Source organism: Novosphingobium sp. FG90 (assembly GCF_057808725.1).
Window position 1 is genome coordinate 225,806 of the sequence record NZ_JBMDIO010000004.1, and the last position, 56,317, is coordinate 282,122.

At 65.7% G+C, this 56,317-nt stretch carries 51 protein-coding genes (2 of these 51 cut by a window edge); 35 read left to right on the forward strand and 16 right to left on the reverse strand.

Annotation, left to right across the window (positions count from 1 at the left end):
- The 4 genes from ACODRZ_RS05825 to ligA form a co-directional block, all read left to right on the forward strand.
- On the forward strand, window positions 1–1,889 hold the 3' portion of the coding sequence (locus tag ACODRZ_RS05825) for a TonB-dependent receptor (protein WP_488969777.1). It extends 658 nt beyond the left edge of the window; only the last 1,889 of its 2,547 coding nucleotides appear in the window; its start codon lies off the left edge, out of view; its stop codon occupies window positions 1,887–1,889.
- Between the two features lie 257 nt (window positions 1,890–2,146).
- Window positions 2,147–2,299: a hypothetical protein gene (locus ACODRZ_RS05830; protein WP_488969776.1), complete on the forward strand. Its 153-nt coding sequence runs from the start codon at window positions 2,147–2,149 to the stop codon at window positions 2,297–2,299.
- A gap of 104 nt (window positions 2,300–2,403) precedes the next feature.
- On the forward strand, window positions 2,404–4,068 hold the full coding sequence (gene recN, locus ACODRZ_RS05835; protein ID WP_488969775.1) for a DNA repair protein RecN: 1,665 nt from the start codon (window positions 2,404–2,406) through the stop codon (window positions 4,066–4,068).
- Between the two features lie 45 nt (window positions 4,069–4,113).
- Window positions 4,114–6,249, forward strand: a complete 2,136-nt coding sequence (gene ligA / locus ACODRZ_RS05840; RefSeq protein WP_488969774.1) for an NAD-dependent DNA ligase LigA — start codon at window positions 4,114–4,116, stop codon at window positions 6,247–6,249.
- 115 nt (window positions 6,250–6,364) lie between these two features.
- On the opposite strand, the gene sciP is transcribed toward ligA, so the two are convergent.
- Complete coding sequence (sciP, locus tag ACODRZ_RS05845) at window positions 6,365–6,667, reverse strand: CtrA inhibitor SciP (RefSeq protein ID WP_008831293.1); 303 nt, start codon at window positions 6,665–6,667, stop codon at window positions 6,365–6,367.
- 231 nt (window positions 6,668–6,898) lie between these two features.
- Between sciP and ACODRZ_RS05850 the strand changes: the two genes are divergently transcribed.
- A complete protein-coding gene (locus ACODRZ_RS05850; protein ID WP_488969773.1) occupies window positions 6,899–7,174 on the forward strand; it encodes a PilZ domain-containing protein in 276 nt (91 codons plus the stop codon).
- Between the two features lie 19 nt (window positions 7,175–7,193).
- Here the strand turns inward: ACODRZ_RS05850 and ACODRZ_RS05855 are convergent, their stop codons facing one another.
- Both ACODRZ_RS05855 and bla read right to left on the reverse strand, forming a co-directional pair.
- On the reverse strand, window positions 7,194–8,096 hold the full coding sequence (locus ACODRZ_RS05855) for a 50S ribosomal protein L11 methyltransferase (RefSeq protein WP_488969772.1): 903 nt from the start codon (window positions 8,094–8,096) through the stop codon (window positions 7,194–7,196).
- Window positions 8,093–8,989, reverse strand: a complete 897-nt coding sequence (bla, locus tag ACODRZ_RS05860) for a subclass B3 metallo-beta-lactamase (RefSeq protein ID WP_488969771.1) — start codon at window positions 8,987–8,989, stop codon at window positions 8,093–8,095. Before bla ends, ACODRZ_RS05855 begins: the two co-directional genes overlap by 4 nt.
- 150 nt (window positions 8,990–9,139) lie before the next feature.
- Between bla and sdhC the strand changes: the two genes are divergently transcribed.
- The 7 genes from sdhC (at window position 9,140) to ACODRZ_RS05895 (ending at window position 16,517) form a co-directional block, all read left to right on the forward strand.
- A complete protein-coding gene (gene sdhC / locus ACODRZ_RS05865; protein ID WP_008831297.1) occupies window positions 9,140–9,535 on the forward strand; it encodes a succinate dehydrogenase, cytochrome b556 subunit in 396 nt (131 codons plus the stop codon).
- A 12-nt stretch (window positions 9,536–9,547) separates the two neighbouring features.
- Entirely contained in the window at window positions 9,548–9,934 is a 387-nt protein-coding gene (sdhD, locus tag ACODRZ_RS05870; RefSeq protein ID WP_488969770.1) for a succinate dehydrogenase, hydrophobic membrane anchor protein, read from the forward strand.
- Window positions 9,934–11,742 carry a succinate dehydrogenase flavoprotein subunit gene (gene sdhA, locus ACODRZ_RS05875; RefSeq protein WP_488969769.1) on the forward strand — a complete coding sequence of 603 codons (1,809 nt, stop codon included), beginning with the start codon at window positions 9,934–9,936 and terminating at the stop codon, window positions 11,740–11,742. Before sdhD ends, sdhA begins: the two co-directional genes overlap by 1 nt.
- Before the next feature lie 239 nt (window positions 11,743–11,981).
- Complete coding sequence (locus tag ACODRZ_RS05880; RefSeq protein WP_488969768.1) at window positions 11,982–12,569, forward strand: DUF308 domain-containing protein; 588 nt, start codon at window positions 11,982–11,984, stop codon at window positions 12,567–12,569.
- 114 nt (window positions 12,570–12,683) lie between these two features.
- Window positions 12,684–14,255: a DUF1570 domain-containing protein gene (locus tag ACODRZ_RS05885; protein WP_488969767.1), complete on the forward strand. Its 1,572-nt coding sequence runs from the start codon at window positions 12,684–12,686 to the stop codon at window positions 14,253–14,255.
- A gap of 67 nt (window positions 14,256–14,322) precedes the next feature.
- Window positions 14,323–14,721, forward strand: a complete 399-nt coding sequence (locus ACODRZ_RS05890; protein WP_488969766.1) for a BlaI/MecI/CopY family transcriptional regulator — start codon at window positions 14,323–14,325, stop codon at window positions 14,719–14,721.
- A complete protein-coding gene (locus ACODRZ_RS05895) occupies window positions 14,718–16,517 on the forward strand; it encodes a M56 family metallopeptidase (protein ID WP_488969765.1) in 1,800 nt (599 codons plus the stop codon). The genes ACODRZ_RS05890 and ACODRZ_RS05895 overlap by 4 nt, the downstream gene beginning before the upstream one ends.
- Window positions 16,518–16,580: 63 nt before the next feature.
- Here the strand turns inward: ACODRZ_RS05895 and ACODRZ_RS05900 are convergent, their stop codons facing one another.
- From ACODRZ_RS05900 to ypfJ, 3 genes are all read right to left on the reverse strand, one after another.
- Window positions 16,581–17,309, reverse strand: a complete 729-nt coding sequence (locus tag ACODRZ_RS05900; RefSeq protein ID WP_488986172.1) for a hypothetical protein — start codon at window positions 17,307–17,309, stop codon at window positions 16,581–16,583.
- Between the two features lie 83 nt (window positions 17,310–17,392).
- Complete coding sequence (locus tag ACODRZ_RS05905; RefSeq protein WP_488969763.1) at window positions 17,393–18,064, reverse strand: hypothetical protein; 672 nt, start codon at window positions 18,062–18,064, stop codon at window positions 17,393–17,395.
- Between the two features lie 80 nt (window positions 18,065–18,144).
- Window positions 18,145–19,020 (reverse strand): KPN_02809 family neutral zinc metallopeptidase, encoded by an 876-nt coding sequence (ypfJ, locus tag ACODRZ_RS05910; RefSeq protein WP_488969762.1) that lies wholly within the window; start codon window positions 19,018–19,020, stop codon window positions 18,145–18,147.
- Window positions 19,021–19,280: 260 nt separating this feature from the next.
- Here ypfJ and ACODRZ_RS05915 point away from each other — a divergent pair, with 260 nt between their 5' ends.
- The 4 genes from ACODRZ_RS05915 (at window position 19,281) to ACODRZ_RS05930 (ending at window position 24,109) form a co-directional block, all read left to right on the forward strand.
- The gene (locus tag ACODRZ_RS05915) at window positions 19,281–20,774 is read left to right on the forward strand and encodes a M28 family peptidase (protein WP_488969761.1); all 1,494 of its coding nucleotides are present in this window, start codon (window positions 19,281–19,283) and stop codon (window positions 20,772–20,774) included.
- Between the two features lie 115 nt (window positions 20,775–20,889).
- The gene (gene guaB, locus ACODRZ_RS05920; protein WP_488969760.1) at window positions 20,890–22,347 is read left to right on the forward strand and encodes an IMP dehydrogenase; all 1,458 of its coding nucleotides are present in this window, start codon (window positions 20,890–20,892) and stop codon (window positions 22,345–22,347) included.
- Between the two features lie 39 nt (window positions 22,348–22,386).
- Entirely contained in the window at window positions 22,387–23,553 is a 1,167-nt protein-coding gene (locus tag ACODRZ_RS05925; protein ID WP_488969759.1) for an RsmB/NOP family class I SAM-dependent RNA methyltransferase, read from the forward strand.
- Between the two features lie 13 nt (window positions 23,554–23,566).
- Window positions 23,567–24,109, forward strand: coding sequence for a tetratricopeptide repeat protein (locus ACODRZ_RS05930; RefSeq protein ID WP_488969758.1), 543 nt, complete (start codon window positions 23,567–23,569; stop codon window positions 24,107–24,109).
- Between the two features lie 52 nt (window positions 24,110–24,161).
- Here the strand turns inward: ACODRZ_RS05930 and ACODRZ_RS05935 are convergent, their stop codons facing one another.
- On the reverse strand, window positions 24,162–24,644 hold the full coding sequence (locus ACODRZ_RS05935; protein WP_488969757.1) for an RNA pyrophosphohydrolase: 483 nt from the start codon (window positions 24,642–24,644) through the stop codon (window positions 24,162–24,164).
- Window positions 24,645–24,898: 254 nt separating this feature from the next.
- Between ACODRZ_RS05935 and ACODRZ_RS05940 the strand changes: the two genes are divergently transcribed.
- From ACODRZ_RS05940 to ACODRZ_RS05950, 3 genes are read left to right on the forward strand one after another with little or no spacing between them, the layout of a single operon-like run.
- Window positions 24,899–26,875: a 2-oxoacid:acceptor oxidoreductase subunit alpha gene (locus ACODRZ_RS05940; protein WP_488969756.1), complete on the forward strand. Its 1,977-nt coding sequence runs from the start codon at window positions 24,899–24,901 to the stop codon at window positions 26,873–26,875.
- A 23-nt stretch (window positions 26,876–26,898) separates the two neighbouring features.
- Window positions 26,899–27,912 (forward strand): 2-oxoacid:ferredoxin oxidoreductase subunit beta, encoded by a 1,014-nt coding sequence (locus ACODRZ_RS05945; protein WP_488969755.1) that lies wholly within the window; start codon window positions 26,899–26,901, stop codon window positions 27,910–27,912.
- A 59-nt stretch (window positions 27,913–27,971) separates the two neighbouring features.
- A complete protein-coding gene (locus ACODRZ_RS05950; RefSeq protein ID WP_488969754.1) occupies window positions 27,972–28,931 on the forward strand; it encodes a metal-dependent hydrolase in 960 nt (319 codons plus the stop codon).
- On the opposite strand, the gene ACODRZ_RS05955 is transcribed toward ACODRZ_RS05950, so the two are convergent.
- The gene (locus ACODRZ_RS05955) at window positions 28,903–29,523 is read right to left on the reverse strand and encodes a phosphatase PAP2 family protein (protein ID WP_488969753.1); all 621 of its coding nucleotides are present in this window, start codon (window positions 29,521–29,523) and stop codon (window positions 28,903–28,905) included. The two genes, ACODRZ_RS05950 and ACODRZ_RS05955, sit on opposite strands and share 29 nt — an antisense overlap.
- Before the next feature lie 135 nt (window positions 29,524–29,658).
- Here ACODRZ_RS05955 and ACODRZ_RS05960 point away from each other — a divergent pair, with 135 nt between their 5' ends.
- Window positions 29,659–31,038 (forward strand): cryptochrome/photolyase family protein, encoded by a 1,380-nt coding sequence (locus ACODRZ_RS05960; protein WP_488969752.1) that lies wholly within the window; start codon window positions 29,659–29,661, stop codon window positions 31,036–31,038.
- 169 nt (window positions 31,039–31,207) lie between these two features.
- Window positions 31,208–32,515: a class I SAM-dependent methyltransferase gene (locus ACODRZ_RS05965; protein WP_488969751.1), complete on the forward strand. Its 1,308-nt coding sequence runs from the start codon at window positions 31,208–31,210 to the stop codon at window positions 32,513–32,515.
- Between the two features lie 158 nt (window positions 32,516–32,673).
- On the opposite strand, the gene ACODRZ_RS05970 is transcribed toward ACODRZ_RS05965, so the two are convergent.
- From ACODRZ_RS05970 to purF, 3 genes are all read right to left on the reverse strand, one after another.
- Window positions 32,674–33,012, reverse strand: coding sequence for a PilZ domain-containing protein (locus ACODRZ_RS05970; protein ID WP_488969750.1), 339 nt, complete (start codon window positions 33,010–33,012; stop codon window positions 32,674–32,676).
- 78 nt (window positions 33,013–33,090) lie between these two features.
- Window positions 33,091–33,801, reverse strand: coding sequence for an SDR family NAD(P)-dependent oxidoreductase (locus tag ACODRZ_RS05975; RefSeq protein WP_488969749.1), 711 nt, complete (start codon window positions 33,799–33,801; stop codon window positions 33,091–33,093).
- Complete coding sequence (gene purF / locus ACODRZ_RS05980; RefSeq protein WP_488969748.1) at window positions 33,798–35,243, reverse strand: amidophosphoribosyltransferase; 1,446 nt, start codon at window positions 35,241–35,243, stop codon at window positions 33,798–33,800. The genes ACODRZ_RS05975 and purF overlap by 4 nt, the downstream gene beginning before the upstream one ends.
- Before the next feature lie 684 nt (window positions 35,244–35,927).
- Between purF and ACODRZ_RS05985 the strand changes: the two genes are divergently transcribed.
- The 5 genes from ACODRZ_RS05985 to ACODRZ_RS06005 all read left to right on the forward strand — a co-directional run bounded on the left by ACODRZ_RS05985 (window position 35,928) and on the right by ACODRZ_RS06005 (window position 40,203).
- Complete coding sequence (locus ACODRZ_RS05985; protein WP_488969747.1) at window positions 35,928–37,169, forward strand: lipoprotein-releasing ABC transporter permease subunit; 1,242 nt, start codon at window positions 35,928–35,930, stop codon at window positions 37,167–37,169.
- Window positions 37,162–37,845, forward strand: a complete 684-nt coding sequence (locus tag ACODRZ_RS05990) for an ABC transporter ATP-binding protein (RefSeq protein WP_488969746.1) — start codon at window positions 37,162–37,164, stop codon at window positions 37,843–37,845. Before ACODRZ_RS05985 ends, ACODRZ_RS05990 begins: the two co-directional genes overlap by 8 nt.
- An 86-nt stretch (window positions 37,846–37,931) precedes the next feature.
- Window positions 37,932–38,210 (forward strand): hypothetical protein, encoded by a 279-nt coding sequence (locus ACODRZ_RS05995; RefSeq protein ID WP_008829733.1) that lies wholly within the window; start codon window positions 37,932–37,934, stop codon window positions 38,208–38,210.
- A gap of 9 nt (window positions 38,211–38,219) precedes the next feature.
- Window positions 38,220–38,717: a glutathione peroxidase gene (locus ACODRZ_RS06000; RefSeq protein WP_488969745.1), complete on the forward strand. Its 498-nt coding sequence runs from the start codon at window positions 38,220–38,222 to the stop codon at window positions 38,715–38,717.
- A gap of 91 nt (window positions 38,718–38,808) precedes the next feature.
- Window positions 38,809–40,203 (forward strand): carboxylesterase/lipase family protein, encoded by a 1,395-nt coding sequence (locus ACODRZ_RS06005; protein WP_488969744.1) that lies wholly within the window; start codon window positions 38,809–38,811, stop codon window positions 40,201–40,203.
- Here ACODRZ_RS06005 and ACODRZ_RS06010 read toward each other — a convergent pair.
- Window positions 40,200–41,408, reverse strand: coding sequence for a GGDEF domain-containing protein (locus ACODRZ_RS06010; RefSeq protein ID WP_488969743.1), 1,209 nt, complete (start codon window positions 41,406–41,408; stop codon window positions 40,200–40,202). The two genes, ACODRZ_RS06005 and ACODRZ_RS06010, sit on opposite strands and share 4 nt — an antisense overlap.
- A gap of 330 nt (window positions 41,409–41,738) precedes the next feature.
- Here ACODRZ_RS06010 and dnaE point away from each other — a divergent pair, with 330 nt between their 5' ends.
- Window positions 41,739–45,338, forward strand: coding sequence for a DNA polymerase III subunit alpha (gene dnaE, locus ACODRZ_RS06015; RefSeq protein WP_488969742.1), 3,600 nt, complete (start codon window positions 41,739–41,741; stop codon window positions 45,336–45,338).
- Between the two features lie 52 nt (window positions 45,339–45,390).
- Here the strand turns inward: dnaE and ACODRZ_RS06020 are convergent, their stop codons facing one another.
- The 3 genes from ACODRZ_RS06020 to ACODRZ_RS06030 all read right to left on the reverse strand — a co-directional run bounded on the left by ACODRZ_RS06020 (window position 45,391) and on the right by ACODRZ_RS06030 (window position 47,669).
- Window positions 45,391–45,660 carry a hypothetical protein gene (locus ACODRZ_RS06020; RefSeq protein WP_488969741.1) on the reverse strand — a complete coding sequence of 90 codons (270 nt, stop codon included), beginning with the start codon at window positions 45,658–45,660 and terminating at the stop codon, window positions 45,391–45,393.
- A gap of 84 nt (window positions 45,661–45,744) precedes the next feature.
- Complete coding sequence (locus ACODRZ_RS06025) at window positions 45,745–46,539, reverse strand: enoyl-CoA hydratase/isomerase family protein (protein ID WP_488969740.1); 795 nt, start codon at window positions 46,537–46,539, stop codon at window positions 45,745–45,747.
- A gap of 59 nt (window positions 46,540–46,598) precedes the next feature.
- Window positions 46,599–47,669, reverse strand: coding sequence for a PA0069 family radical SAM protein (locus ACODRZ_RS06030; RefSeq protein WP_488969739.1), 1,071 nt, complete (start codon window positions 47,667–47,669; stop codon window positions 46,599–46,601).
- A gap of 109 nt (window positions 47,670–47,778) precedes the next feature.
- On the opposite strand from ACODRZ_RS06030, the gene ACODRZ_RS06035 reads away from it, so the two are divergent.
- Together ACODRZ_RS06035 and ACODRZ_RS06040 are read left to right on the forward strand one after the other, a co-directional pair.
- Window positions 47,779–48,360, forward strand: coding sequence for a TetR/AcrR family transcriptional regulator (locus ACODRZ_RS06035; protein ID WP_488969738.1), 582 nt, complete (start codon window positions 47,779–47,781; stop codon window positions 48,358–48,360).
- Between the two features lie 142 nt (window positions 48,361–48,502).
- Window positions 48,503–49,348 carry a TauD/TfdA dioxygenase family protein gene (locus ACODRZ_RS06040; protein ID WP_488969737.1) on the forward strand — a complete coding sequence of 282 codons (846 nt, stop codon included), beginning with the start codon at window positions 48,503–48,505 and terminating at the stop codon, window positions 49,346–49,348.
- Window positions 49,349–49,445: 97 nt separating this feature from the next.
- Here ACODRZ_RS06040 and ACODRZ_RS06045 read toward each other — a convergent pair whose 3' ends face one another.
- On the reverse strand, window positions 49,446–50,669 hold the full coding sequence (locus ACODRZ_RS06045) for an NADP-dependent isocitrate dehydrogenase (RefSeq protein ID WP_488969736.1): 1,224 nt from the start codon (window positions 50,667–50,669) through the stop codon (window positions 49,446–49,448).
- Window positions 50,670–50,816: 147 nt separating this feature from the next.
- Between ACODRZ_RS06045 and ACODRZ_RS06050 the strand changes: the two genes are divergently transcribed.
- From ACODRZ_RS06050 to ACODRZ_RS06075, 6 genes are all read left to right on the forward strand, one after another.
- Complete coding sequence (locus ACODRZ_RS06050) at window positions 50,817–51,578, forward strand: crotonase/enoyl-CoA hydratase family protein (RefSeq protein ID WP_488969735.1); 762 nt, start codon at window positions 50,817–50,819, stop codon at window positions 51,576–51,578.
- 233 nt (window positions 51,579–51,811) lie between these two features.
- Window positions 51,812–52,846 carry a glycosyltransferase 61 family protein gene (locus ACODRZ_RS06055; protein ID WP_488969734.1) on the forward strand — a complete coding sequence of 345 codons (1,035 nt, stop codon included), beginning with the start codon at window positions 51,812–51,814 and terminating at the stop codon, window positions 52,844–52,846.
- Window positions 52,847–52,892: 46 nt separating this feature from the next.
- Complete coding sequence (locus ACODRZ_RS06060) at window positions 52,893–53,393, forward strand: serine O-acetyltransferase (protein ID WP_488969733.1); 501 nt, start codon at window positions 52,893–52,895, stop codon at window positions 53,391–53,393.
- Window positions 53,390–54,955, forward strand: a complete 1,566-nt coding sequence (locus ACODRZ_RS06065; RefSeq protein WP_488969732.1) for an AMP-binding protein — start codon at window positions 53,390–53,392, stop codon at window positions 54,953–54,955. The genes ACODRZ_RS06060 and ACODRZ_RS06065 overlap by 4 nt, the downstream gene beginning before the upstream one ends.
- An 11-nt stretch (window positions 54,956–54,966) precedes the next feature.
- The gene (locus ACODRZ_RS06070) at window positions 54,967–55,203 is read left to right on the forward strand and encodes an acyl carrier protein (protein ID WP_488969731.1); all 237 of its coding nucleotides are present in this window, start codon (window positions 54,967–54,969) and stop codon (window positions 55,201–55,203) included.
- Window positions 55,200–56,317, forward strand: partial view of a type III PLP-dependent enzyme domain-containing protein gene (locus tag ACODRZ_RS06075; RefSeq protein WP_488969730.1) — the 5' portion only. The gene runs 181 nt beyond the window's last position; the window shows 1,118 of its 1,299 coding nt (coding positions 1–1,118); it begins with the start codon at window positions 55,200–55,202; the stop codon falls past the right edge of the window. Before ACODRZ_RS06070 ends, ACODRZ_RS06075 begins: the two co-directional genes overlap by 4 nt.

Below are 56,317 nucleotides of genomic sequence, written 5' to 3' on the forward strand. Positions count from 1 at the left end.
TGACCGAGAACCTCGCGGCGCGCATCGCGGTGTCGTCCACCAGCCGTCGCGGCACGATCTACAACGTGACCACCGACCAGTGGATCCAGAGCCAGGACAACCTCGGCCTGCGCGGCCAGCTGCTGTGGAAGCCGACCGAGACCATCGACGTCACGCTGGCCGGCGACTTCAGCGCGCAGGACGCCAATTGCTGCGGATCGGTCTACGTGCGCACCGGCGCCACCCAGCGCGCCATCAACCGCCAGTTCGAGGCGCTTGCGGCCGCTCAAGGTTACCAGCCCGTCAGCCGCAACCCGTTCGATCGCCTGACCGACCTCGACACCCCACTCAAGGCGAAGAACAAGATCGGCGGCGCTTCGCTGCGCGTGAAGTGGGAACTGGGCGAGGGCACCCTGACCTCGATCACCGCATGGCGCTTCTGGGACTGGGACCCGTCCAACGACCGCGATTTCACCGGCCTGCCGATCGTCGCGCTGTCGCAGAACCCTTCGCAGCAGGATCAGTACACGCAGGAACTGCGCTACAACTACAGCAGCGACAAGATCGATTTCGTCGTCGGCGCTTTCGGCTTCTACCAGCGCATCGACACGCAGGGCACCGAGGCCCAAGGTTCGGCTGCGAGTCGCTGGAGCATTAACCCGGGCAGCGTCGCCGCCGTCCCGCCGGGGTCGTCGGGCTGCGGTTCGAGCGCATCGAACCGGCTTGCCTGCGATCCGACCGTGCTTGACGGCCTTGTCGCCTACAACACGCAATACCTCAAGAATACCAGTGCCGCGCTCTATGGCCAGCTGAGCTGGCACATCACGCCCGAACTGACCCTGCAGCCCGGCGTGCGCCTCAACTACGACAAGAAGGAAGGCTACTACCAGCGCCGCGTGTTCGACGGGCAGGGCGACGAACTGCTGCTGAACGACGGCATCAGCAATATCCGCAAGACTGCACAGCTGGCGATCTATACTCCTCAGGAAATCTCGCCCGAGTTCAGCGACTGGAACTTCAGCTACGACTTCACCGCCAGCTACAAGGTGGCGCCGGACGTGCTGGTCTATGCGACGTACGCCAAGAGTTTTAAGTCAGGCGGCATCAACCAGAACGGTGTGCCGGTGGACGGCAGCAACAACCCGATCCTCGCGACCGCGACGGTGAAGCCGGAATCGGTCCACCATTACGAAGCGGGCATCAAGACCCAGTTCTGGGACCGCAAGGCCACGCTCAACGTCTCGATCTTCCGTACCGACATCGCCAACTATCAGGCCAACGTGAACAACGGCCAGTACGGCGTTCTGCGCGGCTATCTTGCCAACGCGGGCGCGGTGCGCTCGCAGGGTGTCGAGGCGGACTTCTCGGTCCGTCCGAGCGAGCGCTTCAACGCCTACGTTAATGGCGCCTACACCGACGCGACCTATCGCAAGTTCACGGACGCGCCATGCCCGCCCGAGCTTTCCGGCGGCACTACCGCCATCGCCGGGCAGATGCCCGACGCGCCGGGCACGCCGAGCGGCATCAGCCCCGAGAATTGCGACATTTCCGGCCAGCGCCTGCCGGGCGTCTCAAAGTTCTCGTTCTCGTTCGGCGCTGAGGCCAACACCCCGGCCAAGCTGCTCGGCAAGGAGGGTGAGGTCTACTTCGGTTACGACGGTTCGGTGCGTTCGAACTTCTCGTCGAACCCGTCGCCCTCGGCCTACACCTGGATCGACGGCTACAGCCTGCACAACTTCCGTGCCGGCTTCCGCACGGAGAACGGGTTCGACGTCTACGGCTGGGTGCGCAATGCCTTCGACGAAAACTACTTCGAACAGCTGATGGTCGGCCCGGGCAACACCGGCCTCATCGCGGGCCTGCCGGGCGATCCGCGCACCTGGGGCTTTACCATCAAGTCCGCATTCTGAACTCTGCCTGCAAACCTTGCCCCCGCACCGCTTCGGCGATGCGGGGGCAAATTTATTTCGCGGGGCAGGGAACTTTTTCCAACGGTCTGATCAGAAAAATCGCTTAAATCGTTTGCACTGTGAACCTTAAGTAATTTCTCAGTCGCGCAGATTGTCCTTATGGTGTTTTTTACCAATTAAGGTGGGCCTGCATAAAGGGAACCCGGATAAAGCCGGATACCGCCGACAGGCTGGGATAGGTCGCAGAAACCATGGACATGAAGCACGATTTTCCGTTCGAGCCCGACATTCGCGTCGATGCCGCGCAGTCGCGGACCTGGCGTCCCGAGCTTCTTGCCATTGTCGCTATCTTCGTCGCCGTCTGGGCCGCGCTCGTCGCGCATTACCTTAGCGGCGGCACAGGCTGGTGATCGGGGCCGATAGTCTGGGCTGGTAACCGAAGTCGGCAATCGTCCCGGACGCGCGCGAAGCGGGGTGACGGGCGTTCACGCATCCGCTAGAACGCTTCGCGAACATGCTTAGCCGGCTTTCCATTCGCAACATCGTGCTGATCGAGGCGCTTGACCTCGATTTTGCTCGTGGCCTCGGCGTCCTCACCGGTGAAACCGGCGCGGGCAAGTCCATCCTGCTCGATGCGCTGGGCCTCGTGCTCGGCAATCGGGCGGACAGCGGGCTCGTGCGCGGGGGAGAGGATCGGGCCAGCGTCACCGCCAGCTTCGATGCCTCGGCGCTGCCCGCCTCCGTGCTGGCGACGATCGACGACGCCGGGCTCGAGATCGAACCGGGTGAGCCGCTCATCCTCAAGCGCCAGCTCAAGGCCGATGGCGGTTCGAAAGCCTTCCTCAACGACCAGAGCGTAAGCGTCGCCCTGCTGCGCGAGGTCGCGCCCGCGCTGGTGGAGATCCACGGCCAGCATGACGATCGCGGCCTCGTCAACGCCCGCGGCCATCGCGCCCTGCTCGATCGTTTCGCGGGCGGTGAAGTGGCGGGCGTGGAAGCCGCATGGAAGGACTGGCGCACCGCGCAGGACGCACTCGATCTCGCGCGGGAGCGCGTCGCGCGTGCCGCCGAGGATCAGGACCTGCTGCAGGCTCACCTGGCCGAACTGACCGCGCTCGCGCCGGTAGCGGGCGAGGAGGACGAACTCGCGGGCGCGCGGGCCGACATGCAGAAGGGGGAGAAGCTGGCCGACGATCTCTCGGCCCTGCAGCACCTGTGGACGGGTTCCGATTCGGCCATCGCCAATCTGCGCGGCGCGGCTCGCCGGCTCGACCGCATAGCGGGCGAGCACGAACTGCTCGCCGAGGCGCTTGCCGCGCTGGACCGCGCCGTGATCGAGGCGGGCGAGGCGGAGGACAAGCTCGACAAGGCGGCCGAGGCGCTGGCTTTCGACCCCGCCGAGCTCGACCGCATCGAGACGCGCCTGTTCGACCTTCGCGCCGCTGCCCGCAAACATGCCTGCCAGGTCGACGACCTGCCCGCGAAGATGGCCGAGATGCGCGGCGCGCTCGACGACATCGAAGGCGGGAACGAGCATATCGTCGAACTGGAAAGGGCCGCGCAGAAAGCAGGGCTTGTCTATCGCGAGAAGGCGGGCGCGCTGCATGACCTGCGCCGGGCGGCCGCGAAGAAGCTCGACGCGGCGGTGGCGACCGAACTGGCGCCGCTCAAGCTGGACGCCGCGCGCTTCCAGACTTCGGTTGTGCGCCTGCCCGAGGAGCGCTGGGGCGCTTCGGGCATGGACGCCGTCGAATTCCTTATCAGCACCAACCCCGGCTCCGATTTCGCGCCGCTCGGCAAGATCGCCAGCGGCGGCGAACTGTCGCGGTTCATCCTCGCATTGAAAGTCGCGCTGGCCGAGGAGGGCGGCGCGGCCACGGTGATCTTCGACGAGATCGACCGCGGCGTCGGCGGCGCGGTGGCTGATGCCATCGGTGAACGCCTCTCGCGCCTCGCCTCCAGCGGGCAACTGCTGGCGGTGACGCACTCCCCGCAAGTCGCGGCGCGGGGCGACCGGCACTACATGATCGCCAAGTCCAGCCAGGGCACCGTTACGCGCACTTCGGTAACGCCGCTGACCGATGCCGAGCGCAAGGAGGAGATCGCCCGAATGCTATCCGGTGCCCAAGTGACGGACGAGGCGCGCGCGCAGGCGGACCGCCTGCTGGTGCGAGCCTAAGCAGCAGGCTGGTCCCGGCCCGCGCAACGTTGCATAGCGCAAACCATGACTGCCGATTCCCCGAACGAAGCCGAAGCCGCCAATGAACTCATGCGGCTTGCCCGTCAGATCAGCCGCGCCAACCGGCTCTATCATGCCGAGGACGCACCGGAGATTACCGATGGCGAGTACGACGCGCTGGTGCGGCGCAACGCCGAGCTGGAAGCGGCGTTTCCGCATCTGATCCGGCCAGATTCGCCCAGCAACAAGGTAGGTCACGAGATCGCCGCCTCGCCGCTGGGCAAGGTGACGCACGAGGTTCGCATGATGAGCCTCGACAACGCCTTCACCGATGAGGAAGTCGGCGAATTCCTCGCCCGCGTGCGGCGCTTCCTGTCGCTGCCTGCCGACGAGCCGCTCGTCGTGACGGCCGAGGACAAGATCGACGGCCTTTCCTGCTCGCTGCGCTACGAGCACGGCAGGCTGGTGCGCGCCGCCACGCGCGGTGACGGGCAGGTGGGCGAGGACGTCACCGCCAACGTCGCCCACATCGCCGACATCGTGCAGGACCTGAAGGGCGAGGACATTCCTGAGGTCTTCGAGGTTCGCGGTGAAGTCTACATGGAGAAGGGCGCCTTCCTTGCCCTCAACACGCAACTGATGGACGAGGCGCGCGCGCTCGCCGAAAGCAAGGGCGAGGCGTTCGACGACAGCAAGGTCCGCCAGTTCGCCAACCCGCGTAACGCTGCCGCCGGCTCGCTGCGCCAGAAGGATGCCAGCGTCACCGCGAAGCGCCCCTTGCGCTTCTGGGCGCACGGTTGGGGCGCCGCCAGCCATGTGCCGGGCGCGAGCCAGCATGAGGTTATCCGCCGCATCGAATCGTGGGGGCTGCCGGTTTCGCCGCAGTTCCGCCAGTGTCATTCGCTCGACGAGATGCTGGCCGCCTACCGCGCCATTCGCGATGGCCGCGCTGCGCTGCCGTTCGAGATCGACGGCGTGGTCTACAAGGTGGACCGGCTCGACTGGCAGCAGCGGCTGGGCTTCGTCGCCAAGGCGCCGCGTTGGGGCATGGCGCACAAGTTCCCTGCAGAGCGCGCGGAAACCACGCTGGAATCGATCGATATTCAGGTCGGTCGCACGGGCAAGCTGACGCCGGTAGGGCGCCTGAAGCCGGTGCTGGTCGGCGGTGTGACGGTCACTAACGTCACGCTCCACAACCGCGATGAGATCGCGCGTCTCGGCGTGCGGCCGGGTGACCGGGTGGTGCTGCAGCGTGCGGGTGACGTCATTCCGCAGGTCGTGGACAACCTCTCACGCGAGGAGGAGTGCGAACCTTACGTCTTCCCCGATCATTGCCCTGAATGTGGTTCGGAGGCGGTTGCGGCCGAGGGCGAGGTGGACGTGCGCTGCACTGGTGGCCTGATCTGCCCGGCGCAGCGGACCGAGCGCCTGAAGCACTTCGTCAGCCGGGCCGCGCTCGACATCGAGGGGCTGGGGGAGAAGACCATCGACGAGTTCTTCAAGGCCGGCTGGCTCGAAAGTCCGGCCGATATTTTCCGCCTGCGCAAGCGCCGCGAGGAAATTCTCGCCCTCGAAGGGTGGAAGGACAAGTCTGTGGACAACCTGTTGGCTGCTGTGGAAAGCAAGCGCCAGCCCGACGCCGCACGGCTGCTGTTCGGCCTAGGCATCCGCCACGTCGGGGCCGTGACCGCGCGCGATCTGCTCAAGCGCTTTACCACGCTTCCCGAACTGCGCACGCTCGCCGAGCAGGCGCAGGTCAAGCAGGGCGAGGAAGAAGTGAAGGCCGCCAGCGACGCTTATGCTGAACTGATCTCGATCGATGGCGTTGGGCCGGTAGTGGTCGAGGCGCTGGGCGACTTCTTCCACGAAGAGCACAACCGTGCCGTCTGGGACGATCTGTTGAGCGAAGTGTCGCCGCCGCCTTACGTCGTCGAGACGAAGGAAAGCGAGGTCTCGGGCAAGACCGTGGTGTTCACCGGCAAGCTGGAGACGATGAGCCGGGATGAGGCCAAGGCGCAGGCCGAGCGGCTGGGCGCCAAGGCTGCGGGCTCGGTCTCGCCGAAGACGGATATCCTGGTGGCGGGGCCGGGCGCGGGCTCTAAGCTGAAGAAGGCAGCCGAACTGGGGATCCGCGTGCTCAGCGAAGAGGAATGGGCCGAGATCGTTCGCGCGGCGGGATGAGGCAAAGCAAAGCCCTCCCGCGAACGGGAGGGCCGGAAGGCCGGCCTCAAAAGGCTGGCCTAGGATGCTTTTCAGCTACGCGCGACGTGCAGGGGGATACCGCAGCGCGATAGGCTCAACTGTAGCGACCGCGGCGCTCGTGCACCTGTCGGTAATGCTGGACGCGCGTGGCGCGCAGGCCAGCCATCCCCTCCCGTTCGATCGAGCGCTGCCAGGAGGCAAGCTCCTCGAGCGTCAGATCGTAGCGTTCGCAGGCTTCTGCGATAGTGAGCAGTCCACCGCTGACTGCGGCGACCACTTCAGCCTTCCTGCGAACCACCCAGCGCGAAGTGTTGGGCGGCGGCAGGCTGTCGATGCTCATCGGCTCGCCGAGCGGACCGGTGATGACCGTCGGACGGTCGTTCTTAACGTCTTCCATGGTTGGCCTCGTAAAAGCTGTCTGCCAACCCCCTGTCGTTGTCTATTCTGCGTATTAAACCTTAACTTGAGGCAATCGCGGTTGGTTAATGCGCGTTTACGATGTTTTACATATTTCCGGGAAAAATTTCATGAAAATGCAATCGATACAGCCGCCAAATCTTTACCGACCGTTTACCAGTGTTAATTACCTTTACCTCCACGCCAAATCCATTGCTCAAGAGAGGTAAACGTGCAGAGCCGCCGCAAGCTGTCGACGCATGCTTCCGCCGTGGCGCGGCACGTGACCTCGGACGGCTGCCAGTTCGTTATCGAGCGGGCGGGCGTGGCTGCGGGGCAGTGCTTCAGCTTCGTGGTGGACGATTATCCGCCGGTGCGCGGCACCGTGCGCTGGGTGGTCAAGGACCGTATCGGCTTCGCCTTCGATCGGCCGATCTCACGCGACGCACAGGCCGCGATGCTGCGGCGCAGTCGCGTGGTGCAGGGGCTGGAACTGTTGCCGGTTTGAGATTGCGGGCGGGCGCGCGTTAACGCCCCCGCTTGCGCATCCACAGGATCGACCAGTCGCCGTTGACCATGCGCGCGGCGAGGCGCAGGCCCGCCTTGCGGCATGCGGCCCGCACGGCGGCTTCCTGTGTTTCCAGCAGGCCCGCCAGCAGCAGGTGCCCGCCCGGAACCAGCGACTTGCCGAAATCGGGCGCGAGGCTGACCAGCGGTCCGGCGAGGATGTTGGCGAGGATCAGGTCGTAAGGCCCGCGCGCCTCCAGCACCGGATGGGCCATGCCGTCCGCCACCGTCATCACCAGTTCGCCGCGCCGTGCGCCCATGGTCACGCCGTTGGCTTTGGCATTGTCCTCGACCACATCGACGCAGACGGCGTCGATGTCGCTCGCGGTGGCCAGCGTGCGCGGCCACAGGGAAAGCGCGGCGAAGGCGAGCAGGCCGGTGCCGGTGCCGATGTCGGCACAATTGCGCACGACAAGGCCCTGCGCCTTCATATGCGTCAGCATCGCGAGGCATCCGGCAGTGGTGGCGTGGTGGCCGGTGCCGAAAGCCTGGCTGGCGGGGATCGCGAAATCGAACACACCCGGTTCGTCCGCCGCCGGGTGGTCGGGGGTGTGGACGTGGAAGCGGCCCGCGCGGATCGGTTCGAGCCCTTCCTGGCTGGCGACCAGCCAGTCGGTCTCGGGCAGTTCCTCGACGATCAGCTTGGGCTTGGTGTCGGTGAACAGAGCAGTGATCGCGGCCTTGTCGGCCTTGCCGGGCTTGCGGTCGAGCCAGGCTTCGAGAACCCAGTCCTCGGGCTGGTCCTCGGCGACCTCGCGGCCGGACAGGACGATTTCGTGGTCCCAGTCCCAAGCGTCTTCGTGCGCGACGAGCGCGGCCTCAATGATCGGTCGGGCGGCGAAGACGGTGACTTTCCAGCTCACTTGGCGGATTCCTTGGCAAGACGCTGGGCAAGGCGCCCCTCGGCGGCCTTTGCATAAGCGCGGCAGGCGTTCTTATCGGCGAGCGGCTTCTTTCCGGCGAAACGCTCCATCATCTCGCTCTGACTGGGGTGCGGGGTGAGCAGGATATCGCAGGGCAGGGCGGCCATCACCGGCAGGCCCTTGCGGATCGCCGCCACACGCTGCGGGTGATCGGTGAAGCGGTAGCCGTCCGACGAGATCGTCGAAGAGCTGTCCGCATAGGCGATCTTGCGGCAGCCCAGCTTGGGCGCGCAGGACGTCCACGTCCAGCTGGTCGAGCCCGGAGCGTGCACTGGCGTTGCATGGGCGGTCAGCACCAGATTGCCGACAGTGACGGTATCTCCATCCTTCAGCACGCGATCGACGCGGACCGGCGCGATCGGGTCAAGCCCTGTGAACTGCGGGTCGTCGGCGCTGGGCTTGCCGCTGGCAAGAGCCGCTTTCTGCGCGAGCAGGGCTGCAACTTTTGCACCCGTCGCTTGCTGCAGTGCGGCAAGGGCGCCGACATGGTCGAAGTGCTCGTGGCTGGCGACGATCCAGCGCACGTCCTTCGGGTCGAACCCGGCGCGGCGTATGTTGGCCAGCACCAGCGGGGCTGCCCTGGTCACGCCCGCATCGACCAGCACATGCCCCTTGTCACCCGTCACCAGAACCGCGGAAATGCCGCAGGTGCCCACGTACCACGTGTTCGCGAAAATGCGGGCAGGGGGGGCGGGATCGGCCCATTCGTCCTTGCCCTCGCAAGCCTTGGCGAGCGTTGCAGGCGACACCGCGCCCCGCTCGGCGGCGTGAGCGGTGAACGGGGCAGCGGCCGTCAGGGCAGCCAGCGCGATAGCCAGGGAGGTGCGACTCATGCGCGATGCTTTACGGCTCACCTGTCAGATAGACCAGTCCACCACGCAGATGTTGCGCCGCAGAACTTGCACCATGCGGCGATTTGTCTAAGGGGGCATGCAATAGGGCAGTTCATGACACTGCCGCAGGCAAGGGGATTCGTAAGCGCCATGGCAAACGCCGGGACCAAGAACCGTCCGCTCTCGCCGCACCTCCAGATCTGGAAGTGGGGCCCGCACATGTTCGTGTCGATCCTCCACCGCGTCACCGGTGACGGCATGGCATTCGCCGGCCTCGCCGTGCTGCTGTGGTGGCTGGGCGCGCTCGCCGGAGGCCCGGCCTCCTATGCGACCTTCGCGTGGGCGATGACGACGCCGATCGGCTATCTGGTGCTCGTGGGCATCTCGTGGGCGTTCTTCAGCCACATGGCGAGCGGCATCCGCCACTTCTTCCTCGACGTCGGTGCCGGTTTCGAACTGCAGGCCAACCGCCTGTGGTCGATCCTGTGCCCGGTCCTTGGCGTCGTTCTCACCGCCGCCTTCTGGGCGCTCCTGCTGCTTCGCTGAGGGTAACGAACAATGGGTAACGGAACCTCCATCGGCCGCGTGCGCGGCCTCGGCTCGGCAAAGGGCGGCGTCCACCACTGGCTGCTGCAGCGCTTCACTGCGATCGGCAACCTGATCTCGGTGCTGTTCCTGATCGTCTCGCTGGTGCTGCTGCCGGACTACTCCTACGGCACCATCGTCGAGTGGATCGCACGTCCGGTCCCGGCCGTGATGATGATCCTGCTGGTCGTCACGACCTTCTGGCACGCACGCCTCGGCCTGCAGGTGCTGGTCGAGGACTACCTGCACGACCACGCCAACAAGTTCGCCGCCATCGCCGCGTTGAACCTTGCCGCTTGCGGCGGGATCGCGTTCGGCGTGTTCTGCATCGTCCGTATCGCGCTGGGAGCACACGTCTGATGTCCGCGCCTGCCTACAAGATCATCGACCACACCTACGACACCGTCGTCGTCGGCGCCGGCGGCTCGGGCCTGCGCGCCACGATGGGCTCGGCCGAAGCCGGCCTGAAGACCGCGTGCATCACCAAGGTGTTCCCCACCCGCTCGCACACCGTTGCGGCGCAGGGCGGCATCGCCGCTTCGCTCAAGAACAACACGCCGGACCACTGGACCTGGCACATGTACGACACCGTCAAGGGGTCGGACTGGCTGGGCGACCAGGACGCCATCGAATACATGGTGCGCGAGGCTCCTGCCGCCGTGTACGAGCTGGAGCACGCAGGCGTGCCTTTCAGCCGTAACCCCGACGGCACGATCTACCAGCGCCCGTTCGGTGGCCACATGCAGAACATGGGCGAAGGCCCGCCGGTGCAGCGCACTTGCGCCGCTGCCGACCGTACCGGCCACGCCATGCTTCACGCGCTGTACCAGCAGTCGCTGAAGTACGACGCGGACTTCTTCATCGAATACTTCGCGATCGACCTCATCATGGACGGCGGCAAGTGCGTCGGCGTGATCGCGCTGTGCATGGATGACGGCACGATCCACCGCTTCCGCTCGCAGGCCGTGGTGCTCGCGACCGGCGGCTACGGTCGTTCGTACTTCACCGCGACGTCTGCCCACACCTGCACCGGCGACGGCGGCGGCATGGTGCTGCGCGCCGGCCTGCCCCTGCAGGACATGGAATTCGTCCAGTTCCACCCGACCGGCATCTACGGCGCGGGCGTCCTCATCACCGAGGGCGCACGCGGCGAGGGCGGCTACCTGACGAACTCCGAAGGCGAGCGCTTCATGGAGCGTTACGCGCCTTCGGCGAAGGACCTTGCCAGCCGTGACGTCGTCTCGCGCTCGATGGCGATGGAAATCCGCGAAGGCCGCGGCGTCGGCCCGCACAAGGACCATATCTACCTGCACCTCGATCACATCGATCCCAAGGTGCTGGGCGAGCGTCTGCCGGGCATCACCGAGAGCGGCAAGATCTTCGCGGGCGTGGACCTTACCCGCCAGCCGCTGCCGGTGGTCCCGACCGTCCACTACAACATGGGCGGCATCCCCTGTAACTACCATGGTCAGGTGATGACCATCGGTGCGGACGGCGATCCCGAGACCGTGGTTCCGGGCCTGTTCGCAGTGGGCGAGGCGGCTTGCGTCTCGGTTCACGGCGCCAACCGCCTCGGCTCCAACTCGCTGATCGACCTTGTCGTGTTCGGCCGTGCAACCGGCCTGTTCCTCAAGGAAAACATCAAGCCGAACGGCACGCAGGGCGAACTGCCCAAGGATTCGGCCGATCTGGCGCTCACCCGCCTCGATCACTTCCGCAATGCCAACGGTTCGTCCTCGACGGCGGAAATCCGCACCGAGATGCAGCGCACCATGTCGCTTCACGCGGCGGTGTTCCGCACCGACGAACTGATGGTCGAGGGCAAGGAAAAGCTCGCCGCGACCTACCAGCGGATGAACGACATCAAGGTCACCGACCGCGGCCTGATCTGGAACTCGGACTTGGTGGAGACGCTGGAGCTGGACAACCTGATCTCGCAGGCGACCGTGACTCTGCACGGCGCGCAGAACCGCAAGGAAAGCCGCGGCGCGCATGCGCACGAGGACTTCCCGAACCGCGACGACGTGAACTGGATGAAGCACACCGCGACGTGGTTCGACGGCTGGGGCGGCAAGGGCGGCGACGTCCGCATCGACTATCGCCCGGTGCACGAATTCACGCTGACCGACGATGTCGAGTACATCAAGCCCAAGGCCCGCGTGTACTGATATCGGCGCAAGCTGGAAACGAGAGGAGGGCGGTGCAGCGGCAAGGCTGCACCGCCCTTTTTCTATTTCTCCCCGAGCTTGTCTCGGGGAGGGGGACCGCTCGCGAAGCGAGTGGTGGAGGGGGAGGGGATCAAGCAATTCCCCCTCCGTCAGCCCTGACGGGCTGACACCTCCCCGAGACAAGCTCGGGGAGGAACCGCGCGTCCTTCCGTGCATTGCAGCGGGTGAAAGGAACGCCCATGCAACCTACCCAGATCGACCCGCTCCTCGAACCCGCCGTGGAGCGCGACCCGCTGGTTCGCGAGATGGAGCGCGTGCCGGGAAGCACGTGGGGCTGGGTCATGGCCTACGGTGTGCTGCTGATCCTCGCCGCGCTGATCGTGTTGCTCAATCCGCTGGTGGCGGGTGTGGCGACCGGACTGATCCTCGGCGTCATCCTGATCGTCGCGGGCGTGGCGGCGATTGCGGCGGGCTGGACCTCGCTGTCGAGCCGGGCGCGATGGACGGAGATCCTGCTTGGTGCCCTGGCGCTGCTGGCGGGTATCTTCGCGGTTGCCGATCCGGTTGCGGGCGCGCTGTCGCTGGTCATCGCGATCGGGCTCTGGCTCGTCGTCTCGGGCAGTTTCCAGATCGCCTTCGCGCTCAAGGCCCGCCACGACAAGGGCTGGCGCCTGCTGCTGGGCGTACTCGACGTGGTGCTGGGCCTCGTGCTGCTGTTCTCCAGCCCCGCGACCGGCCTTGCGTTCCTCGCCATCATCGTCGCGATCAGCCTGACGGTGCGGGCGGTCTTCCTCATCCAGCTGGCTCTCGCGCTCAGGAACGCTTGACGGGCTCGCGATTTCAAATCTGTAACCCGCCGTGTTCACAAGGCGGTTGATCGTCGGATATCGCGACCATAGTCTTCCCCTTCATGGCGTCGGCGGGACGCCCGGGGGATCAGAATGCTACGTAAGTTCCGCAGTGTGGCGTCGGCCGTTGCTCTGGGTGCCAGCCTGTTTGCCGGCACGGCACATGCCGAATGGCTGGAGGCTCGGACTAAACATTTCGTAGTGGTCGGAGATATCAATGAGGGGGACTTGCGCAAGCGGGCGCTCAGGCTTGAGCAGTTCGACGCTGCGATGCGTTTTCTCTTCGGGGCGGAGGAGGGGGTTCCTGTCCGCCTCTATCTTCTGAACTCGATGACTGATCTGCAGCGGCTGGCCGGGAGCAATTCGGTGGCGGGCTTCTACTCTGCCAGCTCCCAGGAAGCGCACGCCTTCATGCCGATGAAGATCGTCAATTCCGCCCCCGGCTTCACGGCCGAACTGGTTCTGATGCACGAATATACGCATCACATGTTGATGGCGAACATGAACACCTATCTTCCGCGTTGGGCCAACGAGGGACTGGCGGAGATGTTCTCGACCGCGCGCCTGAACGACGATGGCTCAGTGACGATTGGTGCACCCAGTGTGAGGCAGTGGGACGTAAAGGCACTGCACCGCTGGAGCGTCGAGGATTTGCTGAGCAAGGACGCGAAGAAAGTCTCGAACAGTGAAGTTATCGAACGCTATTCGCGCGGCTGGGCCTTGTGCCACTATCTGTGGATGAGCGGCAAGCGGCCCGGTCAGTATATCGAATTCATCGACCTGCTCAACCAGAGCGGGGATCAGGTGAAGGCCGCGCGGCAAGCATTCGGCGACCTCGGCAAGCTGGACAGTGAGGTCGATGCCTATGTCAGCCGCAGCGCTTTTCCGGTCTCCCGTCTCTCCGCAAAGGACATCAAGCCGAGTACCGAGGTGACGATCCGGCGGCTAACGGCGGGCGAATCGGCGATGATCGTCAATCGCATGATCTCGGCGCGCGGCGTGGATGCCCGGCAGGCGACGGAATTGCTGGATCAGGCACGCCCGATCGCCGCGCGTTACCCCTCGGACGCGAGCGTGCAGGGCTGGTTCGCGGAAATGGCTTTCGATGCCGGCCGCGTCGACGAAGCTGACCAGGCCGCCGACCGGGCCTTGGCCGCCGACCCGAAAAGCCTTGCAGCGATGGTGTTCAAGGGGCGCGTGGTTGCGCGCAAGGCGCTCGACACGAAAGACCCCGCCGATTGGAAGCTGGCGCGGTCATGGTTCCTGCGCGCGAACCGGATCGATCCGAACGACGCTTACCCTTTCCAGCTGTTCTACGACAGCTTCGGCGCCGCAGGTCAGCGACCGAGCGAGAGCGCCATAACCGGGCTGTATCGCGCCGTCGTGCTGATGCCTCAGGATAGCGCCCTGCGCGTTCGCGCCAGCATGGAACTGCTGCGCGAGGGGGATATGGCGCGGGCGCGTGCGGTACTCGCCCCGGTCGCTTTCACGCCGGAAGGAACGGGCGTGAACCCGGCGATGCAAATGATCGAGGCGATGGATGCAGGCACGGGGAAGGACGGCCTGCTAGCCAAAGCCGGGGAACTGCATCTGGCTAACATCAACTCGTTGATACCGCCCAAGGAAGGCGGTGCCGACAAGGACAATACCGGGGACACCAACTGATGTAAGTCGCGATTGACATTCACCCGGTATTCATGTTTACAGACGTAGTCGATTACGTGTGTAGACGATGGAGGGAAGGGTGTCCGAGTCTCCCGAGCAACCGGAGCGTATCTCCGAAGCGGAGCATGCCGTCATGGAGGCGCTGTGGCAGCGTTCTCCGCTGACCGCGCAGGAAGTGTGCGAGGAAGTCTGCGGCCCGCGCGGCTGGAGCCTCGCCACGGTCAAGACGCTGCTGTCGCGCCTCGTCGCCAAGCAGGCGGTCGAGACCGAGCCTGACGGCAAGCGCTTCCTTTACTCGCCGCGCATCGCGCGTACAGTCTATGTCGGTGCCGAAAGCCGCCGCCTCGTGGACCGCCTGTTCGGCGGCCGCGCGGCGCCGCTTTTCGCGCATCTGGCACAGAGCGAACAGCTTTCCGAAGACGACATTGCCGAGATCGAGGCCCTGTTGAAGGAGCTGAAGTCATGATCGAGTGGCTTACCGATACGCTTCTGGCGACCGGCGCGCTGATGGCGCTGGTGCTGCTGGTCCGTCGACCCGTTGGGCGCTGGTTCGGTCCGGGTGCCGCTTATGCTCTTTGGGCGTTGCCGATGATCCGGCTGGTGCTGCCGCCGCTGGCCCTGCCGCGGGTCATGCCCCGGTTCATGGAGTACGGCCTGCTTTCCAATCTCCGCATCGGAGTGGAGCCGGTCACGGCATCGGCCGCCGGGATGCAGGTCGCCGCGGGTCCGGCCGAGACGGTCATGCTGCCTGCGGCCGCTCCCGTTGGGCAAGGCGCCGCTGCGTTGCCCGAAGTATTGACCGCCGCGCCGGCCGAGCCCGGGCTGCTGGCGCAAGTGCCGTGGATGACGGTTGCCCTGACGGTATGGCTCGGGGGTGCCGTGCTGTTTCTCGTATGGCGCACCGTTACGTATCGCTGGATGAGGCGGGATCTGCTCGATGGAGCGCGCGTCGTCGCCCGGTCCGCCACCGTGCGGATCCTCGAAACGCCCGCGATCACTGCGCCCCTCGCTTTCGGGGTGTTCGACAAGGTCGTCGCCCTGCCGCAAGGCTTTCTGGCCGAAGCAGATTCCGAAACCTCGGACTTCGCCATCGCGCATGAGATGGAGCACCACGCGGGCGGCGACCTTCTGGCGCTGATCGCGATGCAGCCGCTGTTTGCGCTGCACTGGTTCAACCCCATCGGCTGGGCGGGGTGGCGCGCCGTCAGGGCAGATCAGGAAGCGTTCTGCGACGCCCGCGTCATGGCCGGTCGTACCCGGGCCGAGCGTGCCAGCTATGGCCGCCTGATCGCCTCGATGGCAGGTGGTACGCGGCTGGGCCTCGCTGCGCCGATGGCCGGGCCGCTCTCGGGCGAGAAGCCGATCATCCAGCGCCTGAAGGCTCTGGCTGCCGCTGAAGTCAGCCCGACACGGCGGCTGCTCGCGCGCAGCCTCTTCGCGCTCGCGATCGTGGCGGTGCCCGCTACCGCGACGGTGAGCTATGCCGCGATGGACGAGGCGGAAGCGGATCCCGCGCCGGAGGCGGCCGCCGCTACGCACGCGCACGCGCAGCATTCGGCCATGCCGCGAATTCCGCAGCCCCCGGTGCCGCCTGCTGCTCCCGAGGCAATGGCGCAGGCCGATCTGCCCGAGCCGCCCGAAGCACCCGAACCGCCGGAACTGCCGGACATCGATATGGCGGACGCGGTCGTGCCGCCGGTACCGCCGGTTCCTCCCGCGCCTCCGGCCCCGCCGGCGGCACCCGCAGCGCTCGCTGCGCCGGCACCGCGCCCGATGCCGAACACCCGGATCACCATCAGCAAGACCGTTACGAACGAGCAGGCGCGTCAGATGCGTGACGCCCAGCGCAGTGCGGCTGATGCGCATCGCCGGGCGGCGGAAGCGCAGCGCAAGGCCGCCGAAGCCTGGGGGCATGCACCTAAGGTGGAGGAGACCGTGTCGCCGGACGGCAAGCGGCGCACCATCCGTATCGTGCGCAAGGACGGCGCTGTGGTTTCGGCCCGCACCATGGTGCTCGACGAGGATTGCCCCGCCGACAGCCGCCGCCGCGAGGCGCGTGCCGAAGGTAACGGATCGAGCGCGTCGGTGGTGATCTGCACCGGCGAGCCCAGGGCGGCGAAGCTGGCGGCGGTCAACGCGCTGCGCACTGCCCGCGCCTCGATCGCGGCGGATCGTGTGATGGACGCCAGGGTACGCGCCGAAATTCTGGCCGACCTCGATGGAGAGATCGCCGACGCCCACCGCGAGGCGAGCGCCAACTGAACGCGGGAAAGGGGTGGCTTCGAGGCAGGACGCCTGCACGCCACCTCCGTGGTTCAGTTGAGTTTATGCCGGGCACAGCCTTGCAGTGGTAATGTGCCAGCCCTGAGAGATACCCATGCCGCGATTGATCTGGCGCAGCGCATAGCTGCCGGTGAAGCGCTGGCGGCGGCCGTCGTCGAGTTCGGCGTCGACCGTGACCGGGACGGTGACGTAGAGCGACCCGGCGCCGCCCTCGACGTCCGACACCTTGCCGATGTCCACATGGACGCGGCGGGTATGGGCGTAGCCGTCGCCGAATGCCTGCAGGGTCTGGCCGCTCGCACCGCCGTCCGGACCCCATAAAGTCCATGCCGACGCATAGTCGCGCGCGTTGATCGCGGCATAGTAGCGCTCCACCATGTCGGCAGCGGCATCCTTGCCCACGGGATCGATGCCGCCGCATTCGGGCGTCTTCGCTGCATCCTCGCCTAGGATGGCGCAGCCGCGCGCCACTTCGTTGCGGATCATCGCGCAGGAGTTGGCCGCGTTGCACGGCGGGCGCGTCGCGGGGGACACGGCGATGCACTGCGCGACGAGTTTGCGCGCCGCTGCTTCGCCGATTTCGGAAGAGCAGGCGATCGGTCCGGCATCCGCTGCAGTGGAACCGGGAGCGCTCTGCGGCGCGGCCTGCGAGGGATCGCTGCGCGTCATCGTGGCAGGCTGCGACGCAGGTGTTTCGCTGCCACCTGTGGTCACAGGGTCGCTGCCGCATGCCGACAGCATCACCGCGAGCGCGCTGATGGCGGGAAGCATGCGTCTCATCGGGTGCATCGGCTGTCCTTCGATAAGGCTTCGTCGATCGGGCCGGATATGTGCGCCGCCAGTTCTTGAAGTCATCATTCCTTGGGGGAAGGCTGGCGGGCGTCGGGCTCGGTCTTGAAGGCGAGGTCCTTGTCGGACCTGGAATCCGACTTGGAGCCGGACTTCGACTTCTTCCTTGCGTCCTTCTCCTGTTCCATTGCCTTCAGCTCGTCCATGCGTGCCTGGACGACGCTGGCAGGGGCAGGAGAGGCGGGGTAGCGGCAACCCTTGGCGGAGCCGACGCCCTTGAGGAAGCCACGGCGGGTGAGGCCCGCCTGAATCGCCGCATTGACCTTGCGATCCTGCGCATTGGCGCCCGAAACCTCGCGGATAAGGCCGCGGAAGGGAATGAACGAGGCGACCACCCACTTGCCGACCCGCCCGGCGCTGATGCGGTCACGCTCCTCGGCCGGCAGATCGATGTCCGGTCCGAGCACTTCGTCGAGTTGCTGGATCGCGCCTGCGATCTGGCGACACTTGGCCAGGCCCTTCAATGAGTAAGGCTGCTCGGTCGCGGTGACGAGGAGTGGGGGGATTTCGCCGTCGCGCCCCACGTTGAGGTCGGTCATCGGGGTTTTCGCCACGTCCACCGCGTCTGGATCGCGCGAGGTGATCGGCTTGTCTTCCTGCCGCGCCGTCGCCGGGCCGGCGACCATGCATGTACTCAGGCTCGCAACTACGATCGCACCCAACCACTTGCGGCTCATATCCCTGTTCTCCTGTCCCCGGCGCGCCGTCGCCGGATTCGGCGCCCAAATCGCCGCCGAATCCGCTCACGCCTTTACTGTCATCCTGTTGACGAGAACGTGTCACAGGCATCCTCGTTCCCGGTATCGAGGCCGCGCTTGAGCCAGCGCATGCGCTCGGCGCTGGAACCATGGGTGAAGCTCTCGGGCGTCACCGCCTGCCCGGCGTTCTTCATCAGGGTGTCATCGCCGATGGCGCTGGCGGCGGTCAGGCCTTCTTCCATGTCGCCGGGCTCGATCCGGTCGCGGTTGCGGGCGGCCCAGACGCCCGCGTAGCAGTCCGCCTGCAGTTCCATCTTCACCTGCAGGGCGTTCTCCTGCCGGGGGTTCTGCTGCTGTGCCTGCCGTACCTGCCGGTCGAGGCCGGTGAGATGCTGGATATGGTGCCCGTACTCATGGGCCATCACGTAATAGCGCGCGAAATCGCCACGCGCGCCCAACTGCTTGTCCATCTGGTCGTAGAAGCTGACGTCGATGTAAATCCCCTGGTCGGCGGGGCAGTAGAACGGCCCCATCGCGCTGCTCGCCGCGCCGCAGCCGCTGGGCGTGCCGCCGGTGTAGAAGTGAAGTGTGGGCTGCTCGAACGCGACATTCGCCTGTCGGAACAGGGGCTGCCAGGTCTTGTCGAGCGAGGACAGCGCATTGCACGATTCGCGCGAGTAGGCGTTCTGCGTGCAGATTTCAGTCGCGCTGCGCGAACCGCCCGCCGGTTGCTGCGTAGTGGTCGGCGTCTGCTGCTGCACGCCCTCCAGGGTGCCGAGCATCTGGCCCGGGTCCACCCCGAAGACGAGCGCGCCGATCAGCACGATGATCAGGCCGCCGCAGCCCAGTTTGCCGCCACCGATGGGAAAGCCACCGCCGCGGCTGCCGCCTTCGGTGACCTTGATGTTATCGGGGTCGAAATCGTCCAGCCGCATGGGTGTCCTGTCCTCTTTTCGCCGTTGCCGGGCAGCGTCTCGCGTGCAGATCAATTCGCAGAACTCGGGGGTGTTCCGCAAGTCTCGCGAGTGTTGCGCGGCTGCGTCATTAGTGCGCGATGAATCGGGAAATGTTGCAACTGCACGCGATTGGAGGAAATTTTACAACCGTGCTCGAAAATGTGTCGTATAGGTGCAGCGCAATGAAGTCGGGCATTCGGGCAGTGGGACGCGCAGCAGGGAAAAGGGCGTGGAGGACCATGGGGTTCTTCGCGCTGTTTGCCGTAGGCATCCCGATCAGCGTCATCGCCGCCAGCGTCAGCCGCGCCGACCGCGAGATCGAGGATCGGCTGCGCGCCCATATCCAGATCCTCGCCAGTGACGATTTCGATGGTCGCGAACCCGGCACCGACGGCGAGGCGAAGACGCTGCGCTACCTTGCGAAGCAGTGGTTCGACATTGGCCTTGTCTCCGGCACCAACGATCCGGGCAACGAGTGGTTCGCGCCGGTCACCGTCATCGCCCACGAACCGTCGAGCGGCTCGGCCCGCTTCCTGCGCAAGGGCTACCGCGCCACGATCGCGCCGAGTGACGTGCTGGTCTTCACCTCGGGCAAGCGAGCGCTGGTCCGCAATGCGCCGCTGCTCTTCGTCGGCCGCGCGCGCAGCCAGGACTTCACGCGCAACGAACTGGCAGGCCGCATCGCCGTGGTGCTCGACGGCAACACCCCCGACAGCGCGCGCCAGAACGAGCTGCTGGCATTGGGCGCCTCGGCGGTGCTGACCGTGCTCGACGGTGAGCGCACGCTTGACGAGGTGGCGGCGCGCCGCCGCCGGTCGGGCTATGCGCTCTCGGACGAGGCGCTGGGCGGCGATCTCGAAGCCTTCATTGGTCGCGCCACGATGGAAACCCTGCTCAAGGGCACCGCGCATAGCTTCGACGATCTGGAGCAGGCGGCGGGTCAGGACGGCTTCGCGCCGATCGTGCTCGACGTCACCGCGTCGCTGGAGGCCAGCACCGACGAGACGACGATCCGCACCCACAACCTGATCGGCAAGCTGCCGGGGCGCAGCAAGCAGGCGGGCGCGGTGCTGTTCGTCGCCCATTGGGACCATTTCGGAGAATGCGGCGAGCCTCCTGCCGAGGATGTCATCTGCAATGGCGCGGTCGACAACGCCAGCGGCGTCGCAGCTCTGACGGAGGTGGCGCGGCGCCTGTCACGCAGCCCGCAGATGGACCGTGACGTCTATTTCCTCGCCACCACGGCGGAGGAACTGGGCCTGCTCGGCGCCCACGCCTTTGCGGACAGTCCGCCGCTGCCGCTGGAGAAGATCGTGGCGGCCTTCAACATCGATTCGATCGCCATTGCCCCTAGGAAGACGCCCTTCGCCATCGTCGGGCGGGGCATGACCGGGCTCGACAAGGACATCGCCAAGGTCGCCAAGGCGGAAGGCTTCAAGCTGCGTGAGAACAACGACGCCAACGAATATGTGAAGCGTCAGGACGGCTGGGCCTTGCTGCAGCACGACATTCCCGCCGTGATGGTCACGACAGCTTATGGCGATATCGAGCGGATGCGCGCCTTCTTCGATGGCGATTACCACCGGCCGAGCGACGATCTCTCGCACCCGATCGAACTGGGCGGGGCGAGTGACGACGTGAAGATGCTGACCGCGCTCGGGCGCTGGTTCGCCGATACGCGCAAGGTACCGGTCACGCCGATGACCGCGAGGCCGCCCGGGCCGGTGAAGTAGGCGCGCCTTTCTTACGGAGAAACGCGAAAAACATGGCATTCGCCCCCTAGCCCAAACCGCCCCCTTTGATTACATGGGCCGCCACGATTCTCCCTCGAAGCATTTGGTGGCGCACATGGATATCCAGCTCGGACTCACTTTCGACGACGTACTTCTGCGTCCCGCCAAGTCCGACATCGTGCCGACCCAGGCCGATACGCGCTCCATGCTGACCCGTACCATCGGGCTGAACATCCCGGTCATCTCGTCCGCGATGGACACCGTGACCGAGGCGCAGATGGCGATCGTCATGGCACAGATGGGCGGCATCGGCGTGCTGCACCGCAACCTCACCATCGAGGAGCAGGTCGCCGCCGTCCGCCAGGTCAAGCGTTTCGAAAGCGGCATGGTCGTCAACCCCATCACCATCAGCCCCGACGCCACGCTGGGCGAAGCGCAGGCGCTGATGACCGCGAACCGCATCAGCGGCATCCCCGTGGTCGAGGCTTCGGGCAAGCTAGTCGGCATCCTCACCAACCGCGACGTGCGCTTCGCCGACAACGCCGCGCAGCCGGTACGCGAACTGATGACTCACGAGAACCTCGCCACCGTGAAGGTCGGCGTCAACTCGGACGAGGCGCGCCGCCTGCTGCACGCCCGCCGCATCGAGAAGCTGCTCGTCGTCGATGACAGCTTCCACTGCGTCGGCCTCATCACCGTCAAGGACATCGAGAAGGCGGTCCTGTTCCCCGAGGCTACCAAGGACGAGGCGGGCCGCCTGCGCGTCGCCGCCGCCACCACCGTTGGCGACAAGGGCTTCGCCCGCACCGAGGCGCTGCTGGCGGCCGAGTGCGACGTCGTCGTCATCGACACCGCGCATGGCCACAACCGTGATGTCGCTCTGGCGGTCGAGCGCGTGAAGAAGCTGTCGAACTCGGCACAAGTCATCGCCGGCAACATCGCCACCGCCGAGGCCGCCAAGGCGCTGATCGACGCGGGCGCGGATTGTGTGAAGGTGGGCATCGGCCCCGGCTCGATCTGCACCACCCGCATCGTCGCGGGCGTCGGTGTGCCGCAGTTGACCGCCGTGATGGAAGCCGCCGAGGAAGCCGACAAGGCAGGCGTGCCGGTCATCGCCGACGGCGGCCTGCGCACTTCGGGCGACGCGGCCAAGGCGCTTGCCGCCGGCGCCTCGACCATCATGGTCGGCTCCATGCTCGCGGGCACCGAGGAAGCGCCGGGCGAGACGTTCCTGTACCAGGGCCGCGCCTACAAGTCGTATCGCGGCATGGGCTCGGTAGGCGCGATGGGTCGGGGCTCGGCCGACCGCTACTTCCAGGGCGACATCAAGGACCAGATGAAGCTGGTGCCTGAGGGCATCGAGGGTCAGGTCGCTTTCAAGGGCGCCGCCAAGGACGTCATCCACCAGCTCGTCGGCGGCATCAAGGCGGCGATGGGCTACACCGGTTCGCCGACGATCGACGCGCTGCGCAAGAATTCGAAGTTCATCCGCATCACCAACGCGGGCCTGCGCGAGAGCCACGTCCACGACGTGACGATCACCCGCGAGGCGCCGAACTATCCGACGCGCTGATATGGCATTCCTCCCCCGTCGGGGGAGGGGAGGACCGGCATGACCCCCGCAGCCCGTGTTCAGGCCGCCATCGACGTGCTGGATCTCGTCATCGACGCGGCGCGCTCTAACGGCGCGCCTGCCGATCGCCTGATCTCCGAGTGGTTCCGCGCCCGCCGCTGGGCCGGGAGCGGAGACCGCCGCGCGGTGCGTGAACTCGCCTACCGCGCCATCCGCGCCTGCGGTGAAATTCCCGCGACCGGCCGGGCCGCCATGCTGCGAGTCGCGGGCACCGATCCGCAGCTCGCGGCTCTGTTCGACGGATCGCGTCACGCACCTGCACCCATCGACGCCGCCGAACCCGTGGCCGAGGCCGGTGTCGCTCCGGCATGGCTGATGCAGCGTTTCGCCGACAGCGGCGTCGAGCACCCTGAAGCCCTGCTGGACCGCGCGCCGCTCGACATCCGCGTCAACACGCTGAAGTCCGGCAGCCTCGATCTGCCCGAAGGCGGCGGGAAGACTGTCGCCACGCACGGCTGGCGTTACCCTCCCGAGACGAAGATCGAGCAGTCGCGGGCCTATCTCGGCGGGATGATCGAGGTGCAGGACGCAGGCTCGCAACTCACCTGCGAGGTCGTGGCTGCGCGGCCGGGCGAGACGGTGATCGATCTGTGCGCCGGGGCAGGGGGCAAGACACTTGCGCTTGCCGCCGCGATGGAGAACGCCGGGCGGCTGATCGCCTGCGATGCAGACCGCGCGCGTCTCCAGCGCCTGCCGCCCCGTGCCGAGCGGGCCGGGGCGAGCGGCATCGAGACTTTGCTCCTCGACGCCAACCGCGAGATGCAGGCGCTGCAGCCGTTCGTCGGCGCGGCCGATGCGGTGCTGGTCGATGCGCCGTGTTCGGGCACCGGCACCTGGCGTCGCAATCCGGAAGCACGCTGGCGCCTGACCGACAAGCAACTGGACCGCTACGCCGCGATCCAGTCCCGCCTGCTCGACGTCGCGGCGACGCTGGTGAAGCCGGGCGGCAGGCTGGTCTTCGTCACTTGCTCGCTGCTTGACGGTGAGGGCGCAGATCAGGCCGAGGGCTTCCTCAGCCAGCACCCCGACTGGCGGGCCGAACTGCCTGTTCTGCCTGCAGGAACCCCGCGTGGCGCCGGTTTGCGCCTCTCCCCCTCGCACGACGGAACCGACGGGTTTTTCGTCGCGCGCTTCGTCAGGCTGTGATAGCGTCACGGTCATGATGAGGACGAAGACCTCGGCCAAGGACCTGCTGATGCGTTATACGCCCGTTGCTGCCGCTCTTTCCCTGCTAGTCGCCACGTCTTCCAGCGTCCTTCTGTCGCAACCGCCCGAGCAACTCGATCCGCGCGCCAGCGTCCTGCTGAACGAGGGGCGTGCCGCCGCCGAGGCGGGCGATCTCAATGGCGCGATCGATGCCTATGAATCGGCGCTGACGGTGGAGCCGGGCAGCGTGACCGTGCTGCTCTCGCTGGCAGATGCCACGCGCCGGCAGGGCATGCAGGGCAAGGCGCTGCACTACTACCGCGTCGCGCTTACCAGCGATCCGCGCAACGTCGCCGCGCTGGCGGGCGAGGGCATGGCCCTGGCCGAGAAGGGCGCGACGGAAAAGGCCAACCGCAACCTCGCGCGCCTGCAGACCCTGTGCGGTAAGGACTGCGCCGAGACGCGCACGCTGGCGAGCGTCATTGCCAAAGGGCCAGCGCCGCGCATGGTCACCGCCGATGCGGTAACGCCCAAGACGGCGGTTTCGGAAAACTGAGAGCAGTAGCAATACTTGGCGATGGGTGGGGACAACCGCAGGCTCGCGAATCTCAGATCAGCGCCTTGAACTCTTCAACGACAGCACGATAGACGCGCTTCTTGAAAGGCACGATGAGGTCCGGCAGCAGCGCCGCCTCGACCCATTTCCACTCGCAGAACTCGGCCGGGTGGTGCGCGTTTAGGTCGATGTCGCGGTCGTTCCCTTCGAAGCGGGCGAGGAACCAGTGCTGGCGCTGGCCGCGATACTTGCCCTTCCACAGCTTGCCGAGCAGTTCCGCCGGCAGGTCGTACAGCAGTTCCTCGCGCGTTTGCGCCAACAGCTTGACGTGCTTCGCGGTGACGCCGGTTTCTTCGTGCAGTTCGCGCAGCGCCGCTTCCTTGAGGTCCTCGCCATCGTCGACGCCGCCTTGCGGCATTTGCCACCAGTCACCCTCGCGCGTGTCGATCCTTTTGCCGACGAAGACCTTGCCGTCGGCGTTGACCAGCATGACACCCACGCAGGGACGATAGGGCAGGGACGAGAAGTCGTTCATCGAGGCACGCGAATCCGAATTGAAGGGGATGGGTTCTCTACGCGATTCGACAGGAAATGCACTTGCGTCCGACCCATGGTCTACAGGATGGCGGAAGGGCTCGCCCTTGACTAGCCCGCATTGAGGTCCACACTCTTCCCTATGGCAGCAAACGCCAAGTTTGTTCGCCCAAGAGAAAACTAATTTGTCATTGGGAACCTGAGTCCGCAGCCTCGGCGAAGAAACCGGCGCGGACCGGCAGCAGAGGATAGACCATGGCGACACTGGCCGGAGAGCACGATACCAATGCGTCCCTGACCCCCGCCGACCCGTCTTTGGCAGAGACGGTCGTCGTTCGTTTCGCAGGCGATTCGGGTGACGGGATGCAGTTGACCGGCGGCCAATTCACCCTTTCCACCGCGTTGGCGGGGAACGACCTTGCCACTTTCCCGGACTTTCCGGCGGAAATCCGCGCCCCGCAAGGTACATTGTTCGGTGTCTCGGCGTTCCAGATCAATTTCGGCTCGCAGGAGATCACCACGGCGGGCGATGCACCGGACGTCCTGGTGGCGATGAACCCGGCGGCGTTGAAAGTGAACGTCGGTGCGCTCAAGCCCGGCGGACTGGTGATCGCGGACAGCGGCGAATTCACCAGGCGCAACCTCGAGAAGGCGAAGTACGCCGAAAGCCCTCTGGAGGATGGCAGCCTCGCGAAATGGGACGTGCTGGCCTTCGACATCTCCGCGCTGACGCTGGAGGCGGTGAAGCCCTTCGGCCTCGGCAACAAGGAGGCGCTGCGCTGCAAGAACATGTGGACCCTGGGGCTGGCGCTGTGGATGTTCGACCGCGACCGCGCGCCGCTGATCGACTGGCTCCACGCCAAGTTCGCGAAGGCGCCGGTGCTGGCCGAGGCGAACATCGCCGCGCTCAATGCCGGGCACGCCTATGGCGAGACGGCGGAACTGTCCGGGCCGCTGCGCAAGCTGCACATCGATCCGGTGCCGACCGAGCCGGGCCTCTACCGCACGGTGACCGGGGCGGAGGCGATTTCGCTCGGGCTGGTGGCGGGGGCGCAACTGGCGGGGCTGGAGATGTTCTTCGGCGGCTACCCGATCACGCCCGCCTCGGCGGTGCTGCATCATCTGGTGAAGATGAAGGAGTTCGGCGTCACCACCTTCCAGGCCGAGGACGAGATCGCGGCGATCTGCGCGGCGATCGGGGCGTCCTATGCCGGGCACCTCGGCGTCACGTCCTCGTCCGGGCCGGGCATTGCGCTCAAGGGCGAGGCCATGGGGCTGGCGATCATGACCGAGCTGCCGCTGGTCATCGTCAATTCGCAGCGCGGCGGACCATCTACCGGCCTGCCGACCAAGACCGAGCAGTCCGATCTCTATCAGGCCGTCTACGGACGCAACGGCGATGCCCCACTGCCGGTGATCGCCGCGCGCTCGCCCGCCGATGCCTTCGAATGCGCCATCGAGGCGTGCCGCATCGCCACGCAGTTCATGACACCGGTGATCCTCCTGACCGACGGCTATATCGCCAACGCCTCCGAGCCGTGGAAGGTCCCCGATCCCGGTGGTTTCACCCCGTTTCCGGTGCAGTTCCTGACCGAGAACAACAATCCCGAGGGCCTGCCGGAATCCCGGCCCCTGCCGTTCCGACGCGATGCGCGCGGGGTGCGGCCGTGGATCAGGCCGGGTACGCCGGGGCTCATGCACCGCATCGGTGGCATCGAGAAGGCGGTCGATACCGGCAACATCGATTATGCCCCTGACGTCCATCAGGCCCAGACCGACGCTCGCAAGGCCAAGGTGGACGCCGTCGCGACCGCCGTACCGTCTCAGGAGGTGGCGCTGGGCGACAGGTCGGGCAAGCTGGCGGTCGTCGGCTGGGGCTCGACCTTCGGACCGATCCACCAGGCGGTGCGGCGGGCACGGCGCAAGGGGCTCGACGTCAGCCACATCCATGTCCGTCATGTCTGGCCGCTGCCGCAGAATCTCGGCGAACTGCTGGCCGGCTTCGAGCAGGTCGTGGTGCCGGAGATGAATACCGGGCAGTTCAAGACGGTCCTGCGCGACCATTTCCTGATCAACGCCGTGCCGCTCTCCAAGACGAGCGGCCAGCCGTTTGCGATTGCCGAGATCGAGGCTGCGATCGCCACGTTCTTCGACGCCATACCCGGCAACGAAGGGGGCGAGATCCCGGTCAACGAAACCCAGCTTCCCGCACCTGAAATCGAACAACCTTAATTGGTTATGGCGGAGACTTCATCATGAATGACATGACCCCGATCCAGACCACGCTGAAGGACTGGGAAACCGACCAGGAAGTACGCTGGTGCCCCGGCTGCGGCGACTATGCGATCCTGAAGGCGGTACAGCGCACCTTGCCGATGATCGGCGCCGATCCGAAGAATACGGTGTTCGTCTCGGGCATCGGCTGCTCCAGCCGTTTTCCCTATTACGTCGAAAGCTATGGCTTCCACACGATCCACGGCCGCGCCCCGGCGGTTGCGACGGGGATCAAGCTGGCCAATCCCGAACTCGACGTGTGGATCGTCACCGGCGACGGGGACGGGATGTCGATTGGCGGCAATCACACGATGCATGTCCTGCGCCGTAATCTCGATTGCCAGATCCTGCTGTTCAACAACGAGATCTACGGGCTGACCAAAGGGCAATACTCGCCCACGAGCCGGATCGGCACGCCATCGCCGACTTCGCCGATCGGCTCGGTGGACCGCCCGGCCAGCCCCTGCGCCTTCGCTCTGGGAGCAGGCGCGCGGTTCGTGGCGCGCGGCTACGACGTGTCGAAGGACCTGCCCGAAGTGCTCAAGGCCGCCTATGCGCACAAGGGCGCGGCTTTCTTGGAGATCTTCCAGAACTGCATCGTCTACAACAAGGACCGCTTCGACGACTTCACCGCCAAGGCCGTCGCCGCGGACATGCAGATCGTCTGCCAGGATGGTGAACCTTTGTTGTTTTCGAAAGAAACCAAGGGATTGTCTCTCGATCTTGATACGCTTTCGCTGAAGGTCGTCGAGGTGGCAGATGGCGATTGGCGGGCGGCCGGGGTCGCCGTTCACAACGTGCGCAACCGGGGCCTCGCGCATATGCTGGTGGAGATGCCGTTCGGTCCTTTCCCGATGGCGCTTGGGGTGATCTACAACGATCCCGCACCGACTTTCGAAAGCGCCGTTGTCGCCGAGCGGGCGAGCCTGACGGAAGGCAGGAGCGCGGATCTGGCGAAGCTGCTGGGCAAGGGGCAGACCTGGACGGTGAGTTGACGTCTTGCAATGCCGCATTGCAATCCCGATAAGGTTTGCGATGCAACTATCTGCCATGCATGGATAACCTGACTCACAGCCTGATTGGCTGGACGCTCGCCGAGACGGGTCTCAAGCACCGCACGCGCAAGGGGCTGGCCGCCTGCGTGCTCGCCGCGAACATGCCGGACATCGACGTTTTCTTCGGCTGGGCTCCCTGGGCGCCGCTGGCGATGCATCGGGGGTTCACGCATGGCATCGTCGGCGGCGTGTTGCTGATGCCGCCGCTGCTGGCGGGGCTGCTGTGGCTGCTCGACCGATGGCAAAGGACGCGCGGGGCGCGGTTTCGCAGTGGGTTGCCGATGCGGTTCGGCTGGCTTCTGGCGCTGTCCTATCTTGGCGCGCTGACCCATCCGCTGCTCGACCTGCAGAACGTCTATGCCGTGCAGCTTCTCTCGCCGACCAGCGAGCGGTGGTTCCATACCGATAGCCTGTTCATCGTGTCCCCCTGGCTGCTGGCGATCATGGGCACAGGGCTTTGGCTGGCACGTCGCCGCAGATCCGGCAGACCGGCGATCGCGGCGCTGGGCGGGGTGATCGGCTTTATCGCCCTTAACATCGGCATATCCGCGCTGGCGTGGGATGCCCCCCGTCAGCAGGATTCAGCCTTTCGCCCCGACCGCATTTTCGCCTCCCCCGAGCCGCTGCTGTTCTGGCGGCGCGACATGATCTGGCGGCAGGACGGGCGTATTTCCTACGGGAGCTACGATCCCCTGCGCAGCCTGTCCGGGCTGGTTTCCTCCCAGCCCTCGGTGCCGGACAGCATGGCCGACCCGCTGGCGCTGAAAGCCGCCACAGCCACGCCGGAAGTGGTCAAGTTCCTCGCATGGGCGCAACTGCCCATGGCTCGGATGGAGCGGCAGGCCTGCAGCGCCGTGGTGACATTCGGCGACGCGCGCTTCACCGGGCCGCGTCTCAGCCGCAACTTCAATGTTTCGGCGCGCGTTCCGGTCACGGCTCCGGGCTGTCCGTCCCGCTGATCGCCTCGGCTGCCAATGCAGCGGGACGCTGGAACAGGGCGCAGGCAAGGAAGGCCCAGCCGGCACCGCCGAGCCATCCCGCGATGACGTCGCTCGGCCAGTGGACGCCCAGCCACACCCGGCTCCATGCGATCGCAAGGCTCCCCCCGATCGCCGTGCTCACCAGCGTGCGGCGGACCGCGGGACGGCTGCTCATAGCGGCAAAGGCCAGCGCCATCGCGATGTAGACCACCGCGGCGTTGAAGCTGTGGCCGCTCGGGAAGCTGTTGCCACCCGCTTCGGTGAGATGCGGGACGATCCCGGGCCTTGCGCGGCCGACGAGGGCCTTGAGAGCGCTGTTGACCAGCCAGCCGCTCATGACGGTCAGCGCGAAGAACAGGGCCTCTCGCCGCCGTCGCAGGAACAGCAGCGCGATCATCGCCGCGATGGCGAAGAAGTTGCGCAGGAGCACCCCGCCCAGCGCCGTGACGTCGCGCACGGCCTCCAGCAGTGCGGGCGATCCCCATGGGCGCAGAGTGGCATCGCGCCAGAAAAGCAGCCCCGTGCTGTCGAGTGCGTCGGCATATCCGCCGTGCACGGCCAGGGCGACCACAGCAACACCTGACCAGCACACAGCGGCACATAACATCGCCAGACGGGGCGCAAGAAGAGGCACGAGATGGGGGGAGTGCGTCGGAGCCGTCATCGCGCTAGGGAACGCCGCTTGCCGAAGGACGTTGCCCCGCTCATGAGTTCTCCTGTCATCGTCTGGCTGCGGCGCGACCTGCGCCTGTCCGACCAACCTGCCATCGCCGAAGCCGCGCGCAAAGGCCCCGTGATCCCCGTCTACGTCTGCGACGACGAGACGCCGAAGCATCGCGCCATGGGTGCGGCCTCTCGCTGGTGGCTGCACCATTCGCTCGAGAGCCTCGACGCGGCCCTGCGCGACAAGGGATCACGCCTGATCCTTCGGCGCGGGAAAAGCGACGAGGTGCTGGCGCAGCTGGCCGAGGAGACCGGCGCGCGTGAAGTCCATGCCCTGCATCACTACGAACCGTGGTGGCGCAATGCCGAGAAGGCAGTCAGCAAGACGGGTGGCAAAGTGCTGACGCTGTGCCTCCATCACGGCAACTACCTTGCCCCGCCGGGCTCGGTTACGACGGGGACGGGTGGGCTCTACAAGATCTACACGCCGTTCTGGCGGGCGCTGCGCGAACGCATGCCGCCTCATCACCCCGAGCGACGACCGCAGGCAATTCCTGCGCCGACGAAGTGGCCGACGTCCGATTCGCTGGCCGACTGGAACCTGCTGCCCACGAGACCCGACTGGGCAGGCGGCATGCGCGCCACCTGGAAGCCCGGCGAGGAGGGCGCCCGAAAGCGCCTGCATACTTTCGTCGAGGAAGCCGCCGCATATGAGAGGCAGCGCAACCTGCCGGGCGTCGAGGGAACCTCGATGCTTTCGCCGCACCTGCACTTCGGCGAGGTGTCCCCGGCGCAGGTCTGGCACGCAGTGGAGGGAGCGGGCGGTTCGGTCGGCACGTTCCTGGGCGAACTGGGCTGGCGCGACTATGCGCAGAACGTGATCCTGCAGTACCCGGACTATGGCAGCCGCTATGCGCGCGACCCCTTCGGTGATTTTCCGTGGCGGCGCAGCACGCGCGACCTCGCGGCGTGGCAGCAGGGGCGCACCGGCTATCCCATCGTCGATGCCGGGATGCGCCAGTTGTGGCACACGGGCTGGATGCACAACCGCGTGCGGATGATCGCGGCAAGCTTCCTCGTAAAACATCTCCTCATCGACTGGCGCGAAGGTGAGCAGTGGTTCTGGGACACGCTGGTCGATGCCGACTATGGCAACAACGCGATCAACTGGCAGTGGACGGCGGGCTCGGGCGTGGACGCCAACATGTTCGTGCGGATCATGGCGCCATTGACGCAATCGGATAAGTTCGATGCCGCAGCCTATATCCGCGAATGGGTGCCGGAACTGGCTGACCTGTCGGGTGCGGACATCCACGATCCGCCTGCAGGCAAGCGGCCAAAGGGCTATCCGGACAGGCTGATCGAGCACCGCGACGCGCGCGAGCGGGCGCTTTCGGCGTGGCAGCAGGCAAAGGGTGGGTAGAGAGACGTCGGCCCGGGACCTGATCCGGGAGCGGTGGCCGTTTGTACGGATGGGGCGAGGCGAGGCCCTTGCCTGAAGGCCGGTGCAGGTCCCGGACGACGACCTCGGGCAATCGGCTCCACATCCTGAGCAATTGCCCAAGCGCAAAATCGAGTCCATCATCGCGCCCATGAACGCACAGGCGCCGGGCAGAGGTGGGGAACTTGTGGGGGGAGGACGCGCGATCGGCGTCGGCTCCCAGTTGCTCGCACGGCTGTGGTCGGGCGGGGTGCACCGGATCCTCGACCGTATCGACCGGGGGCTGGAGCGCGGCTCGATCATGGCGACGCTGCCCGGCGGAGAGACCCGGTTGCTCGGCGGCCGCCAGCCCGGCTTCGACGCCGTGGTGGAGATCACCAGCTGGCGCGCGCTGCTGCGGCTGGCGACGGCGGGCTCGGTCGGCTGGTATCAGGCCTGGGACCTCGGCGAGTGGGACAGCCCGGACCCGGTGCCGCTCTTCGCGCTGTTCATGGACAACGCCATGGCGCTGGGCGACACCGGCCGCGCGCATGGCCCGTGGCGGCTGCTGACCCGCGCGATCCACGCGCTGCATCGCAATACGCGCAAGGGTTCGCTCAAGAACATCCACGCGCACTACGACCTCGGGAACGACTTCTACGGGCAGTGGCTGGGAGAGACGATGCTCTATTCGAGCGCGCTCTATTCCGAGGTCGCTTCCGGGCCGAACCCCTATGCGCAGTTCGTGACCGAGCTTGACGTCGCGCAGTCGGCCAAGGCAGGCGCCATCGTCGAGAGGCTGGAGCTGGAACCGGGCGACCGCGTGCTGGAGATCGGCTGCGGCTGGGGCACGCTTGCGGCCTTTGTCGCCAGCCATGCCGAGGTGCACGTCGATGCGATCAGCCTCTCTGACCAGCAGCTAGTCTATGCGCGCGAGCGCTGGACTTTCGAGCGCAGCGACGGGCGCGGCAGCGTCGATTTCCGCAAGCAGGACTATCGCGACGTCTCCGGCCAGTACGACGCGATCATGTCCGTGGAGATGGTCGAGGCGGTGGGTCAGGCCTACTGGCCGGATTTCCTCGACTGCATCGCGCGTAACCTGAAGCCGGGCGGTCTGGCGGCGCTGCAGCTGATCTCGATGCCCGATGCGATCTTCGACGGCTATGCCCGCAGCGCCGATTTCATCCAGACCTTCATCTTCCCCGGCGGCATGCTGATTCGCGAAAGCGAGTTCCGCGCGCTGGCCGAGGAGCGGGGGCTCGCCTGGGAGGATCGCGTCGGTTTCGGGGCGGACTATGCACGGACCTTGCGCGAATGGCGGGCGAACTTCGACCTCGCGGTGGAGGAAGGGCGTTTGCCCTCGGGTTTCGACGAGCGATTCGTGCGGCTCTGGCGGTTTTATCTGATGTATTGCGAGGGCGGGTTCCTCGGCGGCGGGATCGATGTGGCGCAAGTGACGCTGGTGAAGACGCTCGATTGAGAACCGATCGTCGAGATCAAAAGCCCGTCATCCCAGCGAAGGCTGGGACCGCTATGACCATGATGCGTCTCATTGAAAGGGCGCTGCCGATTTCAGCGGAGCCTCGACGAAATCTCGTGATGCGCCGAGAGCGATCCCAGCCTTCGCTGGGATGACGGTTAGCGCCGGTCGCGGTTCCAGCGCGTCATGACCGCATCCAGTTCGTGCGGCTCCAGCAACTGCTCGAAGGCGCAGCCGACCAGCCCGTTGTCCCACCACACCACTTTTGCGGGAAGCGCCTCTTCCCGGCCGGGCAGCGTCAGCCAGCACATCGTGCGCGGCGCGATATGGCTCATGGCCGTGGCCGAAAAGCCGGAAAGCGAAAGGTCGCGCACCGCAGTCTGGAAGCTCTTGGAGCCGGAGGGGCGCAGCGTGGCAGGGATCGAAATGCGGCTGCGATGGGCGCTGCGATCTTCCTGCGCGGCGGCGGCGTAGCGTTCCTGCTGGGTGTGATCCATGGGCGACCTCGCGCAAATTACGACGTGTCTACAACGCCATTCTTGCGTGAGGTGTCCCAGTTTGGGGTTACGATCCGGTTATTGCGGCTGGTTAACGGTTTCCCGGTGGCCCGTCGCGAAAGCCTCGCCCAGCAGTGCCGTGAGGCGATCCGCCACGACTTCGGGCGGCTTGACCGAGGCCGGAGCCTCGCCCGGATAGGCCCGTGCGCGCATGGCGGTGCGGGTGGCGCCGGGGTTGACGATGGCGACGCGGATGTTCGAGGTCCTGGCGGTTTCCTGCGCGTAGCAGTCCAGCAGCACCTCGAACGCGGCCTTGGTGGCGCCGTAGGCCCCCCAGTAGGCGCGCGGCGCCTGCGCGACAGTGGTGGTCAGGCCGACCACGCGCGCGTTCGGGCTCTTCTTCAGCAGCGGATCGAAGTTGGCGATCAGCGCCTGCGTCGAGAGGACATTGGTGGTCAGCGCCTTGTTGAAGGCGCGCTGGTCGATGTCGGCGACGCTGGTGAGTTCGGGCAGGATCGCGGCGTTGATCATCAGCATGTCGAGCCGGCCCCAGCGGTCCTGTATGGCGCTGGCAAGACGGGCGATGCCGTCGGGCTCGACGAGGTCGACGGGGGCGATCGTCGCCGATCCGCCTGCCTCGTAGATGCGCTCCTCGACGCGCTCTAGCGCCTTGGTGTCGCGCCCGGTCAGGACGACGTGCGCGCCCTCGGCCGCCAGCGCGACGGCGGTGGCTTCGCCGATGCCCCGGCTGGCGCCGGTGACGAGTGCGACCTGGTCCTTGAAGGTCACGCCGCGTCGAGTTCCGGGAAGCGGTCCGAGAAGTCGGTCAGCTTGGTCGGGTATTCGCCCGAGAAACAGGCATCGCAGAACTGCGGGCACTTCTTGTTGCGCTCGGTTTCGCCGACCGCGCGGTAGAGACCGTCGATCGAGACGAAGGCGAGGCTGTCGGCCTTGATGAAGTCGGCCATGGCCTCGGTGTCCATCGTCGCGGCGAGCAGCTTGGAGCGTTCGGGCGTATCGACGCCGTAGAAGCACGAGTGCTCGGTCGGCGGGCTGGCGATGCGCATGTGCACTTCGGCAGCGCCCGCGTCGCGCATCATCTCGACGATCTTCTTCGACGTCGTGCCGCGCACGATCGAATCGTCGATGAGAATGATACGCTTGCCTTCGACGACGGCGCGGTTGGCGTTGTGCTTGCGCTTCACGTCGGCGTGGCGGGCGGCGTCACCGGGCTGGATGAAGGTGCGGCCCACGTAGTGCGAGCGGATGATGCCCAGTTCGAACGGGATGCCCGATTCCTGCGCATAGCCGATCGCGGCGGGGACGCCGCTGTCGGGCACCGGGATCACCACGTCGGCGTCGGCGAAGGATTCCTTGGCCAGTTCGACGCCGATCTGCTTGCGCACCTGGTAGACCGAGAGGCCGTCCATCACCGAATCGGGGCGCGAGAAGTAGACGTGCTCGAAGATGCACGGGCGCGGGGCCGGGTTGCCGAAGGGGCGGTGGCTGGAGATGATGCCCTTGTGATCGACCTGCACCATCTCGCCCGGCTCGATCGAGCGGATGAACTCGGCGCCGACGATGTCGAGCGCGACGGTTTCGGAGGCGAAGACGATGGCGTCGCCGATACGGCCCATCACCAGCGGGCGGATGCCCAGCGGATCGCGGCAGGCGATCATGCCGTCGTTGTTCATGCAGATCAGCGAGTAGGCGCCTTCCACCATGCGCAGGGCATCGACGAAGCGGTCGAGCAGCGTGGGATAGCGGCTGGTGGCGACGAGGTGGATGATCACCTCGGTGTCGGAGGTCGACTGGAAGATCGAGCCCTTGGAAACGAGATCGCGCTTGAGCGTCATCGCGTTCGAGATGTTGCCGTTGTGGGCGATCGAGAAGCCGCCGTCGGCAAGGTCCGCGAACAGCGGCTGGACGTTGCGCAGGCCCGAGCCGCCGGTGGTGGCGTAGCGCACGTGGCCCGAGGCCATCGAGCCGGGCAGGGTGTCCACTTCCTTCTGGCGGAACACCTGAGCCACATGGCCGATGCCGCGGTGCGAGTGGAACTCCGCGCCGGAGAAGCTGGTGATGCCCACCGCCTCCTGCCCGCGATGCTGGAGCGAATGGAGTCCTGCTGCAGTGATGGCCGCAGCTTCCTTAGCCCCGATAACGCCGAAAATCCCGCACTCTTCGCGCAGTTTGTCCCCGTCGGCATCAAGGAAGGGGTGAGTCATGTTCATGGTGTTTTTCCAGCCCGCCTGGCGCGTCTCAACGCGACGCGCATTTGGCTGCGATCGCGTCGAAAAGCAAGGGGGAAGGGACAGGCCGTTGAGGGCGGTGGTTCCTGCGCCCGTTTGGTGACGGGAAGATGACGGGTGGGGGTGGGAAGTTGCTGTTTCAGAAACGGACCGTCATCCCAGCGAAGGCTGGGACCGTTGTGACCATGATGTGCCCTGTCGGCAGGGCAGTGCGAACTTCATCCCGGCCTCGCCGAGAAGCAGTGTGATGACGAGAGCGGTCCCAGCCTTCGCTGGGATGACGATGATGTTTGGACGACGACTTTGAGGCGCTTCCAGGCAGCGCCACTTTCCTACAGCACCTGCAATCCCATACCCTGCGTTCATGGCCAGCCCGTTCACTCCCGGCAGCACACGTTTACACCACAAGGTGACACCTCCGCCCCACAAGGTGACACATCGCATTCGTAAGGTCACACCCGTCACCCCGCGCTGCGCTCAACAACCACGCAAATCCGCTCTTCACCAGCGATCGGACACCAACGGTTCACCCATCAGACAGTGTAAACCTGCGCAAACCTCCCGCATTCGCACCAACCCCTCGGGAACCATCGCCTCGCCCGCAGCTTGCCAGCACCGCCCGCGCATCCTAATGCCTCCCCACCTTTTCAAGACGGACCCCCTCGCTTGATCCTTTCCCCCTTCGAATGGACGATCGCCAAGCGCTACATGCTGCCCGGAAAAGGCGAGCGCTTCATCGCTCTCGTCGCCGGCATCAGCCTCGTCGCGGTCATGCTCGGCGTCGCCGCGCTGGTCATCGTCATGAGCGTGATGAACGGTTTCCGCGCCGAGCTGTTCGACAAGATCGTCAACCTCAACGGCCACGCCATCATCCAGGCCTACGGCGGCCGCCTCGACAACTGGCAGAGCGTGCTGGAGGACGTGCGCAAGACGCCCGGCGTCACCCGCGCCTCGCCGCTGATCGAGCAGCCGCTGCTGGCCAGCTTCAACGGCCGCGTCGAGGCGATCCTGGTGCGCGGCAACACCGGCGAGGACATCAACCGCCTCGCCGACAAGGTGAAGGCGGGCAATCTCCCCGAACTCAGGACCGGGTCCGACAACGTCGCGATCGGCAAGCAGCTGGCGCAGAACCTCGGCGCGCAAGTGGGCGACGTGATCACCATCATCAACCCGGCGGGCCGCTCGACGCCCTTCGGCACGGTGCCGCGCCAGATCGCCTACCGCATTGCCGCGATCTTCGAGATCGGCGTCTACGACTACGACAACGCCTTCGTGGTCATGCCGATGAAGGACGCGCAGACGCTGCTGCTGACCGGCGACCAGATCGGCATGATCGAGGTCACCACCAACAACCCGGACCGGGTGGGCGAGATCCTCGCGCCGCTGACACGCCAGCTCTCGGGCCGCGCCGTCGTCACCGACTGGCGCACCATCAACGCCTCGCTGTTCGAGGCGCTGGCGGTGGAGCGGGTAGCGATGTTCGTGATCCTCTCGATCATCGTGCTGGTGGCGGTTTTCAACATCCTGTCCTCGCTGATCATGCTGGTGCGCGCCAAGACCCGCGACATCGCGATTCTGCGCACGATGGGCGCCACGCGCCACTCGCTGCTCAAGGTCTTCGTCACGGCGGGCTTCTGCATCGGCGCGATGGGCACCGTGGCGGGCGTGATCATCGGTTTCATCTTCCTCTACTTCCGCCAGCCGATCGTGCATCTGGTGGAGATCCTGACGGGACAGAACCTGTGGGACCCCTCGATCCGCTTCCTGACCGAGCTGCCCGCGCGCTCCGACCCGGTGGAGATCGCCACGATCTGCATCATGGCGCTGGTGTTCAGCTTCCTTGCCACGCTCTACCCCGCCTACAAGGCGGCGAGCACCGATCCCGTGCAGGTGCTGCGCTATGAATGATATCGTTGACCCTGTCGTCCGCCTGACCGACGTGACCCGCAGCTTCGAGCAGGGCGGGGTGAAGATCGACGTCCTGCGCGGCGTCAACCTGCAGGTCCGTCCCGGAGAGATCGTCGCGCTGCTCGGCCCTTCGGGCTCGGGCAAGTCGACGATGCTGCAGGCGATCGGCCTGCTGGAAGGCGGCTTCGGCGGCAAGATCGAGATCGCCGGGATCGACGCCAGCAAGCTGGGCAAGGACCAGCGCGCGGCGGTGCGGCGCGATCACATCGGTTTCGTCTACCAGTTCCATCACCTGCTGCCCGATTTCAACGCGATCGAGAACGTCGTGCTGCCCCAGCTGATCACCGGAAAGCCGCGCGCCGAGTGCGATGCGCGAGCAACCGAACTGCTCACTGCGCTGGGTCTCGGAGCAAGGCTGGAGCATCGCCCGAGCAAGCTCTCGGGCGGCGAGCAGCAGCGCGTCGCCGTGGCCCGCGCCCTGGCCAACCGCCCGCACATGGTGCTGGCGGACGAGCCCACCGGCAATCTCGACGAGGCGACGGCGGACAAGGTCTTCGCCCAGTTCCTCGCTCTGGTGCGCGGGGAGGGGAGCGCCGCTCTCGTCGCCACGCATAACGAGCGGCTCGCGGCGATGATGGACCGGGTGGTTCGGCTTCATGACGGTATCCTTACTTAACACAAGTAAGGAACCGCCGTTGAAGTCGCGTTTTTCAATCTCCACATCCTTGATGTCTGGTTGGAAAACAAGAAAGGAACCCGCCAATGAGCGACATCCCGTCCACCATCGCAGCCGGCAGCACTCCGCCCCGCAGCTTCGGCTGGGACGACACGGCCGAACTGCACAAGTGCGAGGACGGCGGCGGGCTGTTCCACAACTTCAAGACGATCCGGCGGGGCACCGTGGCGGAACTGGTCGCCTTCGTGATGGGACTGCCCGAAGCGAAGCAGGACGACTACGCGATCGAGAAGGACGGCGACCACACGATGCGTATTGGTGAAATCCGCCATCTTTCCCGCCGCGCGGATTTCCCGGCTTCGTGAGGCCCATCGATGCGTAAAGATCCCCGCACCATCGCGGATTTTACCGCGACCTTGCCCAATGGCGAGACAGCCAGCCTCGCCAACCGGCTGGGCAAGGTGGTGCTGGTGGTCAACACCGCAAGCAAGTGCGGCTTCACTCCGCAATACAAGGGGTTGGAAGAACTCTGGCGCAAATATCGGGATCAGGGATTCGAGGTCATCGCCTTCCCCTGCAACCAGTTCGGCGGGCAGGAGCCGGGCAATGCCGAAGAGATCGCAGCGTTCTGCGAGGTTAACTTCGGCCTCTCCTTCCCGCTGATGGGCAAGGTGGACGTCAACGGGCCGGATACGGTGCCGCTTTACGACTGGCTCAAGGCCGAGGCGCCGGGCCTGCTGGGCTCCAAATCGATCAAGTGGAACTTCACAAAGTTCCTCATCGACCGCGAAGGCAAGGTGGTGCGCCGCTACGCGCCGACCGACAAGCCCGCAGCGCTCGACAAGGATATCGCGGCGCTGCTCGCACGCTGAGGAACCTGCGAAATTCTCGGCAGGGCGGTCTTGCCATGGCTGCTTGCGGCGGCGATCACTTGCCCGTCTCGCTGTCATGGAAGGTTTCCCGATGCTGCGCAGTTTGCCGATCTTGCCGGCCGTTCTCCTGGCTGCCACCGCCTGTTCGCAGGTTGCCGTAGCCGATCCCGTGGCTGTCACGCGCAGCGGCGAGGTCCGGGGAGATGTGACCAGGGGCGTGGTCAGCTGGAAGGGCATCCCCTTCGCCGCGCCGCCGGTGGGCGATCTGCGCTGGCGCGCGCCGCAGCCTGCCGCTGCGTGGACCGGAGTGAGGCCGGCGACCGCTTATGGTCACGACTGCATGCAGAAGCCGTTCCCCAGCGACGCCGCGCCGCTGGGCACGCCGCCGGCCGAGGATTGCCTCTATCTCAACGTCTGGAAGCCGGAAGGCGCCAAGGCCAAGCTGCCGGTGGTGTTCTGGATCTACGGCGGCGGTTTCGTGAACGGTGGTTCCTCGCCGCCTACCTACTCGGGCGCGGAACTGGCGCGAAAAGGCGTCATGGTAGTGAGCTTCAACTACCGCGTCGGCCGCTTCGGCACTTTCGCCCATCCGCAATTGAGCAAGGCGGATGCGGACGGGGGATTGCTGGGCAATTACGGCACGCTCGATCAGGTGGCGGCGCTCAAGTGGGTGCATGACAACATCGCGGCCTTTGGTGGCGATCCTGGCAACGTTACGCTCGTCGGCGAAAGTGCGGGCGGCATGTCGGTGCATATGCTGATGACGTCACCGATGACGCAGGGCCTGTTCGCAAGGGCCGTCGTCATGTCCGGCGGGGACGGCACGGCGCTCGGTGCGGGCGGCCTGGCCGAAGCCGAGAAGACCGGGACTGCCTTCGCCGCGACCAGGGGTATCGCCGAGGATGATCCCCAGGCGCTCGTGAAGCTGCGCGCGCTGCCGGCGGAGCAGGTGGTCGATGGCCTCAATCTCGAGGCGCTGTTCGCGGAGAAGCGCCCGCCGTTCTCCTCGCCTTTCGTCGACGGGCGCATCGTGGTCGACGTGGCCAAGGCTTATGCCGCCGGCAAGTTCACCAGGGTTCCGGTCATGATCGGCGCCACCAGCGCCGACATGGGCGGTCCGGACGGGTTCATGATCAAGGGCGCCCGCGATGTCGCGCGCAAGCTCTCCCGGGCGGGCGTGCCGGTCTTTGCCTATCGCTTCTCCTATGTCGCCTCCTCGGTGGGAAAGACGGGAGCGGGGCACGCGACCGACATACCGTTCTTCTTCGATACCCAGGCGATCAAGTATGGCGATGTCACGACTGCCCGCGACGATGCCATGGGGAACACGATCAGCGATGCGCTCGTCGCTTTCGCGACGACGGGAGATCCCAACGGCGGCAAGCGTCCGAACTGGCCGCGCTACGATCCGGCCCGGGACGAGATCATGGACTTCGCCGCTGATGGCGAGGCGCGCGTGGGCCGCGATCCGCTGACGGCACGCTAGGCGGAGGCCCGGCGTTCGGCGCCCGCGCGAAAGTCGATCGGGGCCGTGTCCTTGCGTCCACCCGGCTCGGCCATGACCGTCTGGTTGCGGCCGAGGCGCTTGGCCGCGTAGAGCGCTTCGTCGGCAGCGGTGAAACGTGCCGCATGATCGTCGCCGGGTTCGAGCATGGCCACGCCTACGCTGATCGTGCAGCGGCGCGTCTCGCCTCCGCTGACATGGCTGCGCGCCTCGAAGGCGATCCGCATCGTTTCGGCGCAGTCCATGATCGCCACTGACGTGCGGGCCTGGATGATGGCGGCGAACTCCTCGCCGCCGACACGGAACACGTTCCCGGCGCCAAGCGTCTCGCGCGCGACCATGGCGGCGCCGACGATCACCATGTCGCCGAAACCGTGGCCGAGCTCGTCATTGATCGCCTTGAAGTGGTCGATGTCGAGCACTGCGACGGCGGTGCATCCTTCTGCCCGAGGCGCGCGGGCAAGCGCCTCCATGCGATCGTCCAGCGCGCGGCGATTGCCGATCCCGGTCAGCGGATCGATCGAGGCAAGGCGATAGTGTTGAGCCGCAAGCTGCTCACGCCCTAGCGCCGTCAGGAACACGCCGAGCAGCAGGCCTTGCAGCACGATCAGGAAGTTGAACAGCGCGATCGACCAGACTTGCGTTTCCTTCGGCCCGAATGGTGCGGGGAGTGAGAGCGAGAACGGCGTGCGCAGCAGTTCGAACACGCAGAAAGCCGCGAAGATCCAGTAGAGCGTCGTTGCCGATTGCAACTGCGGGTGGCGTATCCGCATGAATTCGCGCGCGGCCAGCCCGTCGAACAGCGCAAAGAGCAGCACGCGCGGCAGCATCCGCAGTTCCGACATCGCATCGTCGGCGCCGATAGTCGCCGAGAACAGCAGCACGACCACGCACGGAAGCAGCATCAATAAGGGGCGAGGCTTGCGCCCCGCCGTCACCCGCGCCGCCAACCAGGCAGAGCCGTATACCACGGTCAGTGCGAACCAGCCGAGCCTGAGACCAAGCGGTCCCGGCAGGATTTCCGGGTATGTCAGCAGGACACCGGCCGGTACTGCGATGCCGAAAGGGGCGAATTGCCAGCGCCGCTGTGTCGGGCGACCGTCCTTGAACCAGGACAACAGGATCGCGATGCACATGATCGCACCGAGCGCCGTGCTGCACGCGGCGATGGTGGTGATGTCCGGCATCGACGTCAGCGGCGCTTTCGAAAGGGATGCGGCAGATCGGTCATCAGCAGGTCCGTTCCGAAGGCGAATCACATCCGGCGCATCCGGTTGTGCACGTAGGCAGATAGCGCCGTGTCGTTAACGCTTTGTATTCGTGCGAGGCAATAGATCTGCGTTGCAAATCATTGCTGGAATGGGAGTTTTCCTGGGGCGACGATCGCCGGTGCTTGCCTTCTCGATCATGGCCAGCGCTTTCGAGGATCGCCGGGGGTTAACCATGCTTCGATGTATCCCCTGCCTTGTCATGCCATAGCCTTGATCGCGGCAGGGGGCAGTGCATAGATTGACCGGATGCCGCATGCTCCCTTCGTACCGCTTCGCATCTTCTCCAGCTTCACCATGCTGGATGGCGCGATCGACCCGAAGGCGATCGCCAAGCTGGCCAAGGAGCGCAAGTTTCCCGCCGCCGCCCTTTGCGACCGCAATGGCCTCTATGCCGCCCCGATTTACGCGGGCGCGGCCAAGAGCATGGGCGTGCAGCCCATCGTCGGCACATTCCTTGCCATCGCCCGACCCGGAGCCGTGGCGCAGGGGCAGGAGCGCCCGATCGACTGGATCGCGCTCTTCGCGCAGAATGAGGCGGGCTGGCTCAACTTGTGTCATCACGTAAGCCGTGCACACCTCGACCGGCCGCTGGAGATGGACCCCAATGTCGAGCTGGATTCGCTGCGCGGCTACACCGACGGCCTGATCTGCCTCACCGGCGGTAACGAGGGCGCACTGGCGCGGCTTTATGCGACCGGCCGCCACGAGCAGGCGGAAAGCTATTGCGACACCCTGCAATCGCTGTTCGGCGATCGCCTCTACATCGAGATCACCCGCACCGGCGAACCCGAGGAGGACGAGAGCGAGGAAGACCTCATCGCTCTCGCCTACCAGCGCGATATTCCGCTCGTCGGCACCAATCCCGCGCAGTTCGCCGAAAAGACCTTCCATGCCGCGCACGACGCGATGCTGTGCATCGCCAATTCGACGCAAGTGGACGCGGCGGATCGTCCGCGTTCCTCGTCCGAGCGCTGGGTGAAGCCCGCCGCCGAGATGGCGGAGCTGTTTTCCGACCTTCCCGAGGCGCTGGCGAACACGCTCGTCGTCGCGCAGCGTTGCGCTTACGTGCCGCCGCGTCGCAAGCCGCTGCTGCCCAGCCTCGCCGGCGACCGCGAAGGTGAGGCCCGTATGCTGGCCGACGATTCGCGCCGAGGTCTGGCGGCCCGTCTGGCGCCGTACTGGCCCGAGGTGACGGAGCAGGAACTCGACGAGGCGATGGCGCTCAAGGGCGACGAACGCCGCGCCGCTTACGAAGCCCTGCGAGAGAAGGGCGTCACCGAGGACTTCCTCGAATATGCCGATCGTCTCGATTTCGAGGTTGGCATCATTGTCGGCATGGGCTTCCCCGGCTACTTCCTGATCGTTGCCGACTTCATCAAGTGGGCGGGCGAGAACGGCATTCCGGTGGGGCCGGGGCGTGGTTCGGGCGCAGGCTCGCTGGTGGCATGGGCGCTGACGATCACGGGGCTCGACCCGCTGAAGCTGGGCCTGCTGTTCGAACGCTTCCTCAACCCCGAGCGCGTCTCGATGCCGGACTTCGACATCGACTTCTGCGAAACCCGGCGCGGCGAGGTGATCCGCTACGTCCAGAAGAAGTACGGCCACGATCACGTCGCGCAGATCATCACCTTCGGCAAGATGAAGGCCCGCGCGGTGCTGCGCGACTGCGGGCGCATCCTGCAGATGGGCTATGGCCGCGTCGACAGCCTGTGCAAGATGGTGCCGAACCATCCGACCGACCCCTGGACGCTGACCGAGACGATCCAGGGCCGCAAGGCTCACGGCGTCACGAAGGACCCGCCGGTCGCCGAATTCAAGCGGGAGTACGACAACGACCGCGAAGTGCGTCGTCTCGTCGATCTGGCGGTTCAGCTTGAAGGCCTGCCGCGCAACTCGTCCACGCACGCAGCGGGCGTGGTGATCGGCGATCGCCCGCTGGCGCAGCTGGTGCCGCTCTACCGCGACCCGCGTTCCGACATGCCGGTGACCCAGTTCGACATGAAATATGTCGAGGACACTGGGCTCGTGAAGTTCGACTTCCTCGGCCTCAAGACGCTGTCGGTGCTGCGCAAGGCGTGCGACCTGCTTGAACGGCGCGGCATAACGATCAATCTCTCGACGCTCTCGTGGGACGATCCGGGGGTCTACGAACTGCTCAAGCGCGGCGACACCGTGGGCGTGTTCCAGCTGGAATCGGAAGGCATGCGCCGCACGCTGGCGGCGGTGAAGCCGACCAACTTCGGCGACATCATCGCGCTCGTCTCGCTCTACCGCCCCGGCCCGATGGACAACATTCCGCTGTTCGGCCAGCGCAAGAACGGCCTTGCGCCGATCGAGTACCCGCACGACAAGCTGGCGGGCATTCTGGGTGAGACTTACGGCATCTTCGTCTACCAGGAACAGGTCATGCAGGCCGCGCAGATCCTGGCGGGCTACTCGCTGGGCGATGCAGACCTTCTGCGTCGCGCGATGGGCAAGAAGGTCCAGGCCGAGATGGACAAGCAGCGCCAGCGTTTCGTCGACGGCTGCAAGGAAGTCTCCGGCATCGACGCCGCCAAGGCCAACGAACTGTTCGACTTGATCGACAAGTTCGCGGGCTACGGCTTCAACAAGTCGCACGCGGCCGCCTACGCGCTGCTGGCGTATCATACGGCGTGGTTCAAGGCGCATTACCCGCATGAATTCTACGCCGCCGCCATGTGCTTCGACATGCACCAGTCGGAAAAGCTGGCGATCTTCGTCGATGACGCGCGCCGTAACGGCATCGAGCTGGCAGCGCCCGACATCAACAGGTCCGAAGCCGAATTCATCGTCGAGGAGACAGCGGAAAGCCACGCGGTGCGCTATGCGCTGGCAGGCATCCGCAACGTCGGCGAAAAGGCGATGGACGCAATCGTCGCAGAGCGTGAGGCCAATGGCCCGTTCGTCGATCTCGACGATGTGTTCCGCCGTGCGCCTGCCGGATCGATGAACCGCCGCCAGCTGGAAAGCCTGGCGGCAGCCGGTGCGTTCGATGCGCTGGAGCCTAACCGTGCCAAAGTGCTGGCCAATGCCGACACCCTGCTGGCCGAGGCCGACCGGTCCTCGCGTGAACGCAACTCTACGCAAGGGGGGCTGTTCGGCGGTGAGGAGCACATCGAACAGGGCCTGCGTCTCGTCGAAGCGGACAAGTGGGACCGCGCCGAGCAGATGGCCAAGGAGCGCGAGACTTTCGGCTTCTACTTCGCCGCACATCCGGTGGAGCAGTATCGCGCGGTCGCGTCCGCCAACGGTGCGCGGACGTACTCCAGCCTCATGGCCGGCGGCGGAGGAGGGCGTACCGGGGCGGTGATGGCGGCGATGGTGGAGAGCGTCCAGAAGCGAAAGACCCGCAAGGGCAAGGACTTCGTGATGGCCGACTTCTCAGACTCGTCAGGCAATTTCTCGGCCTCGTGCTTCGAGGAGAGCCTGGTCGAGAACTTCGTGAAGTGGGCCAAGGAAGGCGCCTGCATCCTCCTCAACGTCGAGCTTGATTCGCCCAGCCCGGACGAACCCCCGCGCGTCACCGTGCGCGGCGGCCGGCCTCTGAACGAAGTGAAGGCCGACGCCCGCATGGTGCTCAAGCTCGACATCGACCGGGTCGAGGCGGTGCAGGAACTGGCCCTGCTGATGCGCCCTGGCGCGCGCGGGGCGGGGGAGGTGATAGCCACGCTTCATCTCGGTGACGGGCGCACGCAGAAAGTGCGGCTTGGCCGCGACTTCGCGCTTGACGGCGACTTCGCCGAGCATCTTCAGAGCGTGGAGGGGATCACCAACGTTTCGCTCACGGCGAAGCGGGGGCCTGAGCGGGTCGCAATGGCGGCCTGAGGATGTGGGGGCAGCCCTCGGCGCAGGGCTGCCTTTGCCGGATACTGCCGGATTACTTGTCAGTCTTCACCGCATCCTGGGCAGCATCGCCGACCTTGGTGGCGGCATTGCCGACGTCGTTGGCAGCTTCGGCTATGGCGTTATTCTTGGCGGTCTCGCTGTTCTGGCTGAACAGGTAGATGCCGCCGACGATCGCGACGAGCAGTACGAGGGCCATCACAATCCCGGTGCCCCCGCCCGTCGAACGGGTTTCGCGGATGATGGTGGGCTGACCCGGCGCCGCGTTTGCCGGATACTCGGTCGTAACGGTTTCTTCTGCCATGGTGGACTCCTGTCCTTGTTGGTTGCTGGCATGAGGAACGCGCGATCTATGACGAAGTTGCCCCGGATGTCGGATATGGAGGGCTCAGCGGTCGCGATACCGCGGCGGACGCTTCTCGCGGAATGCGGCGACCCCCTCGGAAAAATCCTCGGACATGAGCATCATGACCTGCTGCCTATCCTCCACCGCCATCGCATCCGACAGTGAGCGGGCATCCAGGTTGCGGTTCAGCGCTTCCTTGGTGAGCCTGAGGCCCATCGGTGCATTGGCGACCATTTCTGCCGCGAGGGCGAGGCCGGTGTCCAGCAGGTCTTCCGGGGGCACTATCCGGCTGAGCAGGCCACAGGACAGCGCGGTTTCGGCCGTCATGAAACGGCCGGTCAGGATATACTCCGAAGCGATCGAAGCACCGACGAGGCGCGGCAGGAAATAGCTGCATCCCAGGTCGCATCCGCCCAGCCCAACCTTGATATAGGCGGCGTTCATACGAAGATCCTGCGTACCGAACCGCACGTCGCTCGCCAGCAGGAGGGAGAAACCCGCGCCGCATGCCGCGCCATGGCCGAGGGTGACGATCGGCTGCGGGCAGGCACGCATCAGTTCGAGCAGTCCGCCGAGAGCCCGTTGCAGGCGCCAGTAGTGCTGCAACTGGCCGCGCGAACCGTCGTCCTCCCACCCGGCAAGGTCAAGTCCGGCGCAGAAGGCGCGACCCTCGGCACGGAGGATCACGACTCGCACGTCGAGCCGTTCGGGCAGGGTGGCGAAATAATCGCGCAGGGCGAACGTCATCTCCTCGTCGAAGGCATTGAGCGCCTGCGGGCGATTGAGAGAGACGATCTCCACCGCATCGCGGCGCTCGACAAGGATCGGATGGGCCATGGCGCAGGATAGGCCGCGCCGGAGCGAATGCGCAATCACCAGAGCGCAAACGTGCTTGCTCACAAAAGCGAGAGTTGCCCATCCATAGAGGGGCGGCGGAACAGCGTGCAGTCCAGTGCGACATGGGGTCCGGTCATGCCCAGTCGCGTGGCGGCGACGCGGAATCGGCGACGGAACAGGTCGGCCCAGACGCCTTCGGGCCTCATGCGGGTGCCGAAGTTCGGATCGTTGTCCCGCCCGCCACGGATCGAGCGGATCGTTGCCATTACCTTGCCCGCGCGCTGCGGAAAATGCGCGTCGAGCCATTCGCGGAACAGGGGAGCCACTTCGTGCGGCAGGCGGATCACGATCCATGAGGCCGACCGGATGCCGCGCGCGGCGGCGTCCTCCAGTATCGCTTCCATGAAACTGTCGGTGATCGAGGGGATGACAGGGGCGATCGAGACATGCGCCGGCACGCCAGCTGCTACCAGTCGGCCGAGCGCAGCCATGCGTTTTGCGGGGGAGGCCGCGCGCGGCTCGAGCTTCTGCGACAGCACCGGGTCGAGACTGGTCACCGAAATGCCGACATGCACGAGACCGTGGGTCGCCAGTTGTTCCAGCAGATCGAGGTCGCGCAGCACGCGGTCTGACTTGGTAGTGATCGTCACTGGATGGCGCACATCGAGGCACAGTTCCAGCACCTCGCGCGTAATGCGGTAGCGGGCCTCGATCGGCTGGTAGGGGTCAGTATTGGTGCCCATCGCGATCGGCGCGGGCTTGTAGCCGGGCTTTGCCAGTGTTTCTCGCAGCAGCTTCGCGGCGGTCGGCTTGGCGAACAGCTTCGTTTCGAAATCGAGGCCGGGCGAAAGATCGTGATAGGCATGCGTGGGGCGGGCGAAGCAGTAGATGCAGCCATGCTCGCACCCCCTGTAAGCGTTGACCGAACGATCGAACGGCACATCGGGCGACTTGTTGAACGAGAGGATCGAGCGCGGGTGCTCCTCCGTAACTGTCGTCGCCGGGTGGCGGGCAGGGCCGTCTATCGTTTCCGCCGCGTCGAGCCAGTCGCCGTCGGCTTCGCGTGCAGGCAGGTTGAAGCGCGTGCTTATCGCACCACTTACCGCTCCTCTGCCCTTGATTGGTTCCATGACATCCGTTTGAACAAAACAGGAACATATGTCAATCTGCCTTTACGTATCCCCGCGCAGGTTGATCTTGCTGCGCTGCACCCTTAGGCGGGCGTGAAAGGGGAATTTCATGGCAGGCGCAGCGCGCAGGGTCGGAGCCGAGACGTCCGCGACACGGGCGGTCATCGTCGAGGCTACCAACCAGTTGATCCGGGACGAAGGCTATGCCGCCGTCAGCACGCGGCGCGTGGCGGGCCGGGCAGGGCTCAAACCCTCACTGGTGCACTACTATTTCCCCACCACCGACGACCTGCTGGTGGAGGTTTCGCGGCAGGGGGCGGCGCAAAGTGATCGCATGATCGAGGAGGCGCTGGCCTCCGACGACCCGCTGCGCGCGCTATGGAGCTTCTTCATCGACACCAGCCGGGTGGCGATGGCGCTGGAATTCATGGCGCTTGCCAACCATCGTCCTGCGGTGCGCGACTACATGGCGCAGCACAGCGAGGAAATGCGTGCGCGGCAGGTCACGATCCTGCAGCACCTGCTCGGCGACCGGCTGGACCGGCTCGATGGCTTCGACGCGGCGGGGCTCAGCGTCGTTCTTGCCGGAATCGGCCGCGCGGTGGTGATGGAACAGGGGCTGGGCGTAAAGACCGGTCATGCCGAGGCGATCCGTATCGTCGAGGGCTGGCTGGACAAGCTGGCTGCCTGAGACACTATGGCGACACATACCGTGCGGGCGCTGATTAGGGCGTCGCGCGGGGTGGCAGGTGCAACTCGGCTTGATTCTCCCTGAAGCCGGGCGAAGAACGTGATAACAGCGTTCTCATACGGCATTCCTGGGAGACAAGGCCATGACGGTCACCACCACAGCTCAGCTGAAGGCTGAGCACATCAAGCCGAAGATCGGCAGCCGCATTCTCAATTCGAAGGAAGAACTGCTTTCCGGCGAACTCGCCGCGCAGCTGCGCGAGGAGCTTGAAGCACGTGGCATCCTGGTTTTCCCGAAGATCGGTTTCGATGACGCGGAACAGATCGCCTTCACCAAGACGCTTGGCGAGTACGCACCCGAAGGGCCGGACGGCGAGCCGAGCAAGATCACGCTCGACGTGAAGGAAAACCCGGCCAGCGCGGAATACCTCAAGGGTTCGCTCTACTGGCACATCGACGGGACCCGCAACGAAGTGCCGATCCTGGCCTCGCTGCTTTCATGCAAGGTGCCGAGCCCGAAGGGAACCGGCAACACCGGTTTCTCGAACACCTATGCCGCCTATGATGCGCTGTCCGACGAGGACAAGGCGTACTATGACGACTTGCGCGTGCTGCATGGACCCTGGGCTTCGCTGTTCTATTACGAGCCTGAGCCGAGCCTCGCCAAGCTCAAGATCATGCAGGGGATCGGTGAGAAGGTATTGCCGCTGGTGTGGAAGCACGCCTCCGGGCGCAAGTCGCTGGTGCTGGGTTGCACCTGCCATCACGTGCAGGGCGTCGATCACCTGGAGAGCGCGCGGATCATTCATGGCCTGCGCGAATGGGCGACGGTACCGGATTTCACCTATAGCCACGAATGGTCGGTGGGCGATCTGGTGATCTGGGACAACACCGGCACGATGCACCGCGCGGAGGCTTACGATCCGACATGCGGTCGTATGATGCACCGCACCAAGTTGGAAGGTGAGGAACCCTGGGCGGTGGAGTAAGCTTGTAGCTTCCTCCCTAGGCAAGCTCCGGGAGGAATAAAAAAGCCCGCCCCCTCAGTTGAAGGGGCGGGCTTTTTTTATTGAACCGACCGAAGGATCAGGCCCAGGTGGCCATCTCGGTTTCGAGGTTCTCGACGATCGCCTCGAAGAACTGCTCGGTGGTCATCCAGCTCTGGTCCGGACCGATCAGCAGAGCGAGATCCTTGGTCATCTTGCCCGATTCGACGGTCTCGATGCAGATGCGCTCGACGGTCTCGGCGAACTTCACGACGTCCGGCGTGTTGTCGAACTTGCCGCGATAGGCAAGGCCGCGGGTCCAGGCGAAGATCGACGCGATCGGGTTGGTCGAGGTCGCCTTGCCCTGCTGGTGCTGGCGGTAGTGACGGGTCACGGTGCCGTGCGCCGCTTCGGCCTCGACGGTCTTGCCGTCGGGCGAGAGCAGGACCGAGGTCATCAGGCCCAGCGAGCCGAAGCCCTGCGCAACCGTGTCCGACTGCACGTCGCCGTCGTAGTTCTTGCACGCCCACACGAACTTGCCCGACCACTTGAGCGCCGAGGCGACCATGTCGTCGATCAGACGGTGCTCGTAGACGATGCCCTTGGCCTTGAACTGCTCGGCGAAGCCTTCCTTGTCGAACACTTCCTGGAACAGATCCTTGAAGCGGCCGTCATAGGCCTTGAGGATCGTGTTCTTGGTCGACAGGTACACCGGCCAGCCGAGGTTGAGGCCGTAGTTGAACGAGGCGCGCGCGAAGTCGCGGATCGATTCGTCGAGGTTGTACATCGCCATGGCGACGCCCGGAGCCGGGAAGTCGAACACGTCGAGGTCGATCTTGTCGCCGTTCTCGCCGTCCCACACCAGACGCAGCTTGCCGGCGCCGGGGATCAGGGTGTCGGTGGCCTTGTACTGGTCACCGAAGGCGTGACGGCCGACGACGATCGGGTCGGTCCAGCCCGGAACCAGGCGGGGCACGTTCGAGATCACGATGGGCTCGCGGAAGACGACGCCGCCAAGGATGTTGCGGATGGTGCCGTTGGGCGACTTCCACATCTTCTTGAGGCTGAATTCCTCGACGCGGGCTTCGTCGGGGGTGATGGTGGCGCACTTGACGGCGACGCCGAATTCCTTGGTCGCGTTGGCGGCATCGACCGTGATCTGGTCGTTGGTCTCGTCACGCTTTTCGACCGAGAGGTCGTAGTACTTGAGGTCGATGTCGAGGTAGGGGAGGATCAGACGCTCGCGGATCCACTGCCAGATGATGCGGGTCATTTCATCGCCGTCCATTTCGACGACGGGGTTCACAACCTTGATCTTTGCCATTCTAAAGGGACTCCCCTGGGGTGAGAATTGCCGCAGTCTCTAGGCACGGCTGCGTCGCATGGCAAGGCCGAGACTGGCGCGAATAATGGCTTTGCAGGCCGGGTTCGTCCCCGCGCCTGTCACTAAGTGCAGGAGAGGAGGGCAAGGATGAGTGAGGAAGTGTTGCTGGCCGAGCGCGACGGCGTGCTGGAGGTCACCATCAACCGACCGGGGCAGCGCAATGCGATGACGAAGGAGGTCGCAGTGGGAATCGCGGCGGCGATGGATCGGCTCGAAGCAGCGGATCACCTGCGCTGCGCGATCCTGACGGGGGCAGGCGGCAGCTTTTGCGCGGGGATGGACCTCAAGGGGTTCCTGCGCGGCGAGTTGCCGGTCGACGAGCGCGGCGGGTTCGGCGGCATCTGCATCTGGACCCCGGGCAAACCGATCATCGCCGCCGTCGACGGGCCGGCGCTGGCGGGAGGCTTCGAGCTGGCACTTGCATGCGATCTCATCGTCGCGAACAAAAATGCACGTTTCGGCATTCCTGAAGTCAAGCGCGGGCTGGTCGCCGCCGGGGGCGGATTGATACAGCTGCCACGCCTGCTTCCGCGCGCGCTTGCGATGGAGCTGGCGCTGACCGGCGATCCGATCGGTGCTGAAAGGGCGCTGGAACTGGGCCTGATCAATCGCGTCACCGACGGCACCGCGATCGAGGCTGCCCGCGAACTGGCTCAGGTTATCGCTGTCAACGGGCCATTGGCGGTGGCGGCATCCAAGGGGATCGTGCGTAATTCCTGGCTCTGGCCGATCGATGACGTCAACCTGCACCAGACTTCTTACGTGGAGCCCGTCTTCACCTCCGAAGATGCGCGGGAGGGAGCACGCGCCTTCGCAGAGAAGCGCGCGCCGGTCTGGACAGGGCGGTAGCGAGCCGAGTTCGCGCTCCGAGAGTGCGGCTGGTCAATTCCACGAGGGTCTTTGCATAAGGGATACTCTGTTCCAGCGGGCTCGGATACGCAGCCTGCGGGTGCTGTGGAATTATTTCCGCGTGAATTGCGCAAATACTGCACAGGACCAGACCGTGATCCGTTTCCGCCGTTTCAGTATCGTGAGCCGTATACTATGTGCTGGCTCGTGTTGACGGCGGAAGATCGGCCAACATGCGCCCCTCCATCCTTCCCGCCCTTCAGGGGTTGTCGCGACTTCTGGGGCATAAGCCCGACGATGTCGTCGCGCACGCCAGCGAGCAGTGGCAGGTCGCGCCGGGCGGCACGGTGCATGTCAGACCGGCATTGATGCTCGCCAACCAGATCGACCGCATCCGGGGCGCCGCGTTCGCTACGGTGGCCGAGGTCGTGCGCGACCTTCGTGGCGGTTTCGATGTCCCGCAACGGCCCACCACGGGCTATGTCCTTCGCGATGCGTCGGTGCTGGATGGCGTGCTCTACGCTGGGGGCGCGACACGCCATCTGCGGCCCCACGCCGGGCGGCGACCGCTGGGCATGGTTCACCACGCCGCCGAGCGCGGGGTCTTCTATGAAAGCTGGACCGGCAATCGCTGGTTCGGCAACTGGCTCAGCGACGATTGCCTGACGTATCGGCTTGCCGAAGGTGCCGGGGTGCCGATGGCGACCCTGCCCGCGAAGGGGCACCAGCCTGACTATGAGCGCAAACTCGGCATGTCCGCCACCCGCGTGGGCGCAGTGCTTTTCGATGAACTCGTGCTGTTTGACGACCTGCCGCACAACGACAACAAGCGCGACCGTGCGAGCGATTTGCGCCGGCGACTGGTCGGCCCCGAGCCTGATGGACATCGCGGGGTATTTCTTATGCGCGGCACAACCGGCGATCGTCGCTTGCTCGGCAACGAGCGGCAGGTCGCGGAGCATCTGGCGCGGCGGCACGGGTTCCGTGTGCTCGACCCCTCGATCGCGACGCTGGAAGAGATCATCGAGGCATGTGCCGGCGCCGAGGTCGTCGCCGGAGTGGAGGGAAGCCAGCTCGTGCATGGACTGGTGATGATGCCGACCACTGCCCGTGCGCTGGTCATCCAGCCGCCGGCGCGAGCGGTAGTGGCGCTCAAGCTCCTCACCGACCGGCAGGGGCAGGACTATTCGATGGTTGTGGGTACGGGAGGCGACGATGTTTTTCACGCGGATATCGACGAAATCGATCGAACACTCGATCTCGCCTGACGCCGCCGGGCCAGGCCCGCGGGCGCCACGCACTTCGGCCTGGCGCATGATGCGCGACGATTATCGACGGCACGGCAGTTCGGTCACCAACGGGGCGTTCATCTCGCTGTGCGTTTATCGCTTCGGCCGCTGGGGGCTGCAACGGCGCAGCAGACTGGCGCGCACGCTGGCCTCCAAGGCTTACGGCTTCGTGAACCTGTTCGTCGCCAACATCACGAAGATCTGGATACCGCCGCAGGTCACAATCGGAGATGCATTCCACATCATCAACAACGAGGGCTCGCTCTCGATCCACCCAGATGCCGTGATCGGCGACCGCCTGGGGGTGATGCACAATGTCACCATCGGCACGAATATGAACCGGGGCGTCCCGACGATCGGCGACGACGTCTTCATCGGCACGAATTCGACGGTCCTGGGCAAGATCCGCATCGGCGACAGGGTGCGCATCGGTGCCAACACCGCGGTATCGACCGACGTGCCTTCCGACTCGGTCTGCGTCGGCTCGCCGGCAAGAATCTATCCGCGCCTGGGGCCTCTCCTGTGAGCGCGCCGCTTCGCACCGTATTCGACCTGTTCGCGCATAACCTGCCCGGGCGCGCCGCGAAGCCGTTCCTCGTAGACCCCGGCCGGAGTTGGACTTACGCCGAGGTCGCCGCCGAAGTCGATCGCGTGGCGGCTTTCCTGGCGGCGGGCGGCATCGCGTCCGGTGACCGCGTGGTCGTGCAGGTCCGCAAGGGAATGCGTGAAGTGGCGGCGATGCTGGCGGTCAGCCGGATCGGTGGGGTCTTCGTCAACGTCAACACCGTCTGGACCGGCGAACAGCTGCACTATGTCATCGAAGACAGCGGCGCCCGCGCGGCGATCCTCGAAGGCGGTGCGGCGACGGCACTTCCACAGGGTCATGCGCTGGTCGTGCTTCTCGCGGGAGGGGGATCCGTCGCGGAGCTGCAGAGCTGGGACGCGCTGCCCGAGGTATCCCCCCAGGCTCCCGTGCCGTGCGATGACGCAGACCTGGCGGCGATCATCTATACCTCGGGATCGACCGGCCGCCCCAAGGGCGTGATGCTCACGCACGCGAACATCGTCAGCGGGGCGCGTTCGGTCGCGGCCTATCTCGAACTGCGTGGCGACGACCGACTGCTCAGCGTGCTGCCCTACAGCTTCGACTACGGGTTCAACCAGCTGACCACGATGATGCTGGTCGGCGGCACGGTGGTGCACCAGCCCGTTGCGATGGCGACCGAGATCGTTCGCGCCATCCGGGAGCATCGCGTCACCGGCTTCGCAGCGGTGCCTCCGCTATGGATACAGTTCATCCGCCTGCTCGACGCCTCGGGAGAAGTGCTGCCCTCGCTGCGCCTCGTTACCAATTCGGGCGGCAAGATCCCGCTCAACATCCTCGAGCGGATGCCTGCGCTGCTGCCTGATACGCGCATCTATCTGATGTACGGCCTGACCGAGGCGTTCCGCTCCACTTACCTGCCGCCCGAGAAGTTCGCAGCGAAGATGGGCGCGATCGGCCGTGCAGTGCCGGAGAACGAGGTCTACGTGATCCGCGAAGGCATCGGCGTCGCCGGGCCAGGTGAGCAGGGCGAACTCGTCCACCGCGGCGCCTTCGTCAGCCAGGGCTACTGGAACCGCCCGGACGCTACGGCGGAGAAGATCAGGCCCTGTCCCGAACTCGCCGCGTTGATCGGCGACGAGCCGGTGGTCTACAGCGGCGACATAGTGCGCGTGGACGAGGACGGCGACTTGTGGTTCGTCTCGCGCCGCGATGCCCTCATCAAGAGCAGCGGCTTCCGCATCAGCCCGGACGAGGTCGAGGACATCGTCCATCGCAGTGGCATGGCCGCCGACGTCGTCGTCTTCGGCGTCGCCGACGACTTGCTTGGCCAGAGCGTGCAGGTCGCCGCCACGCTCGCGCCCGGCGCCACCCGCGAGGGGCTGCTGGCCTACTGCCGCAAGGTCATGCCCGCCTACATGGTGCCGCGCGCGATCCACGTCTGGAACGAGCCGATGCCGCGCACTGCCAGCGGCAAGCTCGCCCGCCCCGAAGTGGTGCGCCTGAGCACGCCCTCGGCCGACCGACCGCAACTTTCGATTTAGGAGTAAAGCACATGGCTCTCACCACCGACAGGATCATCCAGAACCTTCAGGCCATTTCCGGCTACGACGGCGCCGTCGATGCCGACACCTGCCTGTTCTCTTCCGGCATGCTCGACTCGATCGCGATGATTTCGCTCATCGCCTTCGTCGAGCAGGAGGCCGGCATCGAGATCCGCGCCGACGAGGTGACGCTGGAGAACTTCGACACGCCTGCGCGCATCACGCGCTTCGCCGGCGAACGAGTATGAGCCCGGCGGATCGCGACACCTGGCTGGCGGCGGCGGCCGAGCAATTCGGCACCCCGTCCTTCGTCTACTTCACGGATGCCATCGCCGAGAGGATCGCCGCGATCCGCCATGCTTTCGATGATCAGCTGGCCCTCAGCTTTGCGGTCAAGTGCAACCCCAACCCCGCCCTGCTGAAATGGATGGTGGGGCGGGTGGACCTGCTGGACGTGTCGTCCATAGGCGAGTTCCGCCTTGCGCTGCAGGCGGGTTGGGAGGCGGCGCTGGTGAGCTTTACCGGCCCCGGCAAGCGTGAGTTCGAGATTCGCGAAGCGGTTCTCGGCGGCGTCGGGCTGCTGGTGCTCGAGTCCCTGCGCGAGGCCCGGATCGCGGATGACGTGGCGCGCGCGGCCGGACGTGTCCAGCCGGTGCTGCTGCGCATCGCTCCCGATTCGGTGCCGCGCGGTTTTGGCGACCAGATGGCCGGGCGCCCGAGCCCGTTCGGGGTGGATCTGCCGGACGCGCGTGCGGCATTGGAAGAGATTGCCGCGATGCCGGGACTGCGCCTTGCAGGCCTGCATATCTACTCGGGAACCCAGTGCCTGAAGCCCGATGCCATCGTCGAGAACTACCGGGGCTTTCTCTCGATATTCGCCGAATTGTGCGAGGCGGTGGACATGGTGCCCGAAAGCCTCGTCCTGGGATCGGGCCTCGGCGTTCCCTACCATGATGACGACACGCCGCTACCGCTCGACGCGGTGGCCTCGGCGATCCTGCCCGACATCGCCCGTTTCCGTGAGGACCCCCGCTTCGCCGGGGCGCGACTGAAGCTGGAACTGGGCCGCTACATGGTGGCCGAGGCGGGGTACTTCCTCGTGCGGGTCGTGTCGCTCAAGCAGTCGCGCGGAGTGGCGATCGCGATCTGCGACGGCGGCATGAACAATCACCTGCCTGCCTCCGGGCATTTCGGCATGGTGATAAGGCGCAATTACAAGATGCATCGCGTCGGTGGAGCCGAGGGCACGGAGACGGGCTCATACGATGTGACCGGGCCGCTGTGCACCTCGATCGACCGGCTGGGCGGCGGGGTCACGCTATCCACCTTGAGCGAAGGCGACGTGATCGCGATCCACAATAG

Bases quoted from the DNA above. Each gene is read 5' to 3' on its own strand.
- ACODRZ_RS05830 (WP_488969776.1), top strand. From the start codon at position 2,147: ATGAAGCACGATTTTCCGTTCGAGCCCGACATTCGCGTCGATGCCGCG.
- recN (WP_488969775.1), top strand. From the start codon at position 2,404: ATGCTTAGCCGGCTTTCCATTCGCAACATCGTGCTGATCGAGGCGCTT.
- ligA (WP_488969774.1), top strand. From the start codon at position 4,114: ATGACTGCCGATTCCCCGAACGAAGCCGAAGCCGCCAATGAACTCATG.
- sciP (WP_008831293.1), bottom strand. From the start codon at position 6,667: ATGGAAGACGTTAAGAACGACCGTCCGACGGTCATCACCGGTCCGCTC.
- bla (WP_488969771.1), bottom strand. From the start codon at position 8,989: ATGAGTCGCACCTCCCTGGCTATCGCGCTGGCTGCCCTGACGGCCGCT.
- sdhC (WP_008831297.1), top strand. From the start codon at position 9,140: ATGGCAAACGCCGGGACCAAGAACCGTCCGCTCTCGCCGCACCTCCAG.
- sdhD (WP_488969770.1), top strand. From the start codon at position 9,548: ATGGGTAACGGAACCTCCATCGGCCGCGTGCGCGGCCTCGGCTCGGCA.
- sdhA (WP_488969769.1), top strand. From the start codon at position 9,934: ATGTCCGCGCCTGCCTACAAGATCATCGACCACACCTACGACACCGTC.
- ACODRZ_RS05880 (WP_488969768.1), top strand. From the start codon at position 11,982: ATGCAACCTACCCAGATCGACCCGCTCCTCGAACCCGCCGTGGAGCGC.
- ACODRZ_RS05885 (WP_488969767.1), top strand. From the start codon at position 12,684: ATGCTACGTAAGTTCCGCAGTGTGGCGTCGGCCGTTGCTCTGGGTGCC.
- ACODRZ_RS05890 (WP_488969766.1), top strand. From the start codon at position 14,323: ATGGAGGGAAGGGTGTCCGAGTCTCCCGAGCAACCGGAGCGTATCTCC.
- ACODRZ_RS05895 (WP_488969765.1), top strand. From the start codon at position 14,718: ATGATCGAGTGGCTTACCGATACGCTTCTGGCGACCGGCGCGCTGATG.
- ACODRZ_RS05900 (WP_488986172.1), bottom strand. From the start codon at position 17,309: ATGCTTCCCGCCATCAGCGCGCTCGCGGTGATGCTGTCGGCATGCGGC.
- ACODRZ_RS05905 (WP_488969763.1), bottom strand. From the start codon at position 18,064: ATGAGCCGCAAGTGGTTGGGTGCGATCGTAGTTGCGAGCCTGAGTACA.
- ypfJ (WP_488969762.1), bottom strand. From the start codon at position 19,020: ATGCGGCTGGACGATTTCGACCCCGATAACATCAAGGTCACCGAAGGC.
- ACODRZ_RS05915 (WP_488969761.1), top strand. From the start codon at position 19,281: ATGGGGTTCTTCGCGCTGTTTGCCGTAGGCATCCCGATCAGCGTCATC.
- guaB (WP_488969760.1), top strand. From the start codon at position 20,890: ATGGATATCCAGCTCGGACTCACTTTCGACGACGTACTTCTGCGTCCC.
- ACODRZ_RS05925 (WP_488969759.1), top strand. From the start codon at position 22,387: ATGACCCCCGCAGCCCGTGTTCAGGCCGCCATCGACGTGCTGGATCTC.
- ACODRZ_RS05930 (WP_488969758.1), top strand. From the start codon at position 23,567: ATGATGAGGACGAAGACCTCGGCCAAGGACCTGCTGATGCGTTATACG.
- ACODRZ_RS05935 (WP_488969757.1), bottom strand. From the start codon at position 24,644: ATGAACGACTTCTCGTCCCTGCCCTATCGTCCCTGCGTGGGTGTCATG.
- ACODRZ_RS05940 (WP_488969756.1), top strand. From the start codon at position 24,899: ATGGCGACACTGGCCGGAGAGCACGATACCAATGCGTCCCTGACCCCC.
- ACODRZ_RS05945 (WP_488969755.1), top strand. From the start codon at position 26,899: ATGAATGACATGACCCCGATCCAGACCACGCTGAAGGACTGGGAAACC.
- ACODRZ_RS05950 (WP_488969754.1), top strand. From the start codon at position 27,972: ATGGATAACCTGACTCACAGCCTGATTGGCTGGACGCTCGCCGAGACG.
- ACODRZ_RS05960 (WP_488969752.1), top strand. From the start codon at position 29,659: ATGAGTTCTCCTGTCATCGTCTGGCTGCGGCGCGACCTGCGCCTGTCC.
- ACODRZ_RS05965 (WP_488969751.1), top strand. From the start codon at position 31,208: ATGAACGCACAGGCGCCGGGCAGAGGTGGGGAACTTGTGGGGGGAGGA.
- ACODRZ_RS05970 (WP_488969750.1), bottom strand. From the start codon at position 33,012: ATGGATCACACCCAGCAGGAACGCTACGCCGCCGCCGCGCAGGAAGAT.
- purF (WP_488969748.1), bottom strand. From the start codon at position 35,243: ATGAACATGACTCACCCCTTCCTTGATGCCGACGGGGACAAACTGCGC.
- ACODRZ_RS05990 (WP_488969746.1), top strand. From the start codon at position 37,162: ATGAATGATATCGTTGACCCTGTCGTCCGCCTGACCGACGTGACCCGC.
- ACODRZ_RS05995 (WP_008829733.1), top strand. From the start codon at position 37,932: ATGAGCGACATCCCGTCCACCATCGCAGCCGGCAGCACTCCGCCCCGC.
- ACODRZ_RS06000 (WP_488969745.1), top strand. From the start codon at position 38,220: ATGCGTAAAGATCCCCGCACCATCGCGGATTTTACCGCGACCTTGCCC.
- ACODRZ_RS06005 (WP_488969744.1), top strand. From the start codon at position 38,809: ATGCTGCGCAGTTTGCCGATCTTGCCGGCCGTTCTCCTGGCTGCCACC.
- ACODRZ_RS06010 (WP_488969743.1), bottom strand. From the start codon at position 41,408: ATGCCGGACATCACCACCATCGCCGCGTGCAGCACGGCGCTCGGTGCG.
- dnaE (WP_488969742.1), top strand. From the start codon at position 41,739: ATGCCGCATGCTCCCTTCGTACCGCTTCGCATCTTCTCCAGCTTCACC.
- ACODRZ_RS06020 (WP_488969741.1), bottom strand. From the start codon at position 45,660: ATGGCAGAAGAAACCGTTACGACCGAGTATCCGGCAAACGCGGCGCCG.
- ACODRZ_RS06025 (WP_488969740.1), bottom strand. From the start codon at position 46,539: ATGGCCCATCCGATCCTTGTCGAGCGCCGCGATGCGGTGGAGATCGTC.
- ACODRZ_RS06030 (WP_488969739.1), bottom strand. From the start codon at position 47,669: ATGGAACCAATCAAGGGCAGAGGAGCGGTAAGTGGTGCGATAAGCACG.
- ACODRZ_RS06035 (WP_488969738.1), top strand. From the start codon at position 47,779: ATGGCAGGCGCAGCGCGCAGGGTCGGAGCCGAGACGTCCGCGACACGG.
- ACODRZ_RS06040 (WP_488969737.1), top strand. From the start codon at position 48,503: ATGACGGTCACCACCACAGCTCAGCTGAAGGCTGAGCACATCAAGCCG.
- ACODRZ_RS06045 (WP_488969736.1), bottom strand. From the start codon at position 50,669: ATGGCAAAGATCAAGGTTGTGAACCCCGTCGTCGAAATGGACGGCGAT.
- ACODRZ_RS06050 (WP_488969735.1), top strand. From the start codon at position 50,817: ATGAGTGAGGAAGTGTTGCTGGCCGAGCGCGACGGCGTGCTGGAGGTC.
- ACODRZ_RS06055 (WP_488969734.1), top strand. From the start codon at position 51,812: ATGCGCCCCTCCATCCTTCCCGCCCTTCAGGGGTTGTCGCGACTTCTG.
- ACODRZ_RS06060 (WP_488969733.1), top strand. From the start codon at position 52,893: ATGATGCGCGACGATTATCGACGGCACGGCAGTTCGGTCACCAACGGG.
- ACODRZ_RS06070 (WP_488969731.1), top strand. From the start codon at position 54,967: ATGGCTCTCACCACCGACAGGATCATCCAGAACCTTCAGGCCATTTCC.